57 protein-coding genes (2 of these 57 cut by a window edge) are annotated in these 57,671 nt (G+C 37.7%); 22 read left to right on the top strand and 35 right to left on the bottom strand.

The features are described from left to right. The 4 genes in view from rsmA to ABMA76_RS02355 are tightly spaced (at most 51 nt apart) and all read right to left on the bottom strand, a layout consistent with a single transcriptional unit that may run on beyond the window. Window positions 1-801, bottom strand: partial view of a 16S rRNA (adenine(1518)-N(6)/adenine(1519)-N(6))-dimethyltransferase RsmA gene (rsmA, locus tag ABMA76_RS02370; protein WP_392908671.1) — the 5' portion only. The gene continues 6 nt to the left of window position 1, outside the view; 801 of the gene's 807 nt are visible here — the first part of the coding sequence; the start codon lies at window positions 799-801; its stop codon lies off the left edge, out of view. Window positions 802-803: 2 nt separating this feature from the next. Beyond that, window positions 804-1,886, bottom strand: coding sequence for a tRNA (adenosine(37)-N6)-threonylcarbamoyltransferase complex transferase subunit TsaD (gene tsaD, locus ABMA76_RS02365; RefSeq protein WP_393060797.1), 1,083 nt, complete (start codon window positions 1,884-1,886; stop codon window positions 804-806). 45 nt (window positions 1,887-1,931) lie between these two features. Further along, window positions 1,932-3,266 (bottom strand): HD domain-containing phosphohydrolase, encoded by a 1,335-nt coding sequence (locus tag ABMA76_RS02360; RefSeq protein ID WP_392908667.1) that lies wholly within the window; start codon window positions 3,264-3,266, stop codon window positions 1,932-1,934. A 51-nt stretch (window positions 3,267-3,317) separates the two neighbouring features. Continuing rightward, window positions 3,318-4,256 carry a calcium/sodium antiporter gene (locus ABMA76_RS02355; protein WP_392908665.1) on the bottom strand — a complete coding sequence of 313 codons (939 nt, stop codon included), beginning with the start codon at window positions 4,254-4,256 and terminating at the stop codon, window positions 3,318-3,320. A gap of 23 nt (window positions 4,257-4,279) precedes the next feature. Here ABMA76_RS02355 and ABMA76_RS02350 point away from each other — a divergent pair, with 23 nt between their 5' ends. After that, on the top strand, window positions 4,280-4,795 hold the full coding sequence (locus ABMA76_RS02350; RefSeq protein WP_393060795.1) for a hypothetical protein: 516 nt from the start codon (window positions 4,280-4,282) through the stop codon (window positions 4,793-4,795). Here ABMA76_RS02350 and ABMA76_RS02345 read toward each other — a convergent pair. From ABMA76_RS02345 to ABMA76_RS02300, 10 genes are all read right to left on the bottom strand, one after another. After that, window positions 4,764-5,738 carry a hypothetical protein gene (locus tag ABMA76_RS02345; RefSeq protein WP_393060793.1) on the bottom strand — a complete coding sequence of 325 codons (975 nt, stop codon included), beginning with the start codon at window positions 5,736-5,738 and terminating at the stop codon, window positions 4,764-4,766. The two genes, ABMA76_RS02350 and ABMA76_RS02345, sit on opposite strands and share 32 nt — an antisense overlap. Further along, on the bottom strand, window positions 5,735-6,757 hold the full coding sequence (locus tag ABMA76_RS02340; protein WP_393060792.1) for a hypothetical protein: 1,023 nt from the start codon (window positions 6,755-6,757) through the stop codon (window positions 5,735-5,737). The genes ABMA76_RS02345 and ABMA76_RS02340 overlap by 4 nt, the downstream gene beginning before the upstream one ends. Beyond that, window positions 6,750-7,262 (bottom strand): hypoxanthine phosphoribosyltransferase, encoded by a 513-nt coding sequence (gene hpt / locus ABMA76_RS02335; RefSeq protein ID WP_392908657.1) that lies wholly within the window; start codon window positions 7,260-7,262, stop codon window positions 6,750-6,752. The genes ABMA76_RS02340 and hpt overlap by 8 nt, the downstream gene beginning before the upstream one ends. Window positions 7,263-7,279: 17 nt before the next feature. Next, the gene (locus ABMA76_RS02330) at window positions 7,280-8,095 is read right to left on the bottom strand and encodes a uracil phosphoribosyltransferase (protein WP_393060790.1); all 816 of its coding nucleotides are present in this window, start codon (window positions 8,093-8,095) and stop codon (window positions 7,280-7,282) included. Further along, window positions 8,079-8,741: a thymidine kinase gene (locus tag ABMA76_RS02325; protein ID WP_392908653.1), complete on the bottom strand. Its 663-nt coding sequence runs from the start codon at window positions 8,739-8,741 to the stop codon at window positions 8,079-8,081. The genes ABMA76_RS02330 and ABMA76_RS02325 overlap by 17 nt, the downstream gene beginning before the upstream one ends. A 133-nt stretch (window positions 8,742-8,874) precedes the next feature. Beyond that, window positions 8,875-9,546: a hypothetical protein gene (locus ABMA76_RS02320; RefSeq protein WP_392908651.1), complete on the bottom strand. Its 672-nt coding sequence runs from the start codon at window positions 9,544-9,546 to the stop codon at window positions 8,875-8,877. 47 nt (window positions 9,547-9,593) lie between these two features. Next, window positions 9,594-10,142 (bottom strand): hypothetical protein, encoded by a 549-nt coding sequence (locus ABMA76_RS02315; RefSeq protein ID WP_392908649.1) that lies wholly within the window; start codon window positions 10,140-10,142, stop codon window positions 9,594-9,596. Beyond that, the gene (locus ABMA76_RS02310) at window positions 10,142-11,653 is read right to left on the bottom strand and encodes a Gldg family protein (protein WP_392908647.1); all 1,512 of its coding nucleotides are present in this window, start codon (window positions 11,651-11,653) and stop codon (window positions 10,142-10,144) included. Before ABMA76_RS02310 ends, ABMA76_RS02315 begins: the two co-directional genes overlap by 1 nt. Further along, window positions 11,650-12,402, bottom strand: coding sequence for an ABC transporter permease (locus tag ABMA76_RS02305; RefSeq protein ID WP_392908645.1), 753 nt, complete (start codon window positions 12,400-12,402; stop codon window positions 11,650-11,652). Before ABMA76_RS02305 ends, ABMA76_RS02310 begins: the two co-directional genes overlap by 4 nt. Continuing rightward, complete coding sequence (locus ABMA76_RS02300; RefSeq protein WP_392908643.1) at window positions 12,395-13,303, bottom strand: ABC transporter ATP-binding protein; 909 nt, start codon at window positions 13,301-13,303, stop codon at window positions 12,395-12,397. Before ABMA76_RS02300 ends, ABMA76_RS02305 begins: the two co-directional genes overlap by 8 nt. Before the next feature lie 111 nt (window positions 13,304-13,414). Here ABMA76_RS02300 and ABMA76_RS02295 point away from each other — a divergent pair, with 111 nt between their 5' ends. After that, entirely contained in the window at window positions 13,415-14,392 is a 978-nt protein-coding gene (locus ABMA76_RS02295; RefSeq protein ID WP_392858908.1) for a bifunctional oligoribonuclease/PAP phosphatase NrnA, read from the top strand. 11 nt (window positions 14,393-14,403) lie between these two features. Here the strand turns inward: ABMA76_RS02295 and ABMA76_RS02290 are convergent, their stop codons facing one another. Then, complete coding sequence (locus tag ABMA76_RS02290; RefSeq protein ID WP_392908641.1) at window positions 14,404-14,895, bottom strand: hypothetical protein; 492 nt, start codon at window positions 14,893-14,895, stop codon at window positions 14,404-14,406. A gap of 434 nt (window positions 14,896-15,329) precedes the next feature. Between ABMA76_RS02290 and ABMA76_RS02285 the strand changes: the two genes are divergently transcribed. Then, window positions 15,330-15,983, top strand: coding sequence for a hypothetical protein (locus ABMA76_RS02285; protein WP_392908639.1), 654 nt, complete (start codon window positions 15,330-15,332; stop codon window positions 15,981-15,983). A gap of 172 nt (window positions 15,984-16,155) precedes the next feature. After that, window positions 16,156-16,788: a hypothetical protein gene (locus ABMA76_RS02280; RefSeq protein WP_392908637.1), complete on the top strand. Its 633-nt coding sequence runs from the start codon at window positions 16,156-16,158 to the stop codon at window positions 16,786-16,788. 40 nt (window positions 16,789-16,828) lie between these two features. On the opposite strand, the gene ABMA76_RS02275 is transcribed toward ABMA76_RS02280, so the two are convergent. From ABMA76_RS02275 to ABMA76_RS02255, 5 genes are read right to left on the bottom strand one after another with little or no spacing between them, the layout of a single operon-like run. Continuing rightward, a complete protein-coding gene (locus tag ABMA76_RS02275; protein ID WP_392908635.1) occupies window positions 16,829-18,292 on the bottom strand; it encodes a hypothetical protein in 1,464 nt (487 codons plus the stop codon). 5 nt (window positions 18,293-18,297) lie between these two features. Continuing rightward, window positions 18,298-19,563, bottom strand: coding sequence for a TRAP transporter large permease (locus tag ABMA76_RS02270; RefSeq protein ID WP_392908633.1), 1,266 nt, complete (start codon window positions 19,561-19,563; stop codon window positions 18,298-18,300). Further along, on the bottom strand, window positions 19,544-20,038 hold the full coding sequence (locus tag ABMA76_RS02265) for a TRAP transporter small permease (RefSeq protein WP_392908631.1): 495 nt from the start codon (window positions 20,036-20,038) through the stop codon (window positions 19,544-19,546). The genes ABMA76_RS02270 and ABMA76_RS02265 overlap by 20 nt, the downstream gene beginning before the upstream one ends. A gap of 2 nt (window positions 20,039-20,040) precedes the next feature. Next, the gene (gene dctP, locus ABMA76_RS02260) at window positions 20,041-21,018 is read right to left on the bottom strand and encodes a TRAP transporter substrate-binding protein DctP (RefSeq protein WP_392908629.1); all 978 of its coding nucleotides are present in this window, start codon (window positions 21,016-21,018) and stop codon (window positions 20,041-20,043) included. Between the two features lie 11 nt (window positions 21,019-21,029). Beyond that, complete coding sequence (locus ABMA76_RS02255) at window positions 21,030-21,998, bottom strand: TRAP transporter TatT component family protein (protein WP_392957694.1); 969 nt, start codon at window positions 21,996-21,998, stop codon at window positions 21,030-21,032. A gap of 351 nt (window positions 21,999-22,349) precedes the next feature. Between ABMA76_RS02255 and ABMA76_RS02250 the strand changes: the two genes are divergently transcribed. After that, entirely contained in the window at window positions 22,350-22,541 is a 192-nt protein-coding gene (locus ABMA76_RS02250) for a hypothetical protein (RefSeq protein WP_021268392.1), read from the top strand. Between the two features lie 24 nt (window positions 22,542-22,565). Here ABMA76_RS02250 and ABMA76_RS02245 read toward each other — a convergent pair whose 3' ends face one another. Genes ABMA76_RS02245 through ABMA76_RS02230 form a run of 4 tightly spaced genes read right to left on the bottom strand, consistent with a single transcriptional unit; the run spans window position 22,566 to window position 25,375 of the window. Further along, window positions 22,566-23,060: a hypothetical protein gene (locus tag ABMA76_RS02245; protein ID WP_392908625.1), complete on the bottom strand. Its 495-nt coding sequence runs from the start codon at window positions 23,058-23,060 to the stop codon at window positions 22,566-22,568. After that, on the bottom strand, window positions 23,057-23,425 hold the full coding sequence (locus tag ABMA76_RS02240; RefSeq protein WP_392908623.1) for a DUF167 domain-containing protein: 369 nt from the start codon (window positions 23,423-23,425) through the stop codon (window positions 23,057-23,059). Before ABMA76_RS02240 ends, ABMA76_RS02245 begins: the two co-directional genes overlap by 4 nt. After that, window positions 23,404-23,958, bottom strand: a complete 555-nt coding sequence (locus tag ABMA76_RS02235; RefSeq protein ID WP_392908621.1) for a Maf family protein — start codon at window positions 23,956-23,958, stop codon at window positions 23,404-23,406. The genes ABMA76_RS02240 and ABMA76_RS02235 overlap by 22 nt, the downstream gene beginning before the upstream one ends. Then, window positions 23,936-25,375 (bottom strand): hypothetical protein, encoded by a 1,440-nt coding sequence (locus ABMA76_RS02230; RefSeq protein ID WP_393060788.1) that lies wholly within the window; start codon window positions 25,373-25,375, stop codon window positions 23,936-23,938. The genes ABMA76_RS02235 and ABMA76_RS02230 overlap by 23 nt, the downstream gene beginning before the upstream one ends. Window positions 25,376-25,536: 161 nt before the next feature. Between ABMA76_RS02230 and ileS the strand changes: the two genes are divergently transcribed. Then, the gene (ileS, locus tag ABMA76_RS02225; RefSeq protein WP_392908617.1) at window positions 25,537-28,668 is read left to right on the top strand and encodes an isoleucine--tRNA ligase; all 3,132 of its coding nucleotides are present in this window, start codon (window positions 25,537-25,539) and stop codon (window positions 28,666-28,668) included. Between the two features lie 40 nt (window positions 28,669-28,708). Here the strand turns inward: ileS and ABMA76_RS02220 are convergent, their stop codons facing one another. Then, complete coding sequence (locus tag ABMA76_RS02220; protein ID WP_392912658.1) at window positions 28,709-29,167, bottom strand: Fur family transcriptional regulator; 459 nt, start codon at window positions 29,165-29,167, stop codon at window positions 28,709-28,711. A gap of 172 nt (window positions 29,168-29,339) precedes the next feature. Here ABMA76_RS02220 and ABMA76_RS02215 point away from each other — a divergent pair, with 172 nt between their 5' ends. From ABMA76_RS02215 to ABMA76_RS02190, 6 genes are read left to right on the top strand one after another with little or no spacing between them, the layout of a single operon-like run. Next, window positions 29,340-29,969 (top strand): hypothetical protein, encoded by a 630-nt coding sequence (locus ABMA76_RS02215; protein WP_392912656.1) that lies wholly within the window; start codon window positions 29,340-29,342, stop codon window positions 29,967-29,969. 21 nt (window positions 29,970-29,990) lie between these two features. Further along, complete coding sequence (locus ABMA76_RS02210; protein ID WP_393060786.1) at window positions 29,991-30,626, top strand: hypothetical protein; 636 nt, start codon at window positions 29,991-29,993, stop codon at window positions 30,624-30,626. Beyond that, the gene (locus tag ABMA76_RS02205; protein WP_393060784.1) at window positions 30,619-31,689 is read left to right on the top strand and encodes a hypothetical protein; all 1,071 of its coding nucleotides are present in this window, start codon (window positions 30,619-30,621) and stop codon (window positions 31,687-31,689) included. Before ABMA76_RS02210 ends, ABMA76_RS02205 begins: the two co-directional genes overlap by 8 nt. Next, a complete protein-coding gene (locus ABMA76_RS02200; RefSeq protein ID WP_393060782.1) occupies window positions 31,679-32,584 on the top strand; it encodes a metal ABC transporter substrate-binding protein in 906 nt (301 codons plus the stop codon). The genes ABMA76_RS02205 and ABMA76_RS02200 overlap by 11 nt, the downstream gene beginning before the upstream one ends. Beyond that, window positions 32,584-33,168: an ATP-binding cassette domain-containing protein gene (locus ABMA76_RS02195; protein WP_392912648.1), complete on the top strand. Its 585-nt coding sequence runs from the start codon at window positions 32,584-32,586 to the stop codon at window positions 33,166-33,168. The genes ABMA76_RS02200 and ABMA76_RS02195 overlap by 1 nt, the downstream gene beginning before the upstream one ends. After that, the gene (locus ABMA76_RS02190) at window positions 33,161-33,952 is read left to right on the top strand and encodes a hypothetical protein (protein ID WP_392912646.1); all 792 of its coding nucleotides are present in this window, start codon (window positions 33,161-33,163) and stop codon (window positions 33,950-33,952) included. The genes ABMA76_RS02195 and ABMA76_RS02190 overlap by 8 nt, the downstream gene beginning before the upstream one ends. Before the next feature lie 26 nt (window positions 33,953-33,978). Here the strand turns inward: ABMA76_RS02190 and ABMA76_RS02185 are convergent, their stop codons facing one another. From ABMA76_RS02185 to rho, 6 genes are all read right to left on the bottom strand, one after another. Continuing rightward, window positions 33,979-35,016 (bottom strand): hypothetical protein, encoded by a 1,038-nt coding sequence (locus ABMA76_RS02185; RefSeq protein ID WP_393060780.1) that lies wholly within the window; start codon window positions 35,014-35,016, stop codon window positions 33,979-33,981. A 100-nt stretch (window positions 35,017-35,116) separates the two neighbouring features. Continuing rightward, complete coding sequence (locus ABMA76_RS02180) at window positions 35,117-35,452, bottom strand: HIT domain-containing protein (protein ID WP_392912642.1); 336 nt, start codon at window positions 35,450-35,452, stop codon at window positions 35,117-35,119. Between the two features lie 11 nt (window positions 35,453-35,463). After that, window positions 35,464-36,714, bottom strand: a complete 1,251-nt coding sequence (gene murA / locus ABMA76_RS02175; protein WP_392912640.1) for a UDP-N-acetylglucosamine 1-carboxyvinyltransferase — start codon at window positions 36,712-36,714, stop codon at window positions 35,464-35,466. Continuing rightward, on the bottom strand, window positions 36,707-37,591 hold the full coding sequence (locus ABMA76_RS02170) for a N5-glutamine methyltransferase family protein (protein WP_393060778.1): 885 nt from the start codon (window positions 37,589-37,591) through the stop codon (window positions 36,707-36,709). Before ABMA76_RS02170 ends, murA begins: the two co-directional genes overlap by 8 nt. A gap of 8 nt (window positions 37,592-37,599) precedes the next feature. Next, complete coding sequence (prfA, locus tag ABMA76_RS02165) at window positions 37,600-38,664, bottom strand: peptide chain release factor 1 (protein WP_392912660.1); 1,065 nt, start codon at window positions 38,662-38,664, stop codon at window positions 37,600-37,602. A 28-nt stretch (window positions 38,665-38,692) separates the two neighbouring features. Continuing rightward, on the bottom strand, window positions 38,693-39,940 hold the full coding sequence (rho, locus tag ABMA76_RS02160; RefSeq protein ID WP_393060776.1) for a transcription termination factor Rho: 1,248 nt from the start codon (window positions 39,938-39,940) through the stop codon (window positions 38,693-38,695). 212 nt (window positions 39,941-40,152) lie between these two features. Between rho and ruvX the strand changes: the two genes are divergently transcribed. The 7 genes from ruvX (at window position 40,153) to ABMA76_RS02125 (ending at window position 49,677) form a co-directional block, all read left to right on the top strand. After that, window positions 40,153-40,611: a Holliday junction resolvase RuvX gene (gene ruvX / locus ABMA76_RS02155; protein ID WP_392912634.1), complete on the top strand. Its 459-nt coding sequence runs from the start codon at window positions 40,153-40,155 to the stop codon at window positions 40,609-40,611. A gap of 38 nt (window positions 40,612-40,649) precedes the next feature. Beyond that, entirely contained in the window at window positions 40,650-41,687 is a 1,038-nt protein-coding gene (mltG, locus tag ABMA76_RS02150; protein WP_393060774.1) for an endolytic transglycosylase MltG, read from the top strand. 18 nt (window positions 41,688-41,705) lie between these two features. Beyond that, window positions 41,706-42,803, top strand: coding sequence for a FliG C-terminal domain-containing protein (locus ABMA76_RS02145; protein WP_393060772.1), 1,098 nt, complete (start codon window positions 41,706-41,708; stop codon window positions 42,801-42,803). Then, the gene (locus tag ABMA76_RS02140; RefSeq protein WP_393060770.1) at window positions 42,796-43,605 is read left to right on the top strand and encodes a DUF808 family protein; all 810 of its coding nucleotides are present in this window, start codon (window positions 42,796-42,798) and stop codon (window positions 43,603-43,605) included. Before ABMA76_RS02145 ends, ABMA76_RS02140 begins: the two co-directional genes overlap by 8 nt. Window positions 43,606-43,732: 127 nt before the next feature. Beyond that, a complete protein-coding gene (locus tag ABMA76_RS02135; RefSeq protein WP_392912627.1) occupies window positions 43,733-45,250 on the top strand; it encodes a hypothetical protein in 1,518 nt (505 codons plus the stop codon). A gap of 142 nt (window positions 45,251-45,392) precedes the next feature. Then, complete coding sequence (locus tag ABMA76_RS02130) at window positions 45,393-48,965, top strand: hypothetical protein (RefSeq protein WP_393060768.1); 3,573 nt, start codon at window positions 45,393-45,395, stop codon at window positions 48,963-48,965. A gap of 340 nt (window positions 48,966-49,305) precedes the next feature. Continuing rightward, on the top strand, window positions 49,306-49,677 hold the full coding sequence (locus ABMA76_RS02125) for a TraR/DksA family transcriptional regulator (protein WP_392912622.1): 372 nt from the start codon (window positions 49,306-49,308) through the stop codon (window positions 49,675-49,677). A gap of 55 nt (window positions 49,678-49,732) precedes the next feature. Here ABMA76_RS02125 and ABMA76_RS02120 read toward each other — a convergent pair whose 3' ends face one another. Further along, window positions 49,733-49,951, bottom strand: a complete 219-nt coding sequence (locus tag ABMA76_RS02120) for a hypothetical protein (protein WP_392912693.1) — start codon at window positions 49,949-49,951, stop codon at window positions 49,733-49,735. 290 nt (window positions 49,952-50,241) lie between these two features. Here ABMA76_RS02120 and ABMA76_RS02115 point away from each other — a divergent pair, with 290 nt between their 5' ends. Continuing rightward, on the top strand, window positions 50,242-51,381 hold the full coding sequence (locus ABMA76_RS02115) for a S8 family serine peptidase (RefSeq protein WP_393060766.1): 1,140 nt from the start codon (window positions 50,242-50,244) through the stop codon (window positions 51,379-51,381). Between the two features lie 8 nt (window positions 51,382-51,389). On the opposite strand, the gene ABMA76_RS02110 is transcribed toward ABMA76_RS02115, so the two are convergent. Then, window positions 51,390-52,049, bottom strand: a complete 660-nt coding sequence (locus tag ABMA76_RS02110) for a hypothetical protein (RefSeq protein ID WP_392912689.1) — start codon at window positions 52,047-52,049, stop codon at window positions 51,390-51,392. 63 nt (window positions 52,050-52,112) lie between these two features. Between ABMA76_RS02110 and lnt the strand changes: the two genes are divergently transcribed. Beyond that, window positions 52,113-53,564 (top strand): apolipoprotein N-acyltransferase, encoded by a 1,452-nt coding sequence (lnt, locus tag ABMA76_RS02105; protein ID WP_392912686.1) that lies wholly within the window; start codon window positions 52,113-52,115, stop codon window positions 53,562-53,564. A gap of 2 nt (window positions 53,565-53,566) precedes the next feature. Here the strand turns inward: lnt and ABMA76_RS02100 are convergent, their stop codons facing one another. Further along, complete coding sequence (locus ABMA76_RS02100) at window positions 53,567-54,532, bottom strand: SIS domain-containing protein (protein ID WP_392912684.1); 966 nt, start codon at window positions 54,530-54,532, stop codon at window positions 53,567-53,569. Window positions 54,533-54,597: 65 nt separating this feature from the next. On the opposite strand from ABMA76_RS02100, the gene ABMA76_RS02095 reads away from it, so the two are divergent. Continuing rightward, on the top strand, window positions 54,598-55,116 hold the full coding sequence (locus tag ABMA76_RS02095) for a hypothetical protein (RefSeq protein ID WP_392912683.1): 519 nt from the start codon (window positions 54,598-54,600) through the stop codon (window positions 55,114-55,116). On the opposite strand, the gene ABMA76_RS02090 is transcribed toward ABMA76_RS02095, so the two are convergent. Next, window positions 55,113-57,671, bottom strand: partial view of an efflux RND transporter permease subunit gene (locus ABMA76_RS02090; RefSeq protein WP_392912681.1) — the 3' portion only. Its footprint extends 624 nt past the window's final position; 2,559 of the gene's 3,183 nt are visible here — the last part of the coding sequence; its start codon lies off the right edge, out of view; the stop codon is at window positions 55,113-55,115. The genes ABMA76_RS02095 and ABMA76_RS02090 overlap by 4 nt on opposite strands.

The following is a 57,671-nucleotide window of genomic DNA, read 5'->3' as shown; positions in this document are numbered from 1 at the left end:
ATTTAAATACTTATATAAATTTTGAAGGTCCTCTAATTTTAGCGCTTCTGCTCTAACTGTCAAAGGCTGATTGATTTTGGCCAGGGCCTGTTCAATCTTATCCGCTGGAGCATAAGTCTTTAGAACCTTTCCAAGTTGTTTTCTCTTAAATTGAAAAACTGCTCTTAAGAATTTCTCAAATTTACTAAATTCAGACAAAGGGATTACTGGACTCTCCAGACGCTCAAAACTAATAACAGCTGAGTCAACCTTTGGAGGAGGTGTAAAGGCACCTGGAGGCGCTTTAACAAGTAGAGATGTCTTAAAATATGTTTGTGATAAGGCCATTAGTGAGCCCATGAAATTCTTCTTTGAAGCAAAGGCAAAGACCTTATCTGCCACTTCTTTTTGAAACATCAGCGTCATATACTTAATAGACGGAGTCTGTAAGAACTTAAGAAGAAGTGGAGTCGAAATATTATAAGGTAAGTTTGACACAAGCCATGTCTTATCCCCTAACCCCTTTTCTCCAATAAAAGCTTCAAAATCAAATGCCAGAGCATCTGTAAAATTGATATTTTCGGCCTTCACAATTGGCGCAAGATATTCAATCATACGCTCATCTTTTTCAACCACATGAAGGTTTTCATTATGGGCGGCCAAATTCTTAGTCAAAATTCCTGGGCCTGGCCCGACTTCAATGATATTTCCGGCCTTATCTGCAAAGTCATCTGTAATTTTCGTAATAATATTTTGATTATTTAAAAAGTGCTGACCGAGATCTTTATTGGCCCAAGGTAGTTTTGTTTTTGACTCATCCATGATTAGGCCTTCCTATGTTCTTTCTTATTAATAAAACGTGATCTCGCATCGATACTTAGAGTGTCTGGGTATTGAATACGACTATTATAGTTTCTAAAAGCATAATTTGCGATCATGGCACCATTGTCTGTACAAAATTTCGGTTGCACAAAATGTACTTGCTTATACTTTTCCTGAAGTACTTTTCTAAGATAGCTATTGCATGCAACACCACCACCTACAACAATTGGAAGGTTGTTAAATCCCTTCTCTTTTGCGGCCTCGAGAGCGTAGCGAAGCTTAAGAGCAAGAGCTGAAACAATAGCATGCTGGTAAGAAGCACAAATATCTTTAGTATCCTGATTGATATCTTCTGGTGACTTAACTAAGTATTGTGGGTTTTTGTCGAGGAATGTTCTTAGTGATGTCTTCACTCCCGAAAAACTAAGGTTGCAATCTTTTGAACCTTTTAAGCCTATTGGGAATTCAAAGCGATTGATATCACCTTCTTTGGCAAGGTCGTCAATGATACGGCCAGCTGGGTAACCTAGTCCCATAAGCTTTCCACCCTTGTCATAGGCTTCACCTGCGGCGTCATCAATTGTTGAGCCAAGAACTTCAATCTCATCACTTGCAGTTACAAGCGTGTAGAGACTATGTCCCCCACTTACGAGTAGTCCTAAGTATGGATATGAGACTTTCTCAGTAAGGTGAATTGCTTCAAGATGAGCAAAGAGGTGGTTTACTGCAAAGAGGTCAACTTTCTTTAAGAGAGAGATTGTCTTAGCAGCATTAAGTCCTGTTAAAAGCGGCCCAAGAAGTCCTGGGAAAGTTGTCACGCCAACAAGATCAATATCTGAAAGTTTCACACCGGCCTTTCCAATCGTTTGCTTAATAAGAGGCGCAAGTTTTTCAAGGTGATTTCGCGAGGCAATCTCCGGCACAACCCCACCCCATTGGGCAAGCATTTGCTCTTGAGAAAATAGCTCAAAGGCCAACACTTCAGGAACTTCACCATGAGAAATCTTATCAGGATCTCCCTTGAGAACTGCTACTGATGTGTCATCACAACTTGTTTCAATACCTAAAATATATTTAGTGGCCACGAAATATTCCGATCTTACGAGTAAATAATAAGATGCACCCTATCATTATTTTAAGATTTTATCGACAATTTTGATGATTTTTTCAAAGTGATCGCGTCCGAAATTATCCGCTAAGTACTGATAAATAGTACGGCTTTCGTCGAGGTTGTAGTTGCGCAGCTCTATTTGCTTAGCAAGTTCATGAGCAACAATAAAGACGGCCGTTAGTGGCTTGATCTGATTGGCATAAAGTCCACGAGGAAATCCTGAACCATCTGGCCTTTCATGGTGATTGATTAGAATCTCATACATATTCTGGTCAGTTAGGCCTTCCTTCTCAAGCATCTCACTCATGAGGCGCCCATGACCTAGAACGACGTTCTTATCATAATCAGAGAGCTCGGCCTTAAGTAGCTCTTCTTGGGAAGAAATACGGGCCAAGTTTTCATCTTCAAGAAGAAGATCGTGAAACACCGATGTACGGATTATGGTTTCGATATTATCTTTTTTTCCCCATGCTAGCTGCTTTAAGATCTCGACGCCAAAGAGGCTCGTCAAATAGCAGTGGTCATAGAGATAATTAGTCATATTCTCACGCTCTTTTAAAAGACTCTTAAGCTTAAGACTCCCCTGCGCAAGTTTTGAAATATTTGAAACATAGCTATCGACAACAGTAGAAGTTCCGGTGCTAATTCCATAGCGGCCAACGAGGCGCTTAAGAGTCATCATGGACTTTTGAGCAATATCTAGGTGTTCAGCTGGAGTAGAAGGATCATACTTTAAAAATGAAACCTCTCCTGCCTTCTTCACGTACTCATCAATATCGTCTTTGTTGATATAGAGGTAATTAATATCGCGATCGAGATAGCTTTCAATTTGAGAAATTGTAAATGTGTCTCCGCGGTGAATAACCTTTACGAATTTAGAATCGCTAAGTTTTACGTAAGTATCACAGATGGCCAGCGTTCCCCTAAGGAAGTATTCAGTATTGATCTTCTTATAAGCACTACTGGACTGAACAAAAGTCGAGATCCCACCTAGTTGTGTTAAGAGTGTTTCAAATTTAACAAATGAAAATGGCTTTGGCAGATGCTCTCTTTTCTTGTGATAAGTAATATCTCTCTCGAAATTAACAAATTCTGCTTCCGTATATGAAGTGATGATAAGAGATGGGATATTGTAATCGATAGCATCACAAAAAGAGAAGATATCCTCATCCCCTTCTCGGAAGTAATCTGAAACGATTAGCTTGAAATCTTTAGATGACTGAAGCTTTGCTTTTAATTCCTTAAAATTAGAAACACGAACAACATTCACACCTTGGAAAGCATTCTCAATTCCCAAGACATAAATATCACTAAGTTCAAAATCTGGTTCGGCCACTAGTACGTTAAAACTCATAGAGGGTATTTTAACACTTCCATGCTTAGAAACTAGAAGGAACTTTGTGCTTTAACGAACCCAGTAAAGAACCATGGCGATATAGCAACTTAAAAAGACTGCACCAGCAATGCGATAGAATGATCTTTTAGCAAAACAAAGCGCAAGTAGAAATAGCGCAGCAAATATCAGAGCAGACATCTCAGGTATAAAGTTTTCTGCAATTTTAATTTTGTAAAATGCTAAACTCCCCAGAACGAAGGCCGCATTGAAAATATTTGAACCAATAATATTTCCCGTGATGATATCCGAGTTCTTCCCCTTTCTGCTTGTCATGATTGCCGTAACAAGTTCAGGAAATGAAGTTCCAAAGGCAACAAAGATGGCCGAGATAACATAGCTTGAGATCCCAAACTCGAGTGCAACAGCTGTTCCACTCTTAACAAGTAACTCTCCCCCACCATATAAAAGAGCGAAGCCTGCAAAAAGATGAATAATCTCTTTTGGCCCAATTTTCTCTTCCTGGCTTTGAGGCTGTTTCTGGTCTCCAAGGTGAGCACGATCTTTTTTCATTGAAGCAAATGTATCCCATAGATAGAAGGCCATAAACCCAATAAGAAGTGCACTTCCCCACCAGTAAACTTGATCTTGTAGAAGAACAATTGCAAGAATGGCCGTAAGTGCTAGATGTAGTAGAAGTTGTTTCTTAATCTCTTGCCCAGAGATGAAAAGACGTCCCATAAGTCCTGACACACCAAGAATGAGAAAGAGGTTTGCAATATTTGAACCCACGATATTTCCCAAGGCAATCCCCGGCTCACCGCGATAACTTGCCAGCTGAGAAACAAAGAACTCCGGAAGAGATGTTCCGAAACCAACAATAAGAAGTCCAATGACAAGAGGTGATAATCCAAGGGCCAATCCAATCTTTTCCGCGGATTCCAGAGCAAACTCCGCACCGTAGTAAAGCATAACAATAGCAAGAATTAATAACACAACTTGTAAAACCATATTTTATTTCCAATAATTAGCTTATGACTAATTCAAATAAGACATCTAATAAAAGTCTCAATGACATTTTTTCTAAGTTTAACAAAAAGACATTCAAATATCTAAATATTTCGACATGCTTGGTTGCGGATACCTTTGTCGCTCTTTACCTTTATTTAGTTTACGCTAATCCTAAGACCTATCACGAAAGCTTCAAGATTGCTTATCAGTCACTAAGACTTGTTGACCCAAGCATTGCAGATGGAATTAAAGATCCAAATTTTCAAAATCAACTTATCCAATTAATGATTCAGACAGTGATCTCTATTATTTGTATCTATCTAGTCATTCACTTTATTATTTATATCTTTCGTATCTACAATAAGAAATTTGCTCATGGCTATATCAAACTCTATGCCTGGACAGGTGGTGTGCTCATGACAATGATAGCGCTCTTTAACCTTGGGACACCAAAGATTGCCATGTTCTTAATTCCTGGATTACTACTACTCTTTAACGCACTGGGATTTAAGCACGAGAGTCAAATGAAGGAAGAATAAAGTTTGTTAAGTGAGGAAGGGTCCAATCTGGCATGCTACGAGCTTGCCCCTTAGCTTTCTGAAGTCCACAAACAGCAAGTAAGAATGAATCAAAGGCCCTTACGTTCTTTACAATAACTTCTAAGTCGTTATCGTAAATAAAGATTCCCAATTTATTTTCAATCTTTTTCACAATATCAAGACGGGCCTCGACTCCGAGATCAAGATCCGTTAGATTAACTATATTTTTTTTAAGAATGATACGACTCTTAAGTAGCTCAAGAAGAATTAGATTCACATGTCCTTCATAGAATTGGCATTCTTGAGGAAAATGTCTCTTCATATAAGAAAAGCGTGAAAGCATCATGAGCGATGTATTTCCAAATGAATCAAATGTTGTATTAAATAGCTCTAAGAGTTGGTCGTGATAAGAACACCAAATCCAAAAATCAAGAGAGCGATTCCAATAAGGGATAAAGCCTTTCTTAAGTCTTCTCTTAAAAGACTTTGACAGCATAAAATCATTTGAGTCTTTTCCAAATGTATCGCGATCAAAGTGAGTGAGATCCTCAAAATTTCTTTTGCGTTCATACTCTTTTGGATTCTCTTCTTCCATCTTTCGATCCATTTCTAAGATCGATGCAATATCTTCACGAACCTTCTTTACATCCCCTACTGGACATTTTGCAACTCCAGGACACTTAAGATCACAATTATGACAAGGAGGTTTTGATAAAGGAAAATCGATAATCACGTGCTCAAGATTATACTTATCAATCCACTGATTAAGAATTTCATCTCCATCTTGGGCGTCTTCATCGCGAACTTCGTCTTTTACATGAAGAATCGATTTAAGAAACCAGCGTCCGCTTCCCTCGTGGTGATCAAGAAGACAGAAGAAGAAATTATCTCTTCGCCCACCCTTCATTGAAAGTCCTGCAACACGATTGAAGCTTAAATTCATAATGGTTTCTCGACACTAAATTCTAACACCTGCATATCTTTTGCACGTGATAGCTCTTTTAAAACTTGGGCCTTGTGCTGAGGTCCATGTGCAAGTAAGAAGCATCCGCCTCCTCCAGCTCCACACACCTTCATTCCAATAACCAAATCTTTTTCACGTAATTTATTATAGATCTCACGCATATCATCTGTGACGATACCTGAGAAAAGTTTTTCTCTTTGGGCACCTTCTTGGCAAAGTATGCCAAGGAAGTCATCGTACTCACCATTTCGAATTGCATTGTAAGCACTAAAAGTGAGATCACGAATTTTACCAAGCCCTTCTCTTACACCGTTTTGGTTATCAAAGAAATCTTTATAAACTTGCCAATTATTAATGGCCGAAAGTCTAAGTTGTCCCGAATACACAAGTGTTAAGTGTGACTCCACAAAGCTTTTAAACTCTTCATTGTAAAGCTGCTCAACTTCAATACAACTATTTGTCGCTTTTAATGCAAGCACGCCACCGTAAAGCGCAGGATAGTAATCCTGATACCCACATGGGCCCTTATTTAAAATTTTGGCCTCAATATTTTGAACTGTATTAATCGCAGTTTGGCGATGAAACTCAACGCCTGCGTAATCACACAGTGCCTTATAAACGGTTACTCCCATTGATGATGAACCACCAAGGCCTGCACCAGGAGGAGAGCCTGATTCCGTCGTTAAACGAACACCACTTGTTAACTTAAAATGATGAAGAATCTGAGCAAGAAAAGACAGTGGCCCAAAAGTGTCACTATCAAAATCTTCATATGTAAAATCGACACTAGAATGTCTTGTGACAGAGTCGTAATCGATTGAAACAAATTCAACACCTTCAAATTCAATCTCTTCAACCAAAACCTTCGCCTTAAGAGAAGTCGCAAGGTTAAGAGTTATTGTATGTCTTAAGACCTGATTTAGAGGAACGATATCAAGTGTTCCACCAAGAAGGTCAACGCGAACTGAACCTTCGGCCTTGGCAATCATATTATCCATTATAAATTCCAATATACGGAAGCTCTCGGTAGCGGCCATCAAAATCAAGCCCGTAACCGATAACAAATTTATCTTCAATCTCAAAACCGAGATAATCGATTTCAACATTGTGTTGTGTTTTAACTTTCTTATGGAGAAGAGTCGCTAATTTAATTGTCTTAGGTCCCCTCTCTTTTAACATCTTAGTGAGTTCACTAATTGTTAATCCGGTATCGACAATGTCTTCCACAAGAATGACATTCTTATCTTTGATATCAACTTTAATATCTTTGGTGATTGAAATCTTTCCAGTACTTTCAGTCCCCTTGTAAGAGCTTGCTCCAATGAAGTCAAAATATACTGGAGAATGCATTTGGCGAATAAGGTCGGCCACGAAGATGAAAGCACCATTTAAAACTCCGATGATGACAACTTCCTCTCCTTGAAAGTCTGAATCGATCTTAGCAGCTAATTCTTTAATTCTTTCATTAATCTTCTCTTCAGAGAAGTAAGTTTCGATTGCCATGAATTCTTCCTTAATTCCTATACAAATGAATTATTTAAAATTTCCCCAACGCCACCTGCGCCAGGAACAATATATTGCTTACCTGTTAGACCAACTTCCTCATCCCACAGAGTCCCAGGAACCGTCTTTAAGACGTGATCTGGAGATAGCCCACGGTCTAGGCGTAGAGCATAGATCTCAACATCAGGATGGTCTTTTTGCATTCTCTTAATATACTCAGGAGTTACGATAAGATTAAGTGAAATATACTTAAGTGCACGCCCCTTAACTTTGTCTTTATAGTGGCCAATGGCAAATGACATTGAACCACCAGTAGCGCCCATTGGATCAGGAAGAAGAACGATTGCATTCTCTTGACCACCGCCAATCTTTGATCCTGAAACATCAACCCCAATCACCTGTTCATTCTCATCAACCTTGCGTTGAACATAGAAGTGGTCTTGGCGAATTAGCTCTGGGTTTAAAAAATAATTTAGATTCTCAAAGCAAACGTGGCTTGGAAAAGTTCCTGCACGTGCAAGATCCACACAAAGAACAGGCTGCTCCCTCTTTATTACTTCTTGTTTAAAGATTGCCTTATCAGTGAGTCCTGCCATACGAGAACGCACTTCAACCACTTCTTTTGGAAAAGAGTTTCCAAGCACAGACTCAAGTAAAATAAAATAGAGCTTATGAATTAAGTGATTTAGTTCTGGCTGAATCACACCTTCGCTAGAAAAGCGTGCTAATAAACTTTCAGCAAGAGGATTGGAGAGAATAAAAACATTCTCTCCATATTTATGTTCGATTTGACTTATTTTGTAATGATTCGAATTTTTAGATTGTGTTTTCATTATTCAATTTCACCTCGCCATTAGAGTTTACCTCTTTTAGGCCTCCAAGTGAAATCGAAAATGCCTTAACATCTTCATCTTCTTCGTAGTAATCAAAGTGAGCTCGACAACGTGCTTCGTAAAGATCGGCTTCACCTACTAAAACTGTTTTTGTATTGTCAGTTGGTAATCTGTATGACTTCGAAGCAGGTGCGCCACAAACTGTACAGATCGCTTGAATCTTCATTACATCATCAGCAATACATAAAAGCTCGGGCATTGGACCAAATGGCTTTGATTTGAAGTCTTGATCAAGACCAGCACAAATAACGCGAATTCCACGACGTGCTAACTTTGAGACAACCTTGATAATAGTTGCATCAAAGAATTGAACCTCATCAATTGCCACGATACGAGTTGAATCATATACCTTCTGTAAGATTTCAACAGCGTCTTTGACTGGTTCAGCTTCCACATGTCTCTCAGAATGGCTTACGACATTCGTTTTGTGATAGCGATCATCAATAACAGGTTTGAAAATTTGAACTTTTTGACGAGCAATCTGCGCTCTAGTTACTCGACGGATAAGCTCTTCCGTTTTTCCAGAAAACATTGGGCCGCATACGACTTCAATGCCACCAGTTGCGTGTGCGTGACTTGCGTACATTGACTTAAACTCCTCTTAATGTCAGATATTTTTTTGTGTTGTGTCTCTAAATTCTATTATGACGGCCGGGCCAGTTTTAGGCCACTTACATCTTCTTTCAAAACTGGAAGGCAACGCACACAACGCGTACTGACTAAATAAAGCTTATCATGAGCATAAGGTACATCATCATAAAGAGCATGAAGCCTACGATGAGTAAAATCGGAGACATAAGAATGAAGAAGCTCTGCACAAATGAGAAACGCAGGTTATAACGCAGTCCAAAGTATAGGTAGATTGCCTGAGAAATAAATTTTAAAAAATCTCCAAAGATTGGAATAATTAAGAAGAAGTTCCCAACTAACGCACCTGCAATCACGTCTTCTAACTCAATTTCCTTTAGGTCTTTATCAAACAGACTAGCAAATATTGTGATTATGAGACGCCAAAACTTAACAAATACCCAAGCAGAAAGTGGAAAGAAAACAACTTTAAATAGCGTCGAAAAAAGGAAAAGTTTTTGCTGAAACTCACTCGACGAAAATACTGCTGGTAAGAATCCATCTTCGGCCATCTTTCCTGCAAGATTAATCCCGATATGAATTTGCGCTAATGAGTAAAGGCCGTAGATAAAAACAAATGGCCAAGAAGCTAGGGCGAAGTCAGCGAATTTTAAATTAATTCCTCGTTCACTCTCCTCTTTTACGATCTCAAAAAGTCTGGCCTCTTTGATGCGCTCAATCTCTAACCTATGCTCTGCGATATTTGAGTTCACAAGTTTTGGATAAAGAAGATATTTAATGTATTGAATATATATTTCTAGCACGTCTCTATTTTAATCGAGTTCCTAATAAATTGAAACTAGGCAATGACCTACTTTTTTAGTTCAGTAAAAAAGAACTCTTTTGGTGTTTGTAAAACTTCACGAAATTTCTCGTATGGAATACTTGAGCGATCTCGGTTCTTATCCTTAGCATCTGCTGGAAAGGCAGTCTCAAAGCGAGCAATAAGCCACGTCGACTTTGTGCCATCTTTTACGGCCAAATAAAATGACTGATTTAATTCAATTTTTTTTCCCACCATGAAACTAACAACTTTTCCATTAGCAAAATTAAAAGTGATAGTCTCTGCCCCATCAAATTTTAATAAGTCCTCGTTAACCTCTTCACTTTCAAGGATTCGATCAACCTTTAGCTTCTGAAGTTCATCATAGAAAAGATTAAGATTCTCTTCAATTGCATCTTTAACAATAATTGTACTTCCTGCAATATTGATTGAGTTAACCTTTCCGTAAGTTGAAAAACTTAGAATACTTCTTTTCTGATTTATTAGTGCCACTTCTTTTTGTTCATCTTTTTCAACTAAAAAGTAAGCTGCAAAAATTGAAAGAACTAATATGATAAAGAGATAACGATTTTTCATTAAGCTGAAAACTTCCTTCTCTGAAAAAGAACCAGAGCAATCACAAGGTATGCTAAAGGAAGAACAACAATAGAAAAATAGAAAATCACTTTCTTTTCAATATCCGAAACCAAAAGCGGAATTTCTTTAAATACCACCGAATGAAGTGATGTTAATTGTCCTTGACCTGATAACCAGTGATAAAGGTTAGAAATATACTTAAAGTTACTTTGGTAACTAAAGAATTTATTAGAAATAAAGGCCGAGTTCCCAATGGCCACCATGGCAGGAACACCATCTCTTGTAATGGCCGCTGCCATATCAATCGGGCCTTCGATATCTTCACTATCTTTTTTCACATCCCCTGCAATTACAGAGATCATCTTCTTTTCGGCCCAGCTCTCCGGAGTGGATGTTGCTAGAGCGTGATAACTCCCCTGCTCTTCTTGTGGCAAAGTTGACGAGATTGATGAAACAAGTGGAAAGAAAACTCTCTCTTTAAAGTCAGAGTTAATATTTAAAGAATCAAAGCGAGAAATAATAGGAGCTGTTCCCTTCGATGATTCAAGGCCATTAACTGGGTCCATTACAATATCATTTGCGATATTAAGGCCATTAGTTGAAAAGAACTTCTTAAGATTTGGAAGTTTTTCACCGTGAAAGTTTGGCATAATCGCAGCAAAGATACGGCCACCATCAAAGTAATAAGTTTCTAATTTTGAAATTTCTTCTTTTGAAAAATCATTTGTTGGCTCAAGAATTGTAAAGACATCACATGATTTAGGAATTTCATTTGCCTTTAGAAGATCCACAATATTTAAGCGATAAGCAGATTGCTTTAATACGTGTAGAAGTCCTGTAAATCCATTATCAGTGCTATCTTGAAATTTAGCATTATAATTAAAACAGATTGCCGGATCTTTTTCTCTTTCAAGACGGATAAGGCCATTAGTAATTCCTAGCTCAAGAATACGAGTGACAACAACCTTCTTAAGTTCTTCACCGTCCTGCTTTGTTAAAACAATTGAAGGAGAAACAGTCACTCCATATTGAGCTATCATATCTGGTCTTAACTCTGGATCATAAAACTTAGTCACAAGTGAAGGATTTTGATTCTTATAAAGTTCGAGAAGAGAAAGAATGGCATTCTTAGAGTCTTTATTAGAAAAGACCACCATTTCAACCTTATCATCGATCTTTTTAACTGTTTTAACAGTCAACTCAGAAAGTGTATTTAATTGTCTCTTACTTAAGTCCCAAATTGGCCCACGCTTAAAAACAATTAGATTTAAGACGGCAAGAATACAAAATAGTAAGAAGAATGCCGTAAAGTTAGAAAGAAGATTCTTTCCAAAAGTACTTTTTACAAAGTTTCTAACTTCTTCAAGATGAAAGTAGAAGGATAGAATCGTTAAGCAAAGAGCAATAATAAATGTCGCACCTACTAAGAAGATGTGCTCAGGAATAATGAGAAATAAAAAACAAGCAATTAGATAGAAAATTGCACATAGGCTTAGAGAAATCTTTTTCATTTTCTAACCCCCAAGTTGCGAATACCAATGAAGCTAAAAAAGCCTATGAAAGAAAAAATATAAACTAAGTCAAAGCTTGAAACTGCCCCTCTAGCGAAGTAGAAGATATGTGAGCTGAAACTAAAGTATCTCATCATGGCCTGAATCATTTCATTATCAATGACATTCGAGCTTGCATAAATAATTAAGAAAGAAAATAGTGCACCAAATGAAATCACAATGGATGCAATATAAGAGCGACTCAACAATGAAGCATTAAGACCAACAATTAAGTAGCAAAGCCCTAGTCCGTAAATCCCCAGCATATTTGTAAATAAAATAGCAAAGTCATTAAAACCCTTTGGTGCTAAGAAAAGTGGAATAATAAAGATTGGTAAAGTAATGAAAACAAGCTTTGTTGCAGCGGCCAAGTACTTAGCAAAGAAGATTGAATCATCTGTTAAATTCGAAAGCTTTAGAAGCCCAAAAGTATTTTCTCTCTTTTCTTTAACAAACGCCCCCATCGTTAACATTGGAGCAAAGAAGAGTAGTATAAAATTTAGAGCCGAAAAAGTCGGAGCAATGACGAAGTCTACAATTGTCTTATTTGTTAATTGTGGTGCCATCTGCAGATTATTATAAAAAATTGCAGACATAATAAAATTTGAAATGGCCGCAAAAATATAAATAATTGGAGATGAAAAGCTCTCACTTATTTCTTTCTTATAAATAAGTTTAATACCTTTAAAGAGAGGAAGTTTCTTATTCATGAGTCTCCTCCTTCTTTGCTGTTAGCTTCTTAAAGATATCCTCAAGCCCAACCTTGATATTTTGTTGCGATAAAATAGCGAGGTCATTTTGAGCAAAGTACTTCGAAAGTGTAATTCTTAAGTCACTATCTTGTGTTTGCCCACTAAACTCGTAAATATCATTCTTTTTAATAAAGCTTATTCCCATCTCTTTTAGGCCTTGAAGCTTATCTTCATCAACTGACTCAAATTCAACTTCAACTCTTTGAGAGACCTCAAGTTTCTTCTCAATGTCATTTATTGGCCCATGAGCAACAATGACTCCTTCATGTAAAATTGCGATATCATCACAAATTGAAGCAAGGTCACTTAACTGGTGAGAAGAAATAAAAATTGTATGATCTTTTGAAAGATCTTTTATAACATCTTTAATTTGAATAATGGCATGAGGATCAAGTCCAACAAGTGGCTCATCTAGCACAAGAAGCTTTGGGTTGTGGCAAATGGCCGCTGCAATCCCTACTTTTTGTTTATAGCCTTTGGATAGATTTTCAATTCTCTGATGAGCGACTTCTGTAAGTCCGCACTTCTCGATGACTTCTTCAATTGAATAAGTACTATCTGCAATTTGATAAATCTCTTGGACGAATTTTAGAAATGGCCTAACGCACATATGGCGATACAAAGCAGGCTCTTCAGGAAGGTAGCCTATCGTTAACTCGCTATCTTTAATAAGACTACCAGCTGTATACTCCTGCTCTTCAAGGATGATTTTCATAAGAGTCGACTTACCTGCACCATTTGGCCCAAGAAATCCTAAGACACCTTTGCGACCGATTGTGAGATTCACCCCTTTGAGAACATCTTTACCAGGAAATGTTTTTCTAATGTCCGACAACTCTACAAGGTTATTGTCACTCATTCTATAAGTCCTTAAATTAAAAATCCTTCTTTAAAATCCTAACAAAAAATGAAACAATAAGAAAAGTCTTAAAATTTAATCATTTACCTAACTCTGCCGACTAGGATAAATATGACCAGAAATGTAGATCGCTTTAAGAAGCTTATTGAAAAAGCTAATAATATTGTTATTACAACTCACATCTTTCCTGATGCCGATGGTATTGGAAGTGAGATTGCCCTATGTATGGCCTTACGAAAATTAGGTAAGAATGCAATTTGTATTAACGAAGAAAAGTTATTCGATCGCTATCGCTATCTAGACCCAGATGGTGTGATTACAAATTACAATGATTCAAAAGACTACTTTGATAAAATTGACTTATTTATCGTAACAGATACTAACGCTCTTCCAAGAATTGGAAAGAACGTACAAGAGCTTGTTTTAAAATCAAGTGAGCTTCTATTCATTGACCACCACCCTTGCCCTAAAGAGATCGCCGCCATTCACTGTGTGGATTCAACAAAGGCAGCAACAGGAGAATTGGTTGGCGAATTAATCGAGGCCCTTGGTGTAAAATTTGACAAGAAAATGGCCTTGGCCCTTTATACTTCAATTATTATCGATACAAGTTCATTCCGCTACCCTACAGTAACAGGTAACACTCACCGAATCGTTGCCAAACTTATGGATACGGGAATTTCACCTCCACAAGCATTCAACCAAATCAACGGTGTTAAACAAGTTGAGTATATGAAGCTCATTGGAAAGGTTCTTTCATCTTGTCAAATGAGTCCAAATGGTAAGGTCGCTTGGATCTCTTTAACTGAAGAAGAAATTGAAAGTTTTGGTTGTGAGACAGAAGACACTCATGGCTTCATCAATCACCTTCTTATTCTTGAAGGAATTGAAGTTGCTTGTATGTTTAGAGAAGTTGGTGACAAAGTTAAGATTTCATTTCGCTCAGTCAATCAGACTGTTGATGTAGGTGTCATTGCACAGGCCCTAGGAGGCGGAGGTCACAATCACTCTGCTGCGACAATCATTGATGGAAACCTTGCTAAGGTTATTCCTGAGGTCATTGAAAAAATTGAATTAATGATTGAGTAGAGAACTCTTCTCTATTGATTTAGAATTTTTGCTAGAACATCTCTTTCTTTATCAGAAAAATTAAATGCACCCGCCGTAAGCACACCCTTTAGCTTTTCCTGAGTTGATGGATCCTTTGGATCATTCTTTGCAATATCACCAAAAGGTTCACCTTCAGGAGTAATTTTCACTTCGGCCTTTGTTGCCTCTTTGATAACTTCTGCTTTCTTTTGCTCTTGAGAAGGAGCTGGTGCTGGAGACTTTGGTGCCGCTTGTGCCTGCTTACTCGCCTTATGTTCAGCAATAGCAGCTTTCATCTTTTCTTCTTTTTCTCTTTTGTGATTTTCGATCTTTGCTTTAATCTCGCCTCTACTTAACTCAGAAGGCTTTTCAAGACGAACAATCTTTTGTCCACTAGTTGAACGAGGAGCAACAGAATCCGTAGAAACCTCGCTGCGACTAACTCTTTTTGTTGCTGGAGTTGAATTCGTTCGTAAATTTGTTCTGTCACTTAATAATCTCACCCTTCTATTTTAACCTTTTCCTTCATAGGATGTTAGGTGGAAAATTTCGAAGTATACCTTAGTTTCAACAAGGTTTCGGCAAGTTATGAAGGCGGTGGCCATTTTCTACGGCAGTTTTCAAAGTAAAATTCTCAAGTAGTCCCCAAGGTGTTCGCCCTCAAAAAAAGTCATGGACTGCTCACCTAACTACCTAAAATGATTGAAAGAATTTTTAAAAAGTTTACATTTTTTTAAAAAAAAGTTAATTCGGCCCAACATCACCTTGTTTAAATTCTTGATTTCTTCATAATGCACTTATCGAAATTGAAGAGAGAACGATTTGTGGTCTTTGTCGTACGTCAGTGGAGTTCAATTAGTTGTAAAAGAGCACAAGCCTTCAAAGAGACTTCTATTAAAAGGAAATTATTATCAATAGAAAGTCATTTGAGGTAATTATGAAAAATTCTGTAGTATTTAAGCAATCGAAACTTTTAATCACATCTGCACTTATGACTCTGTCGCTACTAACGACGTCATGTGGTTCAGGGGACAGTTCTAAAAACTTAGACATTCCAGGTGTTGATGGCCCAACAGTAGTTCTTTTAGGTGATGATATCTTAGTTGATATCGTTCTAGAAAACATTAGTGTAGAAGGTGGTGCACGTTACAACATCCCTAACTACAACAACTCTTATGTTGAGGTTTCACCAGACCTTCAATCAAACGGTACACTACTTGCTTTCTCTGTGTCGTTAGATGATATTTTTGGAGATAAAGTTGATCGTTTAGATCCACTTACTCTGCCAGGCGGACGTGCCATTCCAGGTGTTTCTGGTGGTGCCCTTCCAGCAGTTGCTTTCTCAGTACCAAGTATTAAGAACATCGCTTTTTACGTAGGTCCACAAATCTTTGGTATTTGGGTACCAGTAAAAAATCTTAATATGGCAGGTGCAATGCTTACAACTCGTTTCTACACTGATAGTAAGAGAGTTGGTAACCTTTCACTTGTTGGTGAAGATGCAAATGGTGAAAACGGTGGTTTCTTCCTAGCGCTTACAGTTTCAAGCTCACAAGAAAGATCACTAGAGAGACTTGCTAAAAGACACTAATTAGTAGTCCAAAAATTCTGTAATATCTGACCAAAACATTCTATACAGGAAAAATGCCCCTAGGAATCTAGGGGCCTTTTTTTTTCTTCAAAAAAAATTAAGAACCCCTTCATATCTGTCGATAGATGAACATACGAGAGAATTTTTTCCTATAAACTAGTGAGGTATGGATATGGAAATCACATTAAGAAAAAGACTACTGACAGTCGTAGCTCTACTAAGCTTCTCTTTCTTCTCTGTTTCATGTGGAGAAGGAAATGTTGACATCCCAGGTGTTGATGGACCAAATGTTAATCTTCTAGAAGATAATGTTGTTGTATCAATGGTTCTTGAAGATGTTTCAATTATGGCAGGTGCTACTTACAAGGTACCAAAGTACAAGAAGTCATTTATCGGACTTAACCCTAACCTAGAAGGTCCAGGTTCAGTTCTAACTTTTACAGTTTCACTTGATGATATTTTCTCATCAGATGTAAACAGACTAGATCCTAAGACTCTTCCTGGTGGACGTATGATCCCAGGTGTAGCAGCAGGTGCTCTACCAGCAGTAGCCTTTACTGTTGAAAAAGTTAAAAACATGGCATTCTATGTTGGTCCAAAAGTTTTTGGTATTTGGGTACCACTACAAAACTTTAACCTTTATGGATTTGCATGGACAAAATCATTCAAAGCTGGTGACAAGAGAGTTGGAAACATCTCACTATTTGGTCAAGATGAGAATGGTGAAAATGCTGGTTTCTTCCTAGCTCTATCTGTTAAGTCAGCTTACGAGAAGAGACTTAAAAAACTTTCTAGAAAGTATTAAGCATCTACAAAATAGAAGGCCCGCTTAAAGCGGGCCTTTCTTATTCAGCTTGAGTAACCCAAATCTTCCATCTAAATTTCGTCTCTTCATTATTATCGAGGACAATCTTAATAGGACGACTTCTCCCCTCTAGATCATTAATAACAAAGAACTCATTCCCTAGAATACTTGTCATATTATAAAGACCTTGGTGAAGGTTGTAGTCGATTAGATACTTAATAAATGTCAAACTCATTGGAGCCTGAAGGCTTCCAAGATTATCAACTCTCTTCATTTTAGCAAGTTGCTTTCTTGTTTGATAACTTCTAAGAGAACCATTAAACCTTTCAAGAGTTTTCTTAGAAAATTTATAATCATTCTTAAACGAAGTCATGGCCACTTCAGTCTGCTTTTTCGACTTTTCAAAATTAAGCACGGCAGTTTCAAATGCAGAGAAGACAATCTCTTTAACAGGCTCCGGCTTCTTTGGTTGAGGCTTTGGCTTCCTAACAATTTTAATTGTTTTAATATCAACAGTTTTTACAGGCTTAGGCTTTTTAACTTCAACCTTAGCAACGATTTTAGGCTCTTCCTTAACAACTTTTTCTTCAACGAGAGTAATCCCCTTCTCATCGAACTCGCGCAGAGAACCAAACCAGAATACCTTTAAGTCATCTTCGCCTTTTAAAGCGGTACGAATGATTTCAGCACTCTTATTATCAATGGCAACCTGATCCTTGGTCATTTCTTCATAACGAGAAAAACACGCTTCTCCCTTTCCACTAGCATTAATAATTTTATAAGCACTAGTCGTTAGGATTTCTTTTTTAATTTCTTCAACATTAATAGCTGATAAGTAGTAATCTTCTTCGCTACATAAGCTTTGAATTTCACTTTTAACAAATTGACAGCTTTTAATAAGTGAAGACTTACTATCTCCACCAAAGCTCTTATTTAAGATTTTAACTAAGCTTGGGTGGTAGTTGGCCAAGTCAAAGCGGCGATCCGTCTGTAGCTTGATTGGGTATTTCCCCCAGTCCACAATATCTGGAAAATAGTCTGAAACCCTCTTAATAAAGAGCTTCATATCTTTTGACTTTGGTTTACATGACTTAAAAATACCATCGTAATCTAGTGAGCAACTTTTCTCATCTCCTAATTGGTAGAGAGCAATACTCGACTGACGATAGAATTCGTATAGACTAGCAATACTTGTTAAGCGAACAAGATAGCGCATATACTCAATATTTTCGGCCATCTCATGCTTTGAACAAGCAAAGTTTGGATAGATATAACGATTAAATTCTTGTGTTAAATGAAAGATAGCAGGTTCCAGCATTTCACTGAAGTAAGTGCGGCCAGTTACCTCGTCTAAAAACTCTTGTTTTTCATTCTGGTAATCAATAACTAATCTTGGATCGAGTGGACCTTCATAGACTTCAAAGTCCCACTCACCCTTTTTCACGTCTAAGGCCGTGGCAGAAAATCCCAAGGCTAAAATTTGTAAGTATTTAAAAATATTCATCCTCTTTATTTTACCCAGATAAGACTCAGAGCAGGAACATAGGTAATAATGGCCAAACAAATTAGTAAAATAAAGAGAAATGGCAAGGCCGAGCGATACAGTTCAGTAATAGGTCTTTTAAATCGAATCGAACTAATGAACAGGTTAATCCCTACAGGAGGAGTAATATAGCCAATTTCTAAATTTGTTAAAAAGACAATGGCCAAATGAATTGGGTGAATATCAAACTCTTGCGCCAGTGGTAGGATAAGAGGAACAACCACAATTATCGCACTAAAAATGTCCATTAAACTTCCCACAATTAAGAGGAAGACGTTCAGAAATGCTAAGAAGGCGTACTTATTCGTCAGGATATGATTGAAGGCACCAAAGAGTTGATTTGGAACTTCTTCGTCAACTAAGAAATTTGTGAGCCCAAGAGCGCAACATAGAATAATGAGAATGGCCCCAACCATTGTCATTGAGTCCACAACAATTTTTGGGACATCTTTTGTAAAACTAAGATCACGGTAGACAAAGCATTCAATCATTAAAATATAAAACGCTGTAAAGGCAGCCGCTTCAGTTACCGTTACAATCCCACCGTAAATTCCGACAAGAACAGCAGGCACTAAAAATAATTCAAAGGCCGCCCCCTTAAGTCCAAGTAAAACTTCTTTTAGATCAAACTTCCCTTTTTCACTACGCTCTTTTGGGGCCTTAAGGATTGAATAAATCGCAAGTCCAATAATCAGAAGCATCCCTGGTACAATTCCGGCCTTAAAGAGTTGATCGATATCAACACCAGCAACAATTCCGTAGAGAATAATCGGTAAGCTTGGAGGAAAGAGTAGCCCAAGAGAACCTGAAGTCGTGATAAATCCCATCGTGAATTTATCATCATGGCCACGATTCATCAGGATTGGATAAATAAGTCCACCAAGCGCGACGATTGTTACCCCACTCGCACCAGTGAAGGCCGTAAAGAAGGCACAAAGAACAAGTCCTACAATCGCAACACCACCAGGCATCCAAGAAAGCAGAGCGTTTGTGAAACGAAATAATCTCTTTGGTGCATTTGATTCTGCAAGTAAGTAACCTGCAAAAGTGAAAAGTGGAATCGTTAGGATTGTCGGAGCTGAGGCCAGACGGTAAATCTCAACAGAGACGGCCGATGGCTCAATTCCGTTATGAAAGAATGCAGCAAGTGCAAGTCCACCTAGAACGACAAATAAAGGCACTCCAATTAGTGCCAATAGAAGTGCGGCAATACTAATTGTTATGAGGCTCATAATCTTCCTTAAAGTTTAAAAAGGCCAAGATCGTACGAAAGAAGATCAAGGCGAATCCACATGGAATGATTGCAACTAAGACAGAAGAATGTAGACCAAGTGAAGTTAAGTTTCCAAATTGTTTTTCAACATTATAGAACTGAACACCTGAGGCAAAGAGCCAAGTTGTTCCCACAATAATACATAATTGAGTTAGCTTATTTAAAAAGAATAAAGAGCGATGCTTACCTTCACTCTCCAAGTACTTTGGCAGAATTTCAATTGAAATATGCCTCGATTTTCCGCTGGCAAGAGTTGCTCCTAAAAAGGCAAGAGCGAAGACCAGATGGCGAACCACAGGGTCCACCCAAGAAAAAGAAATATCAAACCAACGCAAGATAATGGCCAAGACACTTAGTCCTAACATAATAGCAACGTTGGCCACAACGAGCCAACCAACAACTTGATCTGTAACTTCTTCTATTTTGCGTATCATACTTACTTCTGAGCTTTTAAACTCTTCTCTAATCTCTTATAAGCTTCCTCAGAAAAAAGTTTCCCCTTAAGCTTTTTAATTGTTGCTTCACGAACTTCGTAACCGCGTTTGATGTCTGCTTCGCTAAACTTAACAAATTCGACACCTGATGCCTTCATTAGATCAAGAGCATCTTGATTATCTTTTTCATTCGTTGCTTTAACAAGATCAATATACTTCTTAGAAATCGCAAGAACCTTCTTTTGATTTGCAGGTGAAATCTTTTTAAATACCTTATCATTAACTAAGAATGCCCCAACAGACATTGTTAATGGGAAATCAATTAGGTACTTAACTTTTGTATTCCACTGCATCGAAAGAATTGCTAATGGTGGAGCATAAGCTGCTTCAATAATACCTGTTGAAAGTGATGATAGAACATCAGGTAGAGGAAGTTGAACTGAAACAAGCTTCATTTCTTCTAGGATTGTTTCAACTAAAGGGTCCCCTTCCCAAGACCAAATCTTGACACCTTTAAGGCTATCGATTGAAGAGATCTTTGTTTTTGATACAAAGTAAACCATTCCAATATCAAAGAATCCTAGATTTACAAAATTACTTTCGTTAATTTTCTTATTTAAAAATGGTGTCAAGTCATCAAGAGTTTTAAGGGCCTTTTTACGATCATGAAAAAAGTTGAATGGGATTTCAACAACACGAACATCGCCGTTGATATCACCTAATGTCTTTGCAGTGAAAACACCACCATGAAGCTGACCAACGCGAATTTTTCTCAAAACATCAGGCTCGTCTCCTTGTGATCCACCAAAGTAGAACTTCACTTTTACTTCACCATTAGTTTCTTTTTTAATGGCCTTTGCCATCTTCTTTAAATTCTTCGCCCAATTCGTTCCTTCAGGAGTCAGAACACCAACCTTTAAAGTCAGGGCCATAACATTAGTCGTTAGTAATAGAATTAGTAATGCTTTCAATTTTGACATGATTTTTCCAATTAGAAGATCTCGTCTTCTAAGCCTTCAATTATTTTTAATCTCTTACGTGCAATTAAATTAAATAGGTTATTGTAATCAACTTTTGGTGTTTCGATTTTTCCTCCACTCCAATAAGTTGGTTCCATATTCTCTCTGTTAAATTTATTCATTTCTAACTTTTGAGCGCGATAAGTATTTTCTTCAAACATTGGTACTGCGTAGAACTGAATATAAGAGAGTCTAACAAGCATATTATTTGGCCACTTTTGGATGGCCTCTTCAAATAAGCGTTTCCCTTTAATTGGATCCCCTCCGAGACCACGTGGTCTTGAAGCGGCATAGGAAGCATTGAAGATATCGCAAGCACCTTGAGCAAGGTTAGCATTCTTCTCACATGACCAATCATACATAACTTTTGCAAGAGGCAGATAAGCTACGGCACGCATATTATCTCTTTGAAGATTAATAATTGCGGCAAGTGTTTGTCCTGTGTAGAAAACACCTTCAATATCTGTGGCATCATCACTGAAGTTATCATTCAATAATTTTTGAAATTCTTCAGGTGATGAAATATAGCGAGTGAAATCAAAATCTTTAAATCCTTTCACTTCAAAAAATAGAGCTGAGTATTTTAGAGCACGAGTGTAGTTTGCCAATGCGTTTGTGCGATACTTTGAATTTGATAGTTCTTGTAGCTGATCTTTAAGGTAGTAAGTTTCATCAATGGCAAATGCCTTACCACTATAGGCCTTAATTAGGGTAACAATGAATTCAGGGTTTTCGCGGTCGGCGGCATAGAGGTTTTCAACTAATTTAATATTGCTATCGATTGTCGACTCGAATAAGTCCCAATTGTCTTCAGTAAAAACGGCCTCAGATGTTTCAAAAATCATATCTCCCATCTGATTCGTGGCAACTTTCTTGATACTTGAGCAAGAAACTAGATTTATGAACAATATCCCCACTGCCAATAATTTTTTGCGATTCACGGCCCATCCTTATAATTAATATAGTAGTAATTTGCCTTATCTATTTAGTAATTACAAGTGGTTAATGCATTTTCATTGACGCCCAAATCCCTTAGTGATAGCTGTGTTGCACCATTTCTAACCTCGTGATATAATTGGAAAAATATTTGGAAAGGCTAAATTTCTAGTGAGATTGTGCCGAGTATATATTTAAGTTATTAAACTTTGTCACGGAGTGACCATTGAGAGTAGTTTTTCTACGAGTAGATGAACTACTTACCTAATCGGATTTGAGTTCTGGAGTCTCTTGAATCTTATTACGATTAAGGTAAGTGATTTTTTAACCTTTAATCGTTTAATAAGGAGATGGAGATGTCATCACAAGAAACATCTAACGAAAAATTATCGTCTAACACTAACAACAGCGTAATTGGACAAATTAAGCAGCAGACTCTTCGTAAGTCAGCTTCACTTAAGCCAAGAAAATCACTTTTAAAAGTGAGAAGCTTAAGACCAACTCGCGCAGTTCTTGGTAGAACAGCAACTCAAGAAGACGCGGAATAAGAAATAAGCTTGCAGCTTTCTTATTTATCTTCTTTTGCGGTTTCGCTTAGGCGAAATTAGCTGCTTGTCGTACGTAGCTTTTAAGCTACGTAGCGTTTCCTCGCGTATTTCTTCTAATTTCTTTAGCCTTTCATCATGTAAATGGTTGAGATAATTCTTTTTGGCAATGAATAAGTTATTGATATAAGTAACCTGAAAAGCTCTTAGCTCTCGGTAGCATAGATCTTTTTCTATCTTTGTTAACTTATGCTGGCTTGATTCGATATCCTTATGATCTAAAACAAATGTCGAGTAATCCCCAGAACAAACGCCCTTTTTAAGATCAATATACTTATCAATTTCCTTTCTGATGACCTGAGTTCTTGTTACGTAATCTTTTGGAGGGATATTCTTCACCTCTTCGATTTTCGCGTACATGACCTTACTCATCTCTTTTTCAGATTGAGTCTCACCTTTATCTGCTTGAGCATAAACAGTCAGAGTCGGTATGAATAAAAGAGTCATTAAAACTGATTTCAATTTAGGGCCTTCTTTATCTTTGATAAGTAATATTCAGTATCTTTATTATGCGCAAAGACGAAGCTTATGGCCATTTTTTTAAACTTCGACTGGAGTCCATGAGTAAGTTGAACCTGATTTTTTGCTACGCCAAATTTCTTTGCAACAAGCTTTTCAATACCGGCGTTGGCCTTGCCATCCTCAGGCGGAGCTTGAGTGCTGACAATAAGTTGTCCCGTCTCCGCAACACTCACCTTTTCAACCTTTGCACCAGGCTTTGCCCAGACTTCAACCTCAAGAACCAACTCATCTTCGCGACTTGAGACAGTAGTAAAATTTAGTTTTTTTGAATGGAGAAAATCACTTATTGGAATAACTGTCTCCAATTCTTGCTATCAAGTCCCATATCATCAAGAAAAGTTTTCATCTCAGCAATAAAGTCAGCAAGAGGGAAACCAACAACATTTGAATATGAGCCACTCATATGTTCAACAAAGAGAAGGCCCTGTCCTTGAATTCCGTATGATCCGGCCTTATCGAGCGCCTCATCACTTTCAAGATAGAGATCTAAGATTTCAGGTGAAATATCTGTGAATTTAACTTTTGAACATCTTGAAAAAGTATATTCTTTACCACCACATGCCATATAAACAGCAGTGAAAACATCGTGCTCTTTTCCAGAAAGCTCTAATAACATCTGCCTCGCATGCTCGCGATCATTTGGCTTTCCTAAAACCTTATCACCTATGGCGACAAGAGTATCAGAAGCAACAACAAAGACCTTTTCATCTTTTGGAAATTCTTGTGAAAAGATGTCTCGCCCTTTTAGTTCGGCCAACTCTTCGACAATATCTTTAGGATGTTCTTTCGTTGTAATTTCTTCAACATCTGATGGTTTAATTTGAATCGGAACTTTCATCCAAGATAGTAGTTCCTTGCGACGTGGACTTCCTGAGGCCAGGATAAATTTCAGTGTAGATACCATTTAACTTCTTCCATAGTTCTTGTTTTTCAGAATTGAGCTTTGGGAAATAGCTTCTCGCATTCTCCATCGCACCAACTTTATAGTAACTTTCTTGTGCCTTCGTGTAAAAATCTTTTCGCAACACCTCTTTATCGCGGCGATTAGCGCGACTTAGGACAGACTTTCGATAGCGATCAGCAATAGCAAGATTTGTCGTTTCAACTTCTCTGACGTTAGTCCATAAGAAATCGAGTCGCTTTTTTAACTCTTCTTTGCTCCAGAGTCTAAGACCAAAATTTCTTGCTAGCTCAACTTCATTTCCAGTAGCAAAAAGAGGCTTCCCATAACGACTCAAGAAGATTTCACGAGTGTAGTAAATACCGTAGAGACGCTTAGTAAATAGTTCGTTTTGACTTAAAACCTCAGTATCTTTGGTCACAAACATATTGCGATTTATAAATGAAAACTTATACCAACTTCCATATTCAAGCTCTTCAAAACTATCATTTTCATAACCACGAAGATTTACCTTGGGAGTCGTAGAAAGTTCATTTTTATAACCAAGTTGTTCTTCGTCCCTAAACTTTAGGTAACTGTCATCCCCTATCGAAACATATGTTTCAAAAGATGGAGCGTAGGCTTCAAAAGAATACAGTGGCGACTGAATAAAGAAGCGACTCTTTCTCACTACACTCTTGTTATTCTTTTCAATGGCCTCATTAATGAAGCGGGTACGAGACTTATAGCGTAGCCCATCTTTGAAAAGGTATTCATTCATTGAAACATTTTTATCGAATACGACAGGATTCGTTTTATTAATTGGAAGCGGAAAGAAAACGGCATCAGTATCTCGTTGTTCAAGATCCGCAAGCTTTTCTTTTGAGCGTGAGATTAAAAGGATATTTCCAACGTTCATTCGAATATTGAAAAAGACTTCTTCTTTCAGAACATTCATTTCTTTAAGTGAAATAGAGCTTTCAGGGGACATGCGAATAAGCGTCCCATCAAAGAGCATAAGCCAAAGATAGCTATCAACTCCTGTTTCAATATCATCATTTTCTTTTATAAGTGAACGGTATCCTACTTGGTTATTACCAAGAGCTCGAAAAAGAGTACACTCACCCACGCATTTTATGACACGACCTATTTCTTCATCAATACCCGATATTTTCTCAAGGTCACGCCACAAGGGATAACTTTCTTTAAAGCGTAACTCTTCTTTCCACTCATCAAAGTCCAGCCATTTCTTGGCCTTAATTTGATCCCACCTAATAAGAGAGTTGCGATCGTCCTTGAACTTCGTTTCAACTTCAGAAGAGCTGGCAAGAGCAGGAAGTGCAATGGTCAAAATAAATAAAATACGTAGCATCATGAACTTTATCGACAATTTCGGCCGCTGGCCCTAAATCTGTCAGAAATTGAGACTTTTTCGGCACTTTATGCCCTATCCAAACTGTCAAAATCATGGGTTTCGTGTTAAATTTTGGGCCAAATATTAATTTACACAAAACTATAACAGACAAGGTTGATACGATGAGTCAGGATAACGGACAATTTTCTTTTGTTAACACAGAACATGAAGTCTTAAAATTTTGGGAAGAGAATGAAATTTTCCAAAAATCACTAGAGCAAACAAAAGAGAAAGAGCCATATATTTTCTATGATGGCCCTCCATTTGCGACAGGTCTTCCTCACCACGGTCACCTACTTGCTGGAACTCTAAAGGATATCGTTCCAAGATATTGGACAATGAAAGGTCGCTACGTTCAAAGAAGATTTGGATGGGATACGCACGGCCTTCCAATCGAGCAAGAGATCAATAAGAAATTACAAATGACAGCACACGAAGCTTTAGAAAAACTTGGTGTTGCTGGTTATAACCAAGAGTGTCGCTCAATCGTTGATCGCTACACAACAGAATGGCGTAAAACAGTCACTCGTCTTGGACGTTGGGTAGACTTCGACAATGACTATAAGACAATGGACCCAACTTTCATGGAATCTTGTTGGTGGGTATTCAAATCTCTTTGGGATAAGAATATGGTCTACAAGGGAACTAAAGTTGTTCCTTACTCAACAGGGCTTGGAACAGGTCTTTCAAATTTTGAAGCTGGTCTTGACTACCGTGACGTTCAAGATCCGGCCATCACTGTTCTTTTCAAATTAGATGATCCTGCAAAAGCTGGTGCCGATTATGTAGCAGCATGGACGACAACTCCGTGGACGCTTCCATCTAACCTTGCTCTTTGTGTTGGGCCTGATATCGACTACGTTCGTGTAAAAGATAACGATCGCGGTGTCACAATCATCTTCGCGGAAGCAAGACTTGAGGCATTTTCTAAAAAGCGTAATCTTGAAGTTGTTGGTGAGTCTTTTAAAGGGACGGAACTTCTTGGTCTAACTTATGAGCCACTATTTGATTTCTTCGCAAATCTAAAAGAAGAAGGTGCATTCAAAATTTTAAATGATGAATATGTAACAACTGATAGTGGTACAGGTATTGTTCACCAGGCTCCAGCATTTGGTGAAGACGATAATAGAATCTGTAAAGAAGCTGGTATGATGGCCGAAGTTTGTCCAATCGACGATGCTGGGCAATTCACTAACGAAGTTTCAACATATGCAGGTCTATACGTAAAAGATGCTGATAAAGAAATTATCAAAGAATTAAAAGATAATACAAAACTATACGATCATGGAAACCTCGTTCACAGCTACCCATTTTGCTACCGTTCAGGAACTCCACTAATCTATCGTACAATTCCTCAGTGGTATGTAAAAGTAGAAGAGATCGTCGACAAGCTAGTTGCTAATAACGAGCAAATTCACTGGGTACCAGGACACATCAAAGCAGGCCGTTTTGGTAAATGGCTAGAGAATGCTCGTGACTGGGCCGTTTCTCGTACACGTGTTTGGGGAACTCCACTTCCAGTTTGGATCAACGACGAAACAGGAAGCATGAAGTGTCTTGGTTCAATTGAAGAATTAAAAGAGCTTTCAGGTGTTGAATTAACAGACCTTCACCGTGAGTTCACTGACGAAGTGACTTTCACAATCGAAGGTGAAGAAGGGACTTATAAGCGTATTCCAGATGTATTCGACTGTTGGTTTGAGTCTGGTTCAATGCCATATGCCCAACTTCACTACCCATTTGAAAATAAAGAAATCTTTGAAAACGGGTTCCCTGCAGAATTTATTGCTGAAGGTCTCGATCAAACACGTGGTTGGTTCTACACACTAACAATCCTTTCAACTGCCCTATTTGATAAGCCAGCTTTTAAGAACGTTATCGTTAACGGCTTAGTTCTTGCTGAAGATGGAAAGAAGATGAGTAAGTCTCTAAGAAACTTCACTGCTCCAGATGAGCTAATGGAAGAATTCGGTTCAGATGCTCTTAGACTATATCTTATCAACTCAGGACTTGTGAAAGGTGAAGAGCAACGCTTTACTGATGCCGGTGTTAAAGACATGGTTCGTCGTGCCCTACTTCCATGGCTAAACTCTTTCAAATTCTTCCAAACTTATGCATCAATTGATGGATGGAATTTTAATGAGCATGCTGAAAGCGGTGACAATATCACTGACAATTGGGTTATCTCAAAGCTACAAACTCTTAAAGAAAATATTGAATCGGAAATGGCACAGTACCAACTTTATAACGTTGTTCCTGCCCTCTTCCACTTTATTGAAGATTTAACAAATTGGTATATCCGTCTAAACCGCTCTCGCTTTTGGGGAGAAGGTCTAACTTCTGATAAGAATCAAGCATACACTGCGCTTTTTACAACTCTTAAAGAAGTAACGATTGCCATGGCACCGTTTGCACCATTCCTATCAGAGCATATCTTTAGTGAACTTAAGAAGTTTGACTCAAGTGAGAAGACTCTTTCTGTTCACCTTTGTGACTACCCAGTAGCAAATAAAGAACTTAAGAATGCTGTACTTGAAGATGCCGTTGATAGAATGCAACAGATTATCTTACTAGGTCGTCAAAAGCGTAACCAAGTGCAAATCAAGGTTAAGACTCCACTTGCTCGTCTAAGTGTTATCCACAAAGACCAAGCACTTTTAGATGAGATCAAGAAGCTTGAAAGTTATATCCAATCAGAGCTTAACGTTAAGTCTGTTGAGTACACAACTGACGAAGACCACTACATCAAGCTATATGCAAAACCAAACTCTCCAGTTCTAGGAAAGCGTCTTGGAAAAGAATTTGGTAAGTTCATGGGACTGATCTCAAAACTTGGTGCTTCAGAACTAAATGAACTTGAAGAGAAAGGAAGCTTAGAGCTTGCTGGTGAAACTTTTGCACCTGAAGATATCTTAATCTTTAGAGAAGCAAAAGAAGGAACTCAGGCCCTTTCAAACCGTTATATTTCAATTGATATCGATACAAATCTTTCTGAAGATCTTATCCTTGAAGGACTTGCTCGTGAGGTTGTAAATAGAATCCAAAGAACAAGAAAGGACTCTGGCTTCAATGTTGAAGACAGAATTGAAGTTAGCTTTGCTGCTACAGAGCTTCTGGCAAAAGCAATTGAGACTCACACTGATTACATCACAAAGGAAACTCTTGCTAACTCACTAACTGCAAGTGAAGCAACTTTAGATCATGAATTTAAAGTTGATGATGAAAATCTAAAAATGACAATTGTAAAAGCTTAATAATTACATAAAAAGAAAGCCTCCGATTCGGAGGCTTTTTTTATGAACATTTCGGGCAAATGCCTGTTATTTCAATATGGTGCTTAAGGCCAGTATAACCATCCTTTTTCATCTCTTCTTCCTTTGATGATAGGAAACAACCATCTAGTGGTTCAATCTTGTTACACTTATTGCATTTAAAATAATGTTCGTGATGATGGTGATGATGGCCATGATCTTCACCATGCTCAGCACATCCACATAAAGAGTATCTTGCAGCCTCACCTTGAAAAATACTTTTCTTAACGATACCTAACTCTTCAAATGAAGTAAGTGTTCGATAAACAGAAGCCTGATCACATTTGAATTCTTTAGAACTAACAATTGACTGATAAATTTCTTCTGGTGTTAATGGACTATCCTCATTAACAATAAGAACGGCAACCACTCCCTGACGGGCCTGAGTAATCCTTAGGCCATGGGATTTAAGAATTTCAAGCAAGTCTTCAACTCTACTCATTATATACATCTCTTCATAATTAAAATTAATTCTCTAACTTAACCATTGTAATCAATTTTACACATTGTATCAATCACACCCTACTCTTACTGCAAACAACTTGCAATAAGACCTCGTAGGTGGTAGAAAATGTTCACTAAAGTTAATAACTAACTAAAAAACGGAGAAAAGCATGAAATCACTCGCAATCCTTATTTCATCTCTATTATTTACTGCAAGTACTTATGCCTCAGAACTTAACGGGCAAGATATTCTAAAAACAACTCAAGTTGCTCTTACGCAAGCTTCAATTGAAGTTGGAGCTGATTCAATCATCGCTTGGAACGCAGAACTAGAAGGTCACGAAGTTGTTGTTAGCGTCCTTAATGAGCACGACATTAATATCACTTATGGTTGTCACTACCACGGGCCAGTACCAGCATGCCATGAAGAGTCATACACTCAAGGTGACGATCACAAGCATAAAGATGCAGAAATCACTCTAGATTACATTAAAAATGCAAATCAGGCAGCTCTGGCGAAATTTGAAAAAACATTAAGCCGTAAAGGTAATGACCTTTCAATAGTTGAAGCTGTAAAAGTTTGGCTTAGCATTGAAGATGATCATGACCACGGCCATGGTCACCACCATCTTGCAAAAGCTGAAAACGATCATGATCACGGTGCTGATGTTTGGACAAAAATCAATTACAACATCACAGGTAAAACTCAAACAATCTACGTTCTTTGCCACACTCATGGACATGAAGCAGACTTTAGCTGCCACTACAGACTAAGTGGTGAAAACGAGCCTTCACTTTAATTAAAGGCCCTTGGAGAAGTTGTGAAATATATCGCCAATATAATTTCAATATTCATTCTAAGCTCACTGCTAATTTCATGTGGTGAGCTTAGTGGTTCAAATACAGGTGCTAACCTACTCCCTAACTCTGCTGAGTTAGTGGGAGGTCTTGACGCCGTTAAGTCCGGCGACAACCGCTACCGTTTAAATGGTACTGTCGATAACGGTGGAAACTCAGGACATAATTTTAGAACAAAGTTTAGACTTAATAATGGTGAGACCATTAAGTTCTACTTCTTTGCTTCAAAGAAATTAAGTGGTGGAGTTGTCTACACATTCACAAGAACAAATGGTGTAGTAACACTAGAGATGACACTTAACGGACTTACTGACTCAATCGAATTAACTCAATTTGAAAATATCGAAATCATTGATCTTGATATTGATATTCACAATGATCACACAGATATTCACCACCTCGTTTGGGATTACAATGGTGCGCATAGTGACGCTGAAGAGTGCACATTTGATGGTGACTGTCTTTATAATAGCGAAGACTTTGCCTTTGATGTATGGCTAGGTGTTGGACGAGCTAGTGGAACATATTGGGGATTTGAGGGCGATAAGTCTCAAGTCATAATTTTAGAGGGACCTTTAGAGGCCATTTCAAATGCATAATTTAAATAAATTAATTCTTACTTCATTTATAATTTTTATTAATTCTCATGCCCTTGCCTTTATTGGCACAGGGCTTGAGCTTTCTGTCGCTGGTGATATCGTTTACGATCAAGGTCTAAATGAAGGAAGTCTTGCTGAAGATAAGCTTACGATGAGAGGAGCTGAGTTTATGTTCTACGCTCCTATTGATCATCAATTTGATGGAGTTCTAAGCGCTGCGGCCCATGATGAAAATGGTGAAACAGTTTTTGAACTTCACGAACTCTATATTGCAACTTCAAAACTAATTCCACGCTCTAATCTAAAGGTTGGGCAATTCTTTCTAGGAATAGGAAGACTCAATCGCTTTCATCAACATGACTGGGCCTTTACAAGAGCACCAAAAGTACACCGTACCTTTTTTGCAGAAGAAGGCGTCTTTGATGCTGGTGTTGAATATAATTACCTTATCCCTTCTAATTTAAATATGAATCTTACAGTAGGTGTAACGAGTGGCCATCGTTATGGGCATTCACATACTGCTGGAAGTAAACCCAAATCTCCTACTCACTATGCAAGACTTTCAAGCTTTGCTCCATTTAGTACAACAAATGGAATCGAACTGGGATTAAATTACCTTGGGCGCACAGATGCTCAAGATAATAAAATGATGATTGCTGGATTTGATCTAACTGGAAAATGGAAAGAAGGAAAAACCCTCAACTACCTTCTTCAATCTGAGTTTTGGTACAAGAGTGAAGAAGATATTACTGGTGATCTCACTGAACAATTAGGTCTCTATGTATTTAATGACTTTGCAACAGGAGCCCAAACAAGTGTCGGTTTTCGTCTTGATGCATTCAAGGATCTTTCAAAGAGAAACTCATTAACAGGAAAAAAAGTTAATAATATTAGCTACGGTGCCCTCGTTCAAACTACATACACTTCTAGTGAGTTCGCAAAGATTCGTCCAACTATCTCACATGAATTTGACCGCGAAGAAGGTGCAACAACAGCGAAAGACACACGTTTTTCATTACAATTTGTCTTTATACTAGGGAGTCATCCGGCCCATGAATTCTAGAATCATAACAATTATATTTTTAATTTTTAGCTTTAATACAATGGCAAAGCTAAAGGTCTTAACAACGACAACAGATATCGCTTGGCTTGCTCAAAAGATTGGTGGAGAAAAAGTCGAAGTTGAATCTCTTTTAAATGGAACTGAAGATCCGCACTTCATGGATGCCATGCCTCACTTTATTGCAAAGGCCGCAAATGCAGATATCTTTTGTATGGTAGGTCTTGATCTTGAAGTTGGTTGGGCACCAAAGATCCTTACTCGATCAGGTAATAAGAATATTCAGCCAGGTGGAAAAGGATTTTGTGAAACAGGAAAGACGGTAAAGGCAATAGATATACCTACAGGAAAGATTGACCGCTCACATGGCGATGTCCATCCACAAGGAAATCCTCACTATCACCTAGGGCCGACAGCATATCTCCAAGGTGCCGAAACTGTGCTTAATGTTCTTATTGATATGGATTCGAAAAATGCTACTTACTACATGAATAACTTTGAAAGTACAAAAAAGCATGTAAACAATCTAAAGAATAAGATATCAAATCAACTAAAAGGCATGAAAGGCCTAAGGTTTATGGAGTATCACAGAGAGTTCTCTTACTTCTTAAAAGAATTTGGAATTGTTAATACAGGTGCTATTGAATCAGTCCCAGGAGTCCCTCCTTCTGCAGGCAGACTTGCCCGAGTTGCGATTGAAGCAAAACAAAAAAGTGTTGCCCTTGCCCTTGCGGCAAAGACATCCCCAAAAGGACTTACAGATAAGTTTCAAGAGATGAGTGGAGTTCACGTTAGTCGAGTTCCAATCAGTATTGAAAAAAAAGGGCAAGTAAGAACATATGATGAACTTCTAAGCAATATTGCTAATGATATTTTAAAGAATGCCAAGATAAAATAATGATGAAAGAGACTTACCTTAACATAGAAAATCTTAGCGTTGGCTATCAGTATCCACTTTCAAGTGAGATAAACCTTGGCCTTAAAGCTGGAGAGATTCTCTATATCCAAGGTACAAATGGAAGTGGAAAAACGACTCTAATAAAAACAATACTTGGAAAGGTTGCAAGCTTAGCCGGATCATACAAGTGGTCAATCCCTCTAGAGGCAGTATCCTATCTTCCACAAATAACAAATCCAAATACGAATTTCTCTTATACCATTGGTGAAATACTTGATCTCTACGAGGTCATGGATAAAGATAATGAGCTAATCACGACTTCTCTTAAGAAGAAAAGATGGATAGATGCAAGTGGTGGTGAAAAACAAAAGGTCATGATTCTCACTCGCCTATCAAAGCAAACAAAGGTTTTGATTTTAGACGAACCCTTTAATCATCTTGATATTGAGTCGATTAAAATTGTTTCAGACCTTTTAATCAAACTTAGTACAGTCTATGGAATTACAATTATTTTAGTGAGTCATCATGTCATTGATATACCAGAGAATCGCTTAAAGACTATAGAGGTTAAACGCCATGAGTAGCCTATTTGTCTTTTATCAACTCTCTTTTATTGTTGCGGCCCTATCAGCTGCAGGGCTTACTCAAATAGGAAAGCACTACTTTTCTCGTGGTAATATTTTAGAGATTTTTCTTCTCTCTCAGCTTGCCATGCTTGGAAACTTAATTGCGAAATTATACTTCCATGATCAGTATTCAGGCTTTCTCTTTAGCTATGCCCTCTTTGCAGCAGGAAAATATATTCTTCATAGAATTAAAATCAAGAATGATAAGAAGAATAATTTCATGGTGGGGGGCTATCTGATTCTTTCGTCTTTACAATATCTTTTAATCAGTTACTTCCCTCAGCTTGATTCTCATATGAGTATCGGCTTCTTTGGGAATATGGTTACGGCCTCTAAATTTGAAAATATTCTAGCGATATCTTCATTTATTCTTTTTGGAATTTCCTATAGGGTATTAGCTAAAGCGATAAACAGAAGAACATTTGAAATAAGTGTTCTTGGATCAACAAAACAATCTCTCATTGAGTTGTTTCTTTTTACAATTCCTTTAATAACTTCTCTCTATGTTCTTGGATTTCTTTATACAATGAGTTTTTTAATGCTACCGGCTTTAATTCTTGGCGCCTCTTTTAAGAGTGAGAAGGGAGCAACGATAACGTTATTACCAATTGCCATGATTGCTGCAATGCTTGGCCTCGCAGCGTCTATTATATTTGAAAGGATTAGCACCACACCAATACAAATAATTATACTAGCGTTTCTATTATATGTAGTTAAAGCTATCCTTTCAAAGATAAAATAAGGAAGCCTCCATTACGGAGGCTTCCTTTATTCCTTGATAAGGATATATCCACTTAATTTAGGTTTAACCGAATAGCATCTTTTAACTTTATAATTACTTTTAAAATCGATATATTCACCATTTATATGAATCGTTTGAAACGATTGTTTACGTGCAGATTGGTCGTCAAGAGTCATCCATTTCTTTTTTAATTCTGAGTAAGACTGTATTTCTAAAATTCCTTCTTCTGCACAAACTTCATTATCTAGTTCTTTGATATCAAGTCCAAACTCGTCGCTTACAATGTTATAAAATCTATTAACTTCTAACTCTTGCTCACTCATATATTTAAAAATACGATAATTTAAGCGAAAAAGAGGAGCTGGAATAGTATAGCTTTTTCCATTAAATGGATTTTTTCCACGAGTTGGAGGAATGTAATAATCAACGTTTTCCATATTAAAGCCAGAATTTTCATTATAAACAGGGGCATTAACGATCGCCTTAAGATTTGTGATAATTTTTAAGTTTGGACACTGGCCACGAAGATCTTCAATATTTACATCCTCGACATTGAAAAGCCCTGTATCACAATTTTGGTTATCTTCATCACGTACAGATATCGGCTTTACTCCACCTGTATAATAATCTTCCAATTTTAGATAAACCTCATGCGCAAGGAAGTCTCCAACATTCTTCTCCTTAAAGATCAGGTCGCTCTTTCCATCAAAGAAAACTGTTTCACTTAGACGTTTGCCATATTTTGAAACGAGGTAGAAACGAGCCTGAAGATCAGCGTTAGTAGAAATTCTAAGAGTGATAAGAGAAAAACCATTAACAGTATTAAAATCAATATCTTCTTGGTCAATAGAAAATAAGAACAGCTTCTCTTCATTGATAAATGTCGTTGGACAAGAAATTTTTTCACTTGAAAAATTGGTTTTAATTGACTGACATTGAATTTGAGTTGCAATAAGTGACTGGCCTTTAAAGCTCGGATTAAAATTTTGGTCAACATATGCACTTTCATTTGGTTTACCACATGAAAGAAGTAGGATAATGGGAATCAGAAAAATTGAACGCATAAAAAATCTCCTTAGAATTAATTTTTGCCGTTATAGCGAAAATCAATCCTTAGGAGGCTATATTTCTAATTTGAAATAGAACTTTTTAATTGTGGGATACTTAAGCGCCAAATCCCTTAAGCTGCTCACCTCCAACTAGGTGAAAATGCGTGTGGAAAACACTCTGACAGCCATGTTGATTAACATTTGAAACAACACGAAAGCCATTTTTCTCGAGGTCATTAGACTGCGTGAATTCCTTGATGGCATCAAAGACTTGGGCCATATCATCGCGATTCATTTCATTTATGTTCTTTGAATGATTGCGGTGAATAAATAAGTAGTGCTCTTTTGCTAAGGGTTGAATATCTTGAAATGCATAGACATTTTCGTTTTCAAATACTTTTGTTGAAGGAATATCACCATTTAAAATTTTGCAAAATAAACAATCACTCATTACGCTTCTCCCTATTCGTTTACGAGTTCAACACTTGCACCAAGCTTCTTAAGCTTCTCAGGTAGATCTTCATAACCACGTTGTAGGTGGTAGACACGATCAATTTTCGTTTCACCATAAGCACAAAGAGCGGCAAGAACAAGAGCTGCTGACGCTCGAAGATCAGTACACATAACTGGAGCTGCCGTCAGAGGCTTTCCACCTTCAATAAAGACAGAACTTCCTAGTTGCTCAATACTTGCACCAAGACGAGTAAGTTCTGGTACATGCATGAAACGATTTTCAAAAATATTTTCTGTTACTAGTGAGTTCCCTTCAACAACTGTTAAAAGTGCAACCATTTGAGCTTGTACATCAGTTGGAAAACCAGGGAATGGCTCAGTAATAACTTTTGAACCTTTTAGTGATGACGGGTATGTTTTAACAAAGTCATCACCGATCTCAAGCTTTGCTCCCATGCCTTGAAGATTTTCAAGAACATTGAAAAGATGCTTAGGATTAAAGTTTTTTACCGTCACCTCTGACTTCGTCATAAGGCCTCCGATAATATAAGTAGCGGCCTCAATACGGTCACCTATTGCTTGGTAAGTTCCACCATTAAGTTCCTTAACCCCGTCGACAACAATACGAGATGTTCCGATTCCTGAAACCTTTGCTCCTAGTGAGTTTAAGAAATTAGCAAGATCATCAATCTCTGGCTCCATTGCCGCATTTTCAATAATAGTTTGACCATCGGCAAAGACACCGGCCATGATTAAGTTCTCTGTCGCACCAACAGATGGGAACTTAAGCTTTACATGAGCACCTTTAAGGTGATCTGTTTCTGCGTAAACATAACCACTTTTCATTTCAATCTTAACATTCATTTTCTCAAGATTATCGAGGTGAATATCGATTGGACGAGTCCCAATGGCACAACCACCAGGCAGTGAAACTTTCGCTTTACCTAGACGTGACAGAAGTGGCCCAAGAACAAAGATCGACGCACGCATTGTTTTTACAAGTTCATAAGTTGCTTCGTGAGAACTTAGAGTAGAAGCATCAAAAGTAATATCTTTACCGTTGCGATCACATTGTACGCCCATCATCTCAAGAAGTTTAAGCATTGTATTAATATCACGTAACTGAGGTAAATTTGTTAGTGTAACTTTCTTATCTGTTAAGAGGATTGCCGCTAAGATTGGCAAACAGGCATTCTTGGCCGGAGATATTTCAACTTCACCAGAAAGACGTGCTGGTCCTTTAACTATAATTTTATCCATTTTTAATTCCTTTTAGAAAACGGTAGCGATCTGTATAGTCCTTAATCAGTTCAAGATTAGAGAATTGATATTCACCTAAAATATCTTTTAAGTGTTCTAAATGCAATTCACTACCTTCCATTATGAACAGGCCACCGGCATTCAACTTTTCCTCCACTTGTTGGAAGAAATTTCTAAACCAATTATCATAATCTTCATCTTTTAAGTAAAGGGCCAGATGAGGTTCAAAGCGGTGAACCTGTCCATGAACTTCACTTAAGTCGGCATCCTCTTTAATATATGGAGGATTACTTATTATGATGTCGAAGTTTTCATTGAGATTTGTTAGTAAATCAGATTCTTCAAAGACAATTTTTACCGTCTTTGGGTAGCGGTATCGGTGAAAGAATTTATTGGCACGAGCAACTTCTAAGGCCTTAGGACTTATATCACTTGCCACAATTCTTGCTTCAATTTCTCCAATTTCTCCCGCTAGACTTAGGACAATGGCACCACTTCCAGTTCCAATATCTGCAATAGAGATATCATTAAGCTTATTCTTCTTAATATACTCAGAAGTCCACTCCACCATGATTTCTGTTTCACTTCGAGGAATAAGAACATTTTCATTTATATAAAAAGATGAGCGGTAAAAGAAAGCACGATTGCTAATATACTCCAGGGGGACCCCCTGCCTGACTTTTTTTAAGAATTCTTCGATGACACCTTTATTCTCAGAAATATAAATGTCATCGAATTGAGACTCGAGGATGCGACAGAAGTCTTTCAGCTCGGCCTTTAAACGAGAAAGAGTAATTCCAGGGTAGTTTGCCTCTAAGAATTTTTTATTCTCATTAAAGAACGAGCCGATGTAGTCCCCAAGTGTAGTAAAGCTCATGCTACTACTTATTCCTCTTGGCCTTTAAGCAACTCTGCTTGGTTGTGAGCAATAAGTGCATCAAGAACCGGGGCCATATCTCCCTCAATAATCTTATCAAGAGAGTAAAGAGTTAGACCAATACGGTGGTCAGTTAAACGTCCTTGAGGATAGTTATATGTTCTAATACGCTCAGAACGATCACCTGTACCGATTAAGCCTTTTCTCTCAGCTGCTTCTGTAGCATTCTTTTCTTGTAACATCTTATCAAAGATACGTGCTGCAAGAATCTTCTTGGCCTTCTCTTTATTTTTAAGCTGTGACTTTTGATCTTGGTTATAAACTGCAATTCCCGTTGGAATGTGAGTCATACGAACCGCAGAGTCAGTCGTGTTAACGTGCTGTCCACCTGAACCAGAGGCACGCATAACCTCAACACGTACATCATTCATATCAAGTTCCCACTCAAGATCTTCAGTTTCAGGCATTACTGCAACTGTAATCGTTGATGTGTGGACACGCCCTTGAGATTCTGTTTTTGGAACACGTTGAACTCTGTGTACACCAGATTCATATTTCATCTTTGAGTAAACTTTCTCACCAGAGATTGAGAAGATAACCTCTTTAATCCCCTCATCGTTTTCAGAAAGAGAGTCAATTTCAACTTTCCAGCCAACTGAGCGAGCGTAGTTTTGGTACATTCTTAGAACATCACCAGTGAAGATCGAAGCCTCATCCCCACCTGCACCGGCACGGATTTCAACCATAACGTTCTTATCATCTAATGGATCTTTTGGCAGAAGAAGAATCTTTAGTTCATCTTCAAGTTCAGGAATTATTGGCTCATTCTCATCGAGAACTTCTTTTGCCATCTCCTTCATATCAGGATCATTTTCCTTAAGCATCTCTTTTGCTTCGGCAATATCCTCTTTGATTTGCTTATATTTCTTATAAGCAATAACAACTTCTTCAAGATTAGCACGCTCTGCTGAAATCTTTTTGAACTCCTCTTGCCTATCGTATAATGTTGGGTCTGCCATTTTTTCAGTCAGTACCTCAAAACGCTGTACGACTGAATCAAGCTTATCAAACATGCTCATTTAAAATCCTTTTAGCTTTTTCTTAGCTATTCATTGAGTCCATGAATTCTGCATTAGTTTTACTCTTCGTAATTCTTTGAAGCATAAATTCCATTGCATCAATTGTACTCATTGGGTGAAGAACCTTTCTAAGAACATAAGTTCTTTGTAGATCTAGTTGATCCATAAGTAGGTCTTCCTTACGAGTTGAAGATTTGTTGATATCAAGCGCTGGGAAGATTCTCTTCTCAAGAAGCTTTCTATCAAGTTGAATTTCAGAGTTACCTGTTCCTTTGAATTCTTCAAAGATAACTTCATCCATTCTTGAACCTGTATCAACAAGTGCAGTAGCGATGATTGTAAGTGAGCCACCATTTTCAATATTTCTAGCAGCACCGAAGAATCTCTTTGGTCTGTGTAGTGCGTTTGAGTCAACCCCACCAGAAAGGATCTTTCCAGATGGTGGAACAACAGTGTTATATGCACGAGCAAGACGAGTAATTGAATCTAGAAGGATAATAACATCTTTTCCTGCTTCAGTTAGACGTTTTGCTTTTTCAAGAACCATTTCTGCTACTTGAACGTGACGGTTTGCTGGCTCATCAAATGTTGATGAAACAACTTCCGCATTAACATTTCTCTTCATATCAGTTACTTCTTCCGGTCTTTCATCAATTAGAAGAACGATAAGAACTGAGTCTGGGTGATTTTCAGTAATTGCGTTAGCAACTTCTTGTAGTAAGTGTGTCTTACCAGCTTTTGGAGGAGCAACGATTAGACAACGTTGACCAAAACCTTGTGGTACGAACATATCGATCATACGAGTTGAGTAATTGCTTGGATTAAACTCAAGGTTGATCTTCTTTTCTGGATATAGTGGAGTTAAGTTATCAAAAAGAACTGTCTTCTTATGAGCAGCAGGCTCTTGATCATTAATAGTGCTTACTTTTAAAAGAGCGAAATATCTTTCGTTATCTTTTGGAGGACGAATTTGTCCTTCAACTGAGTCACCTTTTTTAAGTGCGAATTTTCTAATTTGACTTGGTGATACGTAGATATCATCGGCACCAGGAAGGTAGTTATAACCAGGAGACCTTAAGAAACCGAAACCGTCTGGTAAAATTTCAAGAACACCATTTCCAAAAATGTCCTGCTTCTCTTTTGCGTGTGCTTTTAGAATAGCAAAAATTAGTTCGTGTTTTTTCATCCCCGCAGAGTTTTCAATTTTTGCCTTCTCAGCAATCTTGTTTAACTCTTTGATTTCCATCTCTCTCAATTCACTTAAATGCATAAAATGTACTACTCCTGAAATATCTGAATATATAAAATTGAATTTATTTAGAATTTGCCTCTATTAATGATCCATTAATGGCATGGATTTATTAGATTAAATTGGTTGGTATTGATTTAAATAGATAAACTCATCATAAACCCTCCCCCTTTCCTAGTCAAGCTGACTTTAGAGATTGACTTGAGGCGCCAAGATGGGCATAACTACCTAATATGAATGAGTTTTCTAGTTATCCTAAATTTGAAGAATTTCGTGGCCTCAATATCCTCTCTATTGATTATGGAGAGAAGGTCATAGGCCTTGGCTTCTTCTGCCCTGGGCGTGAGCCATTTCCTATTGGGGCAGGCCGTATCATCAACAAAGGAATTGCTCACTTTTATCATGAGCTTGAACAAGTTATAGAAGACCAAGTTGTGGAAGTTATCGTCATGGGGATCCCTTACTTCGTCGATGGCAATGAAAGTGAAAAGACTAAAGAACACAAGGCTATCTTTAATGCATTAGTTGAGAAATTTCCTAGTGTAAAATTCTACCAACAAGATGAAACCTTAACGACTAAGTCGGCCAAGGAGCGAATGCTGAACTCTCCAGAGTATAACTTTCAGTTCGATCCAACAAAAATTGATGAGCTCAGTGCGGTGATCATCCTAGAAGATTTCATAAGAAGTTAATTTCACAAAATATAAAAATAAGATATCCTATTGTTATTATGACAAAGAAAAACTTATTTATTTTTTTGGTGCTTGCACCTGCATTATCGATCTGCCTCTTAGTGGCACACACTTATTACAACATTTATCATTGGCAATACAGTGGCCCTGAAACTGAATTCCAAATTAATAGTGGAGACACTTTTGGAACGATTAACTACCGTTTAGCACAAGACAAGATCATCTACTCTCCGCGCCTCTTCCATCGCTATGTAAAATTTGAAGGAAAGCTAACAAGCTTTAAGGCCGGACGCTATATCATCCCAAAAGGGATCACAATGGACGAGCTACTTGAACTACTTATTAGTGGAAAGAGCTTAACGGTCCGAGTAACAATCCCAGAAGGTTATAACCTCTTTCAAATCGCTAAGGCCTTGGCCGATGAAAAAATTGTTGATGAAAAAGATTTCATTAAAGAAGCAAAAGATAAGAAGTTTGTTCATTCACTAGGTATTCCAGCAGGTCGAGTTGAAGGCTATCTTTACCCTGACACTTATCAGTTCCATGAGAAGATGAAGGCCCGTGCAATTATTCACCGCATGTATGATAACTTTAAAGATAAAACAAAAGACTTAGATTTTTCAAAAGTAAAGCTAACAAAGCATCAGCTCGTAACTCTTGCCTCAATGGTTGAAAAAGAAACAGGTGCAAAGTTTGAAAGACCGACAATCTCTGGCGTTTTTCACAATCGCCTAAAAAAGAGAATGCGTCTTCAATCAGACCCAACAACTATTTATGGGATCTGGGAGTCGTACAAAGGAAATATCAGCAAGAAGCACCTAAGACAGAAGACTCCATACAATACTTACAAAATCTCAGGTCTTCCTGTAGGGCCAATTGCAAACCCTGGACTTGCGGCACTAAAAGCAGCACTTAATCCAAAGAAACACGATTACCTATACTTTGTCTCAAAAAATGATGGGACTCACGTTTTTTCTAAAACATATAAAGAACACAGTCAGGCCGTTGATTATTGGCAAAAGAACAGAGCAAACCGCAAGGGGCGTAGCTGGCGAGATCTTAATAAGAAACAATAATTAAAGAAGTATAAAACTATGAAACTATGGTCATCTTTCGATCAAGATTATATTTTTAAAAGGCTTACTGAGCTCTATAAGGAAGGCGCTGTTTTGAAATTTTGGCAAAACAATGAAGACATGCGCGAAGAATACACTGCAACCTTCAATTCCGTTACAATTGAAAAATGTTCGATTAAATTAACAAAAGAAAGTGCACCCTTCTACACTCGTATCGCCCCGCTTTCACCAGTTTTCTTTCACTACCCTGCAGGGGATATGATATTTAAAAAAGATATTTTCAAATTAGAAAACGGTGGACTATCCTTTAAGACGCCAAGTGAAGTTCGAATACGGGATCGCCGTAGTGTGGAGAGATTTACTTACAAGTATCCAGACTTTAAGAATATCTCTTATAAAGTTGAAGGCGAAGAAGAAACGCAACATGATATCATTCTCGACATTTCACTTAGGGGACTTGCTTTTGTTATTGATGCCAAAAAAAAAGCAAAGTACGAAATCGGTAAGACAATCTATATCACATCTATTACGGATCAAGAGCTGCCACAGCAACACGAAGCGAAGATCGCTTCAGTTAACCGCTACCACGTTTCAGGAGAAGGCTTACAAACTCACCTTCTCCGTATTGGCGTTGAGTTCACACAAACTCTTAACTCGATCACATATGATTCAATCGGCTCTCTTGTAAAGAAGAGAGAAAATAGACTAAAGGGCCTAGATACAAATCTTTTTAATGGTCTAAATCCTGATGACTACCAAAAGCAACTTGCCAAGATTCACGATAAGAATCCTCAACTTGCAATGAATATTTCGGAGTCAGTGGAAGATATCGATCGCCTTCGTTATATGACGATAGATATGAAGCGCGAGTTCTTTTTAAACTTCAATATTGACATAATGGCCTGTGCCCTAAGAATGTCATCGAAAGAGTTAATCAACGACCTACTTTCAGAAGTAACAGCTGGTATTCGTGAAGAATTTTTAATTAAGTATGACCAGCCAAAACCTGCTTCAGCAATTAATAAGGCGCAAGACGAACTAAGAAAGTATATCCATGAGAAGGAGCGCTCGGGCGAGCTAGTTCTAAGCCCGAAGTCATTTGTAAAATATGTTTAGTCTTCTGTCTCTTCTCGATGATATCGCAACAACATTTGATGACGTGGCGATCATGTCAAAAGTTGCTATCAAAAAGACTAGTGCTCTCATGAGCGATGACCTAGCAGTTAATGCAGGAGTTATTCACGGAGTAAATGCCGATCAAGAACTTCCCATGGTGTGGAAAATCTTTGTAGGCTCCCTCTTAAATAAACTCTACAGTATCTTAGGAGTTGTTGCTCTTACCTACTTCTATCCTCCGGCCCTTCAAGTCGTTCTACTTATTGGTGGAATATACTTGGCCTATGAAGGTGCTCACAAGGTTTTAGAAAAAGTTACCAAGCAAGATAGTAAGAAGATTCTGGCAGAGATTAGTGAAGAGAAGAAAGTTTCCGGTGCAATTCGTACGGACTTAATTCTTTCAATTGAAATTATCGTTATTGCTCAAAATAGTATTAGTGGCCCATTTGTTAATCAGCTTATAACTCTCATTATTGTAGGACTTTTGGCCTCGGTTCTGATTTACGGTCTAGTTGCAGTCTTAGTAAAAATTGATGATCTTGGACTCTACCTGATCAGAAAAGAGTATAAGAAACTTGGTTATGCCTGTGTCAGCTCAATGCCTTGGATTATGAGAGGACTTGGGATTGTTGGGACAATTGCAATGTTTCTCGTTGCCGGTGGAATCTTTGCTCATAGCTTTCACTTAGACCTCTACACATATGAAATACTTCAAAACCTATTCTTAGGTGTTATTGGTGGTTTTTCGGCCCTTATCCTTCTAAGTATCCTATCTCATATAAAATCAAAATTCTTACGCTAATTATTGGCATATCTCTTCAGGAGTTCTTCCCTAAACGACTGTAATCACGAGAAGTTTAGTCTACACTAAATTAAAGTTTATTATAGCGATAGACGATAATTTATTTAGTTAACTGTCTGAGGGAATTATGAAAATTATCAATATGCTACTAATTTCATTCGCTATCATCCTTACTTCCTGTGGGGGAAAGTCCTCAAATGTTGAAGTAAAGCTTCAAGGTGCATTCTCTCAAGTAGCAGGACTTTTTGATAATGGTGCTGTTATGTTAGCTGTTGGTGGCCCTTCAGATAAACCACCACTTCTCTATGTTGTTCCCCTTTCACAGGCAACTCTTGATCATGAATTTGATAATGGAAATTGGAAAATTATGGTTTTAGGATGGCATGGTTCAACGGCCGGCGAGATGATGGAAGGTGATCTCTATTGTTCTGTTGTAAAGAATGCTGTAATTCCAGAACAGACAACATTTAATTTTAACCTGACAAAAGTCGATCAAGCGGCACCGGCAAATGTTGTGGATACAGGCCACCCTTGTGCAGAATTCATCGATGGACTTCAAACGGCCAAGTATATGTCAATTTGCGAAAGCTCAAGTTGTAATATGGGCGAGTATATTAGATTTAATACCGATCTCTCACTTAAGTTTGGTATTCCTCACTACGAAGGACCTATTAATCGAGACCATATTTACACTCAATCAAAATTTAATGAATCAATGAATACTTGCTATAGTAGTTCTAACGGTAATCTTCTTGATGGTGGCGACTACGCTAAAATGGTTCTTGATTCTTCCGTTGGACTCGTTCTCCCAATTAGGCTTAAGGGAGGCTTTCACTTACCTCTTAGAATTGAAGGCTTTGAAGATAAGGATAGTGGAACAACAGATTGTTCGACTGGCCAAAATGGCAAACTTGTCACAATGAATAGTATTGGTGAAAAAGATACCGCTGGAAATGATCGTCACTTTTATGATGGAACTTACTTTACGTACTTAATGCCTCCGACTCCTTTTGAGATTTCTATCACGAATTCGACTCATTCATTTGAAAGAAACTCTTCAACAACGGTACAGGTTGGTGGCCCATATGATGTTGCAAACGACACTTATCAAGGCAACTCGATGAATTATACTTGTGAATACAAGGTAGCGGGAACAGATGATTCAACATTTGTTGCTTGTGGATATCCAATTGGCTCTGGCCCTATCTCCTATGATATGGCCACAGGAGATGTTGTCCTTGATGGTAATACAACGAACTTTGATATTGGCGAAACATTTGAATTTAGAATGACTGGCTCTTATTATGATGATGGTCTAAGCATGAATATAACATCGCCAGCGAAGCGCTTTAGTGTTACAGCGGCTCCTATCGTTACGATTCCTATCCCAGACCTAGCGCCAACTCCTGGTGCAAGTCTTGATCTAACAACTGGTGGGAACACAGTTATAACTTACACAAATAATACGGATGATATTGTACACTTCTCTATCGTCTCAAGTCCGGACACACTGACAATAAGTGGGGATATTTCGTGTCCAGTATCGATGTCATGTACGCTAACAGTCTCAGGTAGCCCCTCAGGAGCAGGAAGCTTTGACTTAACTACTAGCAATGGACAGCTTTTCAACTACACATATTACTAAGGTGGCACTAAGAAATGGCATTTCCTTGGCCAATAGCTCATCTAAAGCTCTGAAATCCCGTAGATTTTTGTCCCTTATTCTTTAAAGGTTAAGATTAGCTTAACCGATAAGTTTTGTGGATTAAATTTAATTTGGGGACCGTATGCACCGTCATATTTTTGGATTATTTCTAGTATCACTATTTCTCACTTCATGTGGAGTAAAAACATCAAACACAAAAGTTACTTTTTCAAAATCACAATTCTTAGTTGGTGATTTAAGTTCAAACTTTGATGGTGGTGTTCTGATATTTGGACGAAATAATACGACGAAACAAGTTTTTCAAATTGGTCTCGACCCAAGTTCATCTTCTGAAATTGAAATTGAGCTTCCTTTTGGTAATTACGATGTAAAGGCCATTGGTTGGCATAGTGGAACTACTCCATCAAACCTTACAGGGACAAAGTATTGTTCTCAGATAAATACAGAAGTCGACTCAACTGAAACTCCAATGAACTTAGTTATGACAACGGCCAACTGTGCGTCCCTAACTAATACAGTTATTCATGACAGTACAACAGGCAATCAATTTAAGGTTGAAACTTGTCACGGTGTTGTTCAGGTTGTGGGGAAAGGAAAAAGAGACAGCTGTGATGAGGCTCCAAGTAATGCTCAATCACTTAAGATTCGCTACCTGACAACTAATGCTGAAGGAGTTGTCGATCCTAGCCTAACTCTTGAATCAAAGTGCTTAACACCAAATGCTGGTGATATTTTTACTTATGATCTGACAGCGGACTACAACGTTGTAACAAGTGATAACGGTTTTTATAATCCAGTTGAAATCGTAGCCTACTATGATACTGCTTGCTCAGGTTCCTCTCAAGTGAGAAGAATTCCTAAGACAACTGAACTTCCTTCACTAGAATACCTACTAGCAACACAAGACTCAATGAATGGTCTCACAATTTTAGCAGGCTATGATTCTTGTGCATTTGCAGGGGCGGCGACAAGCTCTCCATTTGCTGCCGATAGTGCTGGTTCGAGAGGGACAAATATTATCTGTACGGCAGATCAATTTAATAATATCGCATCTTACCCTTCTGATAATTATATTATCGGAAGAGCTATTGATTTTGCCGGTACTGCACCTGCAACATCAGGGACTAATTTTAGTGGGACACTAGAAGGAGATATCCTCCTAAGCATTAAGAAGCTACCTCATATTATTGGTGCTTCAGATTCATTATTTAATAGCATCGGGAGTACTGTAACAGACGAAGAAGCAGAGATTGATAATTTAAATATCAATGTTAATTCTCTGACAGCAGGTCCTGTTCTTGCCAAGTACTTAGGAGACTCTTCAAGATTTCATGAGTTAATTATTTCGGGTTCAATGACAAATTCATCACCTTCTACGACACCCTCTGGATCAAGTCTTGGCCACTCATGTGGAGGACTCTTTAATCAATCCTTCTATGATGGAACGACTTCAAAGAATGTGAACACACAATTTGAAAGAATTACATTTAGTAACTTCAATCTAAAATGTACAGGCTTACCGGCCAGCGACAGTGTCTATGTAGGTTCTCTTGTTGGTGCTTTAACAAGTGGTTCAACAGATATTGGAACTAATAATCGTGATATTAGAATCTATGATGTAAATGGAAATATTAACATTGAGGTTGATTCAACAAATACACAGCAGTCTGTTGGGGCGCTAATTGGTTTTTCAGAAAACCTCACAAATATTAGTACCTATAGTAATAATTATGTTTTCTCAAACTCGTATACATCTGCAGCACCTGCAATTATTGGTGGAGTCCTAGGACAACATCAGTCAACTGCTGCAAACTATTTAGGACGCTTAGAGCTTGGTGAAAACAATGTTCACTTAGCAATTACAAGTGACCTTCCTTACAGCACGATTCAAGGAGCTGGAGGAATTGTAGGAAAGATATTTAATCCAGAGTATCTTCAAATTCGCTCTTCAATCACAACTGGAAGTATTGATACTACTCTTAAAAACGCGGGTGGACTAATCGGTCATGCAGCCTTCACAAACCCTAGTGATTCATTTGGTATTCACAATTCAGCGACAAGAGCAAGTATCAGTGCTGATGGAAGTGCTGGCGGCTTAGTTGGAAGACTAAATTTAGATGGAAGCAATGCTAACTTTAGACTTAATCATGTTGCAACGAACTCGATTTCAGGTGCTGCCGCTAACTCATCTGGACTAGAAGGAGTAGGTGGAGCTCTTGGGACACTATCGTCTACAACGAACCTATCTTCTGTAAATTTTGATAACAACTTCTATTCAGGACTACTCTTTACAACTCTTGGTTATGCTACAGGAAACTCAAGTGGCTCTCTTATTGGAGTTATGCCTGAGACAAATACTTACGTGATGGTTAATGGTCACCACTACACGAGATGGGGAACTAGTACTTCTCATATTATTGACTTCATTGGATTTATCAATGAGACAACTCTAGCAAACGTCCTAGATAGAATCACGACAAATCAAGTTGTTTACCAAGGCTACACTGATAGCTCAACAGCACTTCTTCAAAGTGCCCTAAGATATGGAACACCTGGTGGTGAGATCGGCCTGACGTTTAACCAACTTTCTAATAGGTTTCTACCTTCGAGTTTTTCTGGTAGCCCATTCTTTACTCCAAATGGTGACTCTAAGTTAGATGTCGCACTTAATCGTTTTATGAGATTTGCAACGAACGGTCGTGCAATAGTTACAGGATCAGAAGATAGTCCATTTCTTCTTTCTAACTCGTCTGATTTATTGTTCATTAAAAACAACCTATTTATGAGTAACTTCAATTTTAGATTAACGGCCAATATTGATATGGGTGGACAGTTTCTTCAACTTTCTTCTGATAGTAGTCCATTCAACGGTTCACTTGATGGTGCTGGATTTACTATTTCAAATATTAATAATGATTATACTGGTCTGTACAAAAGCTATAATGGAATTTTTCCATATGTTGAATATGGGCGAATTAAAAACCTAAGAATTGCCAATTCTACGATGAGTTTTGATTGCGATGCCTCTGGTGATGCTGGTCTATTAATGGGCAGAATCAATCACTATAATAACTATGGTGATGATCGTGCACAATTTTATAATATTCAATTCGAAAATAATACGATTGCAAGCAGTACGGGTTGTGCAGCGACAGGCCTAGTTGCCGGTACATACTCAACTGAGAATAGTGGAGATGCCTTATTATTTGAAAATATTAGTGTGAAGAATAATAATTTTGCGTCCCCTATTGGTTCACTCTTTGTTGATAAAATTGATTACTCAATGTCGACGTCTGAAACATTTGCCTTTAAGAATCTTGAGTTCATTGGCAATATGTTCACTGATCCTGCACCAGTTAACACATATGCATTCTTCTCAAATAAAGGAACGAATACATTTAATGTTAGTTATGAAAATGTTCTCTATGTAGGTCATAAGGATGGGTATAACCCAACAGATATTCACAGCAATAATAATGCTGGATCGGCCATTTCTCTAAGCAATCACTACGTCTTTATCAATCCAACTTCATTTGCTGGAGTTCTTGATACAGGGATTCTTACAAATGGAACGAACTTCGCTCTAGCAGATATGGCCACAACAACTTTTGATCAGTACTTCATAGTCAATTCAACAACAGGTGCTGTTGATCTTAACCGACCATATATCAAAGAAGAGATGGATCAACGATAAGCATAGTTTAATGCCAATAAATTTAGGCGAAAAAAGTGAGGACGCGTTCAGCGTCCTTTTTTTATTACCGGCAGAACTTACCGATATTATTGGTAAAAAGAAATTAAGTTAATTATTTTCCCGCCACATACGAAGAGTGCCTACAATAGGTTCCCAAGGAGCTTCAGAGCGAAGCAAAGGCTGAGGTTTTAGGGCAACTATTGAAAATGAATTGAAAGCAACTATTGCCGACTTTTAAAACAACTTTTGAACTAAATAAATTCAGGGTTAAAATTAAGTGTCGCGTAATAGTTTAACCAACAAACTTTGCTTGTTTTACTTCGTTAAGGAGGAGGACTAAATGGAAGCTGAAAAACTAGAATATTTTAAAAAGAAGTTATTGGCCGCAAAAGCTGAAATTCTTAACGGTGGTATTCTAACAAGTACTGAAGACCTTAAGATGTCGACAGATGATCTACCTGACGAAGGTGATGTGGCAAACGCAGTAATTAACCAACAGGTTACATTTAATATGCGTGCTAGAGCAATGACTAAACTGAGACAGATCGAAGAGGCGCTTCACCGTATTGAAGACGGTACTTACGGACACTGTGAAGATTGTGACGAGCCAATTGGTAAGAAAAGGCTTGAAAACCAACCATGGGCCGATCTTTGTATCACGCACGCTGAAGAAAGAGAGCGTGAAGAGCAACACATGCGAAGAGCTTCATAGCTTTTTTCATATTCCAAATGTTAGTTAAAAAGCCTGCAGTTGCAGGCTTTTTTTATTATAGGGCCATCCCCTCGTCTACACTAAAGGTCTCCTTCTTTATATAGACATATTTTGATATATCCCTTTTTAAGACTTTCTTAACCTGTTCATTTGATTTGAGGATCTCCTCCACCTTAGGACTCGTTGAACTTGAATTTGTGTTATTAATTGGTGCTACGATCATGACATATGCAAAGACAAAGATACTGATTGATAGTGTCCAAATTGTTTTCACTGAATTACCCTCCATGGTAAGTTCTTCTTCTGTTCATAATTAAGCACGGGCCATGCCAAAGTCTGATATAATGATTACGGTAACTTAATAAAGTGGAGTAATGAACACGGTGGCCTTTTGGCCTTATTTTCTACCACCACTTTCAAAATAGTGTATAAGATTTTGACACCTATCTATAAACTATCCATATAGACTATAGGTGAACGGTTTAAGTAGGTAGAATCCTGTCATAGTGTTGGCACATGCTGTGCATTCTATAACAGTGAGTTTGAGTTACTAAGGAGCACTTTTTGAAACTAAAATCTTTTCTACTACTTTCTACTTTAATTGCTAGCTCTTTTGCTTTTGGAGCTGGTGAAGGTCAGAAATTATCATTTGATCAATTAAGACAACGTGTTTTCAAAAAAGAATATCAAAAAGAAACATCTAATACTGATGTATTAAGATCTCGTTTTTCAAGCTGGGGAATTAAGAATAACTTTGCACAAGGTTCAATTAATCTTCCAGGTGCACTTAAAAAACTAACAACTCAAAAAGAAGTTGTCGTAGCAGTTATTGATACTGGTATTGATCCAACTCACCCATTCCTTAAAGATAATATCTATGTACCTAAAGGTGATGCTAGCATTACTAACTTTGGGTTAGACTTCTCTAAAGGTGCAAATAATGTAAATACTCCTTACGATAAGAACCGTCACGGAACTCACGTTTCAGGAATTATTAAATCAGTATTCCCAAATGTTAAGATTCTTTCACTTAAGTATTACAACCGTCATGCTTCAGGTAAGGATAACTTAAACTCAACGATCAAGGCACTTCGTTATGCTGTTGATCTTGGTGTTGATATCATTAACTACTCAGGTGGTGGACCAGAGCCAGATTTAGAAGAACTTGAAATTCTAAAGAAAGCAGAAAGAAAAGGAATCATCGTTGTTGCAGCAGCAGGTAACGAGCAAGAAAATATCGATAACAAGAACACAGCTTACTTCCCAGCAAGCTACAAGTTATCAAATATCATTACTGTAACTGCTCACGACCAGTCAATGAAGATTCTTAACTCTTCTAATTGGGGAGCACAAACTGTAGATGTTTCAGCACCAGGATACAAAATTAACTCTGCTATCCCAACGTCAAGAAACGGACTACTAACAGGAACTTCACAAGCAACAGCATTTGTTTCTGGAGTAGCTGCAATGCTAAAAGCTGGATACCCAGGTCTTTCAGCAAAGCAAATTAAGAAGATCATTTCAATCACTGCTAAGAAAGAAATTACTTTTAATGGAAAGGTTAAATCTTCAGGACGTGTAGACGCAACAGCAGCAATTGAGCTTGCAGAAAAGCTAAACACGAAAACAAACGGAAAACTTGCTAGCTACAAAGAAAGCAAGAGAGAAGTAGCAAACACTCCAAAAGTAATTATCAGAAAATAATTAAATTCTTAGATGGCCCTTAAATAGGACGTAAGCGCAAGGGTCGTCCCCATAACAAAAATCACCGCCAGCATTCCATACAATAAATAAGATACCTTAAAGAATCCCATCATTTTATAATCAAGAAAACTTTCGACTTGGCCTTTATTAAGCTCTCGTGTTTCAGAAATTGCCTCCTTAATACGCTCATAAAGAGAGATCTCTTCAATCCCCTTCTGCGTATAAGGCTGCCAAATTTCTTGCTCACTTACACCTGAATTCATCATCTCAATAACGATATCCACAAGCTCTTGTAGGTACAGTGGCCTAAGTTTATCGTTCTTAGACTCTTCACTGTAGAAATAATCAAGAAGATTATTGTAGCGGCGACGGACTTTGATCATGAATTTCTTAAACTTCACATCACCTTGGAAAATTGCGGGATTTTCCATTTCCAGAGGAGATAGAGTCAGCCAATACCTTTCACGAAATGTATAGAAACTCTTCTCCCCTAATGGTTCACCTAATGGATTGAAAGATAAGTCGAAGTCGCATTCTTGGCAGCGGTCTTCAACAATATTTTCACTTTCGCACTTAGGACATGTTATAAGTTGCACATCCTGTGCAATATTATCTTCCATGAAGAGATGTTGATGTTTTTGTATGTCGTTTAAGAATTCTTTATCCATAAGAATATTGTAATTTCATAAGCTTAGTATTGGCAAATGTTAAATCATATACGACAATAAAGTATGTCTAGCCTGCTGAAAAATAAATTCTTCCTGCCAGTTGTTCACATTCTTGCAGGTATCATTTACGCATTAAATTTCCCATTCATTGGAAAGTTCACAATCTTTCCGACAATCTTTATAAGTGCCGCCGTTCTTTTTTACGGATTAAAAAATGAAAATCGTTTTAAGTATAATCTCTTAAATATTTTCTTATTCTGTTGGGGATATAATTTTGCAGGCTATTACTGGCTAACTTTTACGTTAAATGAGTTTGGGAATTTATTCTTTCCTTTCAACTTTATTCTGTGGCAGCTGTTTTCAGTTATTATTGCCCCACAATTCTATCTCTTTCTCATCATCTTCTTCCTTTTAAAGAAGCATGTGAAGATTGATACATTAGCTGGAGGAGTCCTCTATTCACTAATCTTTGTGGCCCTAGAATACTTTACTCCACAACAGTTTCCGGCCCTTTTTGGTCATCCATGGCTTAAGGTTTCTCCATTTCTAAAGCCTGCAAGACTCTTAGGTGTGCCTTTCTATAGCTTCTTAAGTTTATTTATAGGACACCTTATTTTCATGTTCTATCAAAAGCAAAGACTTCCTAAGGCCCAAGGTGGAATCATCCTAGCGCTCTTACTTGTTAACTTTGGAGTCGGCCCAATCAAGGCCAAGATTGGAGACGATCTTAAGATTCGCATTGTTCAAGGAAATATTGGAAACGATTTAAAACTGAAATCTGAACAAGGGCTAAGACTTGCTTCTTCAGAGGTTATTAATATCTATAAGGACCTAAGCTTAGCGGAAGGGATCGATGATATTGACCTCGTCATATGGCCCGAGACATCATATCCGAGATTTATTTTTTCAAGAGAAAATAAAAAGCTCGCTGGTGAGCTAATGGATCTTTTCGTTAATAGTGAAGCAAGCTACTTCTTTGGAACATATGATCTTGCCTCAACAAATCCTAGCGTTTTAGAAAATACTTATAATGCGACAGTCTTATCTCGCGGTGAAGGAATTATTGATCAGGTTTATCATAAACAGGTTCTCATCCCATTTGGAGAAGGCCTGCCATTTGGTCCGTTAAATAAGTATCTTGCCCCTCACCTAACAAATATTTCATTCTTTGCAAGTGGAACGAAGTATACAAATTTTGAAGTCAAAAATAAGAATTTTATTTCACTAATCTGTTATGAAGTTCTCTTCCCTCGATATGTAGGAAAGTATATTAAAGAAGTTAAGAAGCGAGGAGAAAAGATTGATTTCATCGTCAATGTGACTAACGATTCTTGGTATGGGCCTTACTCAGAACAAGAGCAGCATTTATTCTTAGCAAAATGGCGAGCTGTGGAGTTTAACCTTCCAATTATCAGAGCAACAAATACAGGAATCTCGGCCGTAATCAAACAAGATGGACGAGAACTCATTCGTACTGAGAACTTTAAACAAGAGATAAAGGATTTTTCACTTTAAGATTAAAAGCCTTCTTTTAAAAGATCGTGCATGCGAATGAATCCCTTAAATTCAGTCCCATCAATAACAGGTAGAACATAAATCTTATTCTGTTCCATTAGTGCGAGAGCATCGATAGCAAGGTCATTTGAAGAAACTTTCTTTGGCTCATTTGTCATAATTTCACTTAGTGCCGTTTCAAGAGCATTAGCATTCTTAGCAATAGAGCGTCTAATATCACCTTCTACAAGGATTCCACTAAAGCTACCATGATCAATGACAGCAAGTGCACCAAGAGGCTTATTCGTCATTTCTAGAACTGCGTCCTTTAGAAGATTTGATGACTCAAGAATTGGACATTCTTTAGCGATCCACATTAGATCTTTTACCTTCATCGTAAGGGACTTACCTAATTTTCCACCAGGGTGATTAATTGCAAAGCCTTCGCGTGAAAGCCCCACAAATTTTTCATAGGCAACAGCAATCGCATCCCCCATAGCAAGAGCGACAGTTGATGAAGTCGTAGGAGCAAGGTCATTGATACAAGCTTCGCGCTCAACAGAACAGTCAAAAGAAATCCCACACTCAAGAGCAATTTGCTTTGTTAAATCACCTACAAGCGCTATACGATTCTCTTTTCTGATTCTTAGAAATGGAATAAGTTTTAGAATTTCACTTGTCGTACCAGATTTCGATAAGAAAATAATGGCATCATTTTCACTGACTCTCCCAAGGTCACCGTGTAGGGCCTCGGTAGGATGAAGAAAGATAGAGCGCAGACCTAAAGAGCTAAAAGTTGAAGATAGTTTCTCACCAATAAGGCCAGATTTCCCAACACCACATAAGACCATTTGGCCGTTGTGAGCATGGAGATATTCGAAGACATCCGTCAGTTTGTTACACATCTTCTCATCCAAGAGATCAATAACTCTTAGAATTGAATCAGCTTCAAGTTTTAAAACTTCCTTCATCTGACCAAAATGCTCCACTACCATCTCCTTTGGTGTCAATTTTTCTATCTCGATCGAGTCTACGACTATGTTATTATAATTATATGAAAATGTTAAAAATAATAGTGCTTTTTTCCCTGCTATTTGGTTGTAGTTCATATGAACAATTTGAACAATTAGTTGAAGAATCAGAAATTCCTTCTAAGACCTACAAGTCTAATTTTAACCAAACTTGGCAAGCAGTTCTAGAAATTATGCAACAGTACGATATTTCAGTGAAAAACCAAGAAGCTGGAGTCGTAAAAACTCGTTGGATCAACAATACGAGTCAAATTAACTTCTCTGATGCCTTTGGCTCTAAAGAAATGGTTAAGGCGGCCCAATTTAAATTAGTTATAAATGTCATTAAAGGATATCGCGGAAAACAAGAGGTCTCTAAGGTTTCAATCTATCGTCGTCAGATGATTGAAAAAGACTTTCTACAAGGATGGCGACTTGTTCGCTCGGATGGAATCCTTGAAAAAACAATCCTCTACCGTATTGATCGTATTCTCAAAAGAGAAGCAATGATCAAGAAAATTGAAGAACAAAAAGCAAAAGAAGCAGAGAAAGAGTTATTCTAGTGAATAACGCTTTCTTCTTCTAATTTATTAGTTACGATAACAACTTCATCTATTTCTTCAACAACTTCCTCTGCTCTCCCCTTTCCTAAAATTTTACGCTTAAAGAAAACCATAAAATCTCTTTGGATAAGTAGCATACATGGAAGAACGACAAGTGTTAGAACTGTAGCGAAAAGAAGTCCCCAGCCCATACTCATGGCCAGTCCCTTAGTAAATCCAGCATCTCCACCAATTGCATAGGCCATTGGAAAAACACCACCAAGAGTTGTGATACTTGTTAGAATAATTGCTCTAAGCCGGCTTCCTGCTCCTTCTAGGATCTCAGGACGATGAAAGCTAAACCAGTCACTTCTTTTCTCATTAATCGTTACAACAAGAAGTAAGCTGTCATTAACAACAACACCGGCCATACCAATAATACCGATAATGGCCATTAAGCTGATATCTAACCCCTGAAAGTAGAAGGCCCAGATAACACCGATTACTCCAAATGGGATTGCAGAACAAATGAGCAGTGGCTGCATAATGCTTCTAAGTACAACTGCAAGAATGAAGAAGATACCAAGAAGCGCAAACGCAAATTTCTTAACCATCGAATTCTTATTCTTTCTCGACTGTTCATCAGCATCTTGTGCATTAAACATTAGATCTGGATATTTTTTTGAAAGCTCTTTTGTTAATAGATCAACTTTTTTAATCAGTACTTCTTTTTTTATAATTTCTTTATCAAATGGAAGATCAACAACAACTTTTCTCATTAAGTTTGAGTGTCTGATCACTGATTGCTTCTTCTGCTTCTTCCAACTACCAATCTCTGAAGACTTAATAACCTCACCGTTTGCAAGAACAACAGGAAGGTTTCCAAGCTCTTCAAAAGTTAAATCGTCCCCATCAGCAGCATAAGTTAAAAAGCGGATTTTGCGATTACCACTTGTGTACTCATATACCTCATTCTTATTGATAAACTGAACAAGTTGGCTAGAGACCTGCCCAAGAGAGAGTCCACGAGATTGGATCTCATCCTTCTTAGGAGTAAATACCCAAGCATCTTTAAAAAGAGAATCATCAAGATCAACCGATTTAATCCCTTCGATCTTTAAATCTTCAATGGCCTTCTTAGTATACTCAGTTACCTCTTCAATATTGAATGGAGACAGAGACTGAATTGTTACTTCAACGAGGTTTTCACGACTTTCATCATTTCCACCTTTTGCAATCTTTACTTCCAGTCTCTCAAACTTACCTGTTTTTTTTAGCTCTTTTAGCTGATCTTTTAGATAGTCTTGAACATCATTCTTATTGGCCTCGACATTATTATCAAGCTGAGAAAATGAAACTCGATAACTGAAGTATTGTGGCCCTTCTTGTTTTTTACCATTTGTGTAGTTTTGGCCAATCGTAAATTGATAGTTATTGTACTTATTCTTATCAATCTTATTCATCACCTCTTCAACAGGAGCTAATTGCTTAAATGAATCATCAAGACTCTCAGAGTCTTTTAAGGAGCCAACGAACTCCACTGTCTCAGATGAAATACTTAGGTTGAAATTAAAGTTAATATTCTTACTCGCAAATATAATTGAACCAATCATGGCCACAACAAAGCCCGTTAAAACGATATATCGCCACCTAAGTGCACCATCAAGAAGTCTCAGGTATCCACGCTTGAATCGTTGAAAATAGTTTGACTCATGATGACCATTTGCCTTTGTCACAAAATGCTTTAAGTGATTTGGAAGAATAAAGAAACTTTCAAATAAACTCAAAAGAAGTGCAGAGAAAACAACAACTGGAATTGCCATTAAGATATTTGACATTGAGTCCTTTCCAACAAGGATTGGAGCAAAGGCAATTAGAGTTGTAGCAACCGTTCCACAAATAGGCTTCCAAGTAGAAAGAACTGCTCCAACAGCTGCATCTTTAGAACTTGCTCCCTTTTCTAGGTTTTGTATATATTGTTCTGAAATAATAATAGCATCATCAACGAGAATACCAATTACGAGTAACATTCCTACAACAGAGATTAGATCAATTGAAATTCCCATTGTCTCAAGAACAGTAAAAGTAAAGAAGTAAGCAAGAGGCATCCCAATAGATGTCATAATTGCTGTCCTAAAACCTAGAAATAAACAAAGAGTGATTAGAACGAGAACGATTCCCATTAAAGCGTTAGACTGAAGTGCATTAATTTGCCTTTCAATAAATGCAGGCCCATCTTCAACACTAATAATACTCAGCTCCTCTGGAGCTTCTTTATTAATTTTAGCTAGCTTTTCTTCTAGCAGCTCTTTTAATGTGATTGAGTCTGCTTCAACATCTTTAAAGATATTAAAGCTTATCCCCGGCTTACCATTTGTATAATTAGTTCTGTTAATCTTAGGTAAACGGTACTCGAGTGTCGCTAAGTCCTTAAGGCGAAGCGTGTGGCTTGAGTTATTTGAACGAATTAAAAGATTATTAAGAGACTCAATATCATAGTTTAGATTTTCAATTTCAATTGAGTAAGAATCACTTCCCTTGCGAATACTTCCAAGAGGATAAATTCTAAATGTCTC

It is taken from the genome of Halobacteriovorax sp. ZH5_bin.2, from assembly GCF_043196375.1.
In the GTDB taxonomy this organism is placed as follows: domain Bacteria; phylum Bdellovibrionota; class Bacteriovoracia; order Bacteriovoracales; family Bacteriovoracaceae; genus Halobacteriovorax_A.
This window is presented reverse-complemented; position numbering and strand designations above follow the sequence as displayed.

Coding starts and splice junctions, on each gene's coding strand:
- murA (WP_392912640.1), bottom strand. CDS start 36,714: ATGGATAAAATTATAGTTAAAGGACCAGCACGTCTTTCTGGTGAAGTT.
- ABMA76_RS02360 (WP_392908667.1), bottom strand. CDS start 3,266: ATGAGTTTTAACGTACTAGTGGCCGAACCAGATTTTGAACTTAGTGAT.
- ABMA76_RS02265 (WP_392908631.1), bottom strand. CDS start 20,038: ATGATACGCAAAATAGAAGAAGTTACAGATCAAGTTGTTGGTTGGCTC.
- ABMA76_RS02275 (WP_392908635.1), bottom strand. CDS start 18,292: ATGAATATTTTTAAATACTTACAAATTTTAGCCTTGGGATTTTCTGCC.
- ABMA76_RS02230 (WP_393060788.1), bottom strand. CDS start 25,375: ATGATGCTACGTATTTTATTTATTTTGACCATTGCACTTCCTGCTCTT.
- ABMA76_RS02195 (WP_392912648.1), top strand. CDS start 32,584: ATGATGAAAGAGACTTACCTTAACATAGAAAATCTTAGCGTTGGCTAT.
- ABMA76_RS02145 (WP_393060772.1), top strand. CDS start 41,706: ATGAAACTATGGTCATCTTTCGATCAAGATTATATTTTTAAAAGGCTT.
- ABMA76_RS02250 (WP_021268392.1), top strand. CDS start 22,350: ATGTCATCACAAGAAACATCTAACGAAAAATTATCGTCTAACACTAAC.
- lnt (WP_392912686.1), top strand. CDS start 52,113: ATGTCTAGCCTGCTGAAAAATAAATTCTTCCTGCCAGTTGTTCACATT.
- ruvX (WP_392912634.1), top strand. CDS start 40,153: ATGAATGAGTTTTCTAGTTATCCTAAATTTGAAGAATTTCGTGGCCTC.
- ABMA76_RS02270 (WP_392908633.1), bottom strand. CDS start 19,563: ATGAGCCTCATAACAATTAGTATTGCCGCACTTCTATTGGCACTAATT.
- ABMA76_RS02095 (WP_392912683.1), top strand. CDS start 54,598: ATGAAAATGTTAAAAATAATAGTGCTTTTTTCCCTGCTATTTGGTTGT.
- ABMA76_RS02125 (WP_392912622.1), top strand. CDS start 49,306: ATGGAAGCTGAAAAACTAGAATATTTTAAAAAGAAGTTATTGGCCGCA.
- ABMA76_RS02300 (WP_392908643.1), bottom strand. CDS start 13,303: ATGAGTGACAATAACCTTGTAGAGTTGTCGGACATTAGAAAAACATTT.
- ABMA76_RS02140 (WP_393060770.1), top strand. CDS start 42,796: ATGTTTAGTCTTCTGTCTCTTCTCGATGATATCGCAACAACATTTGAT.
- ABMA76_RS02350 (WP_393060795.1), top strand. CDS start 4,280: ATGACTAATTCAAATAAGACATCTAATAAAAGTCTCAATGACATTTTT.
- ABMA76_RS02295 (WP_392858908.1), top strand. CDS start 13,415: ATGACCAGAAATGTAGATCGCTTTAAGAAGCTTATTGAAAAAGCTAAT.
- ABMA76_RS02330 (WP_393060790.1), bottom strand. CDS start 8,095: ATGAAAACACAATCTAAAAATTCGAATCATTACAAAATAAGTCAAATC.
- ABMA76_RS02355 (WP_392908665.1), bottom strand. CDS start 4,256: ATGGTTTTACAAGTTGTGTTATTAATTCTTGCTATTGTTATGCTTTAC.
- ABMA76_RS02340 (WP_393060792.1), bottom strand. CDS start 6,757: ATGGATAATATGATTGCCAAGGCCGAAGGTTCAGTTCGCGTTGACCTT.
- prfA (WP_392912660.1), bottom strand. CDS start 38,664: ATGTTTGATAAGCTTGATTCAGTCGTACAGCGTTTTGAGGTACTGACT.
- ABMA76_RS02130 (WP_393060768.1), top strand. CDS start 45,393: ATGCACCGTCATATTTTTGGATTATTTCTAGTATCACTATTTCTCACT.
- ABMA76_RS02200 (WP_393060782.1), top strand. CDS start 31,679: ATGAATTCTAGAATCATAACAATTATATTTTTAATTTTTAGCTTTAAT.
- ABMA76_RS02305 (WP_392908645.1), bottom strand. CDS start 12,402: ATGAATAAGAAACTTCCTCTCTTTAAAGGTATTAAACTTATTTATAAG.
- ABMA76_RS02135 (WP_392912627.1), top strand. CDS start 43,733: ATGAAAATTATCAATATGCTACTAATTTCATTCGCTATCATCCTTACT.
- rho (WP_393060776.1), bottom strand. CDS start 39,940: ATGCATTTAAGTGAATTGAGAGAGATGGAAATCAAAGAGTTAAACAAG.
- ABMA76_RS02190 (WP_392912646.1), top strand. CDS start 33,161: ATGAGTAGCCTATTTGTCTTTTATCAACTCTCTTTTATTGTTGCGGCC.
- dctP (WP_392908629.1), bottom strand. CDS start 21,018: ATGTCAAAATTGAAAGCATTACTAATTCTATTACTAACGACTAATGTT.
- mltG (WP_393060774.1), top strand. CDS start 40,650: ATGACAAAGAAAAACTTATTTATTTTTTTGGTGCTTGCACCTGCATTA.
- ABMA76_RS02345 (WP_393060793.1), bottom strand. CDS start 5,738: ATGAATTTAAGCTTCAATCGTGTTGCAGGACTTTCAATGAAGGGTGGG.
- ABMA76_RS02235 (WP_392908621.1), bottom strand. CDS start 23,958: ATGAAAGTTCCGATTCAAATTAAACCATCAGATGTTGAAGAAATTACA.
- ABMA76_RS02180 (WP_392912642.1), bottom strand. CDS start 35,452: ATGAGTGATTGTTTATTTTGCAAAATTTTAAATGGTGATATTCCTTCA.
- ABMA76_RS02285 (WP_392908639.1), top strand. CDS start 15,330: ATGAAAAATTCTGTAGTATTTAAGCAATCGAAACTTTTAATCACATCT.
- ABMA76_RS02110 (WP_392912689.1), bottom strand. CDS start 52,049: ATGGATAAAGAATTCTTAAACGACATACAAAAACATCAACATCTCTTC.
- ABMA76_RS02220 (WP_392912658.1), bottom strand. CDS start 29,167: ATGAGTAGAGTTGAAGACTTGCTTGAAATTCTTAAATCCCATGGCCTA.
- ABMA76_RS02310 (WP_392908647.1), bottom strand. CDS start 11,653: ATGAAAAAGATTTCTCTAAGCCTATGTGCAATTTTCTATCTAATTGCT.
- ABMA76_RS02215 (WP_392912656.1), top strand. CDS start 29,340: ATGAAATCACTCGCAATCCTTATTTCATCTCTATTATTTACTGCAAGT.
- ileS (WP_392908617.1), top strand. CDS start 25,537: ATGAGTCAGGATAACGGACAATTTTCTTTTGTTAACACAGAACATGAA.
- ABMA76_RS02280 (WP_392908637.1), top strand. CDS start 16,156: ATGGAAATCACATTAAGAAAAAGACTACTGACAGTCGTAGCTCTACTA.
- ABMA76_RS02205 (WP_393060784.1), top strand. CDS start 30,619: ATGCATAATTTAAATAAATTAATTCTTACTTCATTTATAATTTTTATT.
- ABMA76_RS02185 (WP_393060780.1), bottom strand. CDS start 35,016: ATGCGTTCAATTTTTCTGATTCCCATTATCCTACTTCTTTCATGTGGT.
- ABMA76_RS02325 (WP_392908653.1), bottom strand. CDS start 8,741: ATGTACGCAAGTCACGCACACGCAACTGGTGGCATTGAAGTCGTATGC.
- ABMA76_RS02170 (WP_393060778.1), bottom strand. CDS start 37,591: ATGAGCTTTACTACACTTGGGGACTACATCGGCTCGTTCTTTAATGAG.
- ABMA76_RS02315 (WP_392908649.1), bottom strand. CDS start 10,142: ATGAAAAATCGTTATCTCTTTATCATATTAGTTCTTTCAATTTTTGCA.
- hpt (WP_392908657.1), bottom strand. CDS start 7,262: ATGGCAATCGAAACTTACTTCTCTGAAGAGAAGATTAATGAAAGAATT.